The following is a 53,615-nucleotide window of genomic DNA, read 5'->3' as shown; positions in this document are numbered from 1 at the left end:
CCTGGGCGAGCTTCAGGCCGGCGGCGACGAGATCAGCCTGCCCAAGACCGCCCGCATCGGCTCGGTCGATCAGGAACACCCGGCGACCCCCGTCAGCGTGCTGGACACCATCCTCGAGGCCGACGTCGAGCGTCACACCCTGCTGGGCCGTCTCGAAACCGCCGAGCCCGAGGAGATGGGCGAGATCTGGTCGCGCCTGATCGAGATCGACGCCGACGCCGCGCCCGCGCGCGCCTCCGAAATCCTCGTCGGCCTCGGCTTCGATCAGGAGAACCAGCAGCGGCCGATGTCGGAGTTCTCGGGCGGCTGGCGGATGCGCGTCGCCCTGGCCGCCGCCCTGTTCGCCGAGCCGGACATGCTGCTGCTCGACGAACCGACCAACTATCTCGATCTGGAAGGGGCCCTGTGGCTGGAAGCGCGGCTGAAGAAATACCCGCACACCGCCCTGATCATCTCCCACGACCGCGAGATGCTGAACGAGGTCTGCACCCACATCCTGCACCTCGCGAACCACAATCTGACCCTCTACACGGGCAACTACGACCAGTTTGAACAGGCCCGCGCCGAGAAGGCACGCCTGCAGCTGTCGGCCAAGGCCAAGCAGGACGCCGAACGCGCCCACCTCCAGGCCTTTGTCGACCGCTTCAAGGCCAAGGCCTCAAAGGCCGCCCAGGCCCAGTCGCGCATGAAGCGTCTGGCCAAGATGCAGCCGGTCTCGACGACGATCGAGGAACGCGTCGCCCCCTTCACCCTGCCGTCCCCGCCGCGCCCGCTGGCGCCGCCGCTGATCCGGCTGGAGCGGGCCAACGTCGGCTATGACACCGGCAAGCCGATCCTGCGCAATCTGAACCTTCGCATGGACCTGGACGACCGCATCGGCCTGCTGGGCGTCAACGGCGCCGGCAAGTCGACCTTCGCCAAGATGATCGCCGGGGCCCTCAAGGTCTCCGAAGGCGAACTGCATCGCGACAAGAAGATGCGCGTCGGCTGGTTCCACCAGCACCAGATCGAGGCCATGGACCCCACCGACACCCCGCTGGAGATCATCCGCCGCGCCATGCCCGACGGGTCCGAAGCCGCCCGGCGTTCCAAACTGGCCCAGTTCGGTCTCGGCTACGAGAAGCAGGAAACCACGGTCGACAGCCTGTCCGGCGGCGAGCGCGCGCGCCTGTTGCTGAACATGGTGGCCATGGACGCGCCCCACGTCCTGATCCTCGACGAACCGACCAACCACCTGGACATCGACAGCCGCCGGGCCCTGCTGGATGCGCTGAACGACTATTCCGGCGCCGTCATCCTGATCACCCACGACCGGTCGTTGATGGAGATGGTCGCCGACCGGCTGTGGCTCGCCGCGGACGGCACGGTCAAACCCTATGACGGCGACATGGACGACTACGCCAAATTCGTCCTCGACCGCGCCAAGGCCGCCTCGGCCAAGCCCAGCCAGATCAAGAAGGAAGAGACCGCCGCCGCGCCCTCTCAAGGGGGTGGGGGGCAGAACAACAAGGGCAAGAAGTACGACAAGAAGTCGGGCCCGTCACCATCCACCCTGCGTCACGGCGTAAAGAAAGCCGAGGAGCGGATGGCCCAGCTGACCGCAGAGATCGCCCGCATCGACGACGACATGGCCAACGCCGCCTTCTCGAACCCCAAGGCCCTCGAAGGCCTGACCCGCGCCCGCGCCAAGACCCAGTCCGACCTCGACGCCGCCGAACAGGCCTGGATCGCCGCCGAGGAAGCCTTGGCCGAGGTCAGCTGACTTCTCCTCCCCGTGCGCAGCATGGGGAGGTGGCGCGGCGCCTCTTGCGCCGTGATGGAGGGGGCGACACGCTCTCAACGATCAGCCTGCGGAGCCCCTCATGAAACCCATCGCCTTCTCGAAAGAAGAACTGCGCGACATGGTCCGTCGCCTCCAGGCCTATTTCGCCGACGAGCTCGAGACCGATCTCGGCGTCCTGCCGGCCGAGATGCTGATCGCCTTCATCGCCCGCGACCTGGGACCCGCCTTCTACAACCGCGGCCTCTACGACGCCCAGACCCTGATCGCCGCCAAGGCCGAGGAGACGGTCGAGGCCATCTATGGCCTGGAGCAGAAGCCGGGCGGGCGCTGACGCCTACGCCTGGACGCGTTCGCCGTCTTCCTTGGTGAAACCCCGTACCGGATTGTCGAGCAGGTCGAACACCTGTTCCGACGGACGACACAGCCTGACCCCCTTGGCCGTCGCCACGATGGGCCGGTTGACGATTACGGGGTGGGCCACCATCGCCTCCAGAATCGCGTCGTCGCTGACCCCTTCGTCGCGCAGGCCCAGGTCCGCCGTCGGTGTTCCCTTGTCGCGGATGCAGGCGCGCAGCGGCTCTCTCGCGCGGTCCGCCAGCGAGCGTAGGAGCTCCGGCGTCCAGCCGACCTTCAGATACTCCACAACGACCGGCTCATCCCCGGACGCCCGGATCATGGCCAGGGTGTTGCGCGACGTCCCGCAGTCGGGGTTGTGATAGATCGTCACCGTCATCGTATCGCTCCGTTATGGACCCGCCGCACCGCCGCGCCGGCCTCGTACCAACCCTTTGACCGGTTCACGATGGCGACCACGGTCAGCATCACCGGCACCTCGACCAGCACCCCGACCACGGTTGCCAGGGCGGCCCCCGATCCGATGCCGAACAGGCTGATCGCCGCCGCCACCGACAGTTCGAAGAAATTGCTCGCGCCGATCAGGGCCGAGGGCCCCGCCACGCAATGCTGCTCGCCCGTCGCCCGGTTGAGCAGATAGGCCAGCCCGGCGTTGAAATAGACCTGGATCAGGATCGGCACGGCCAGCAGGGCGATGACCAGGGGCTGGGCCAGCAGCTTTTCGCCCTGGAACCCGAACAGCAGAATCAGCGTCGCCAGGAGGGCCACCAGCGACAGCGGCTGAAGCCCCTTCAACGCCCGCTCCAGCCCGCCTTCGGTCTGCAACAGGATGGCCCTCAGGCCCTGGGCGATCACCACGGGCACGACGATATAGAGCAGCACCGACAGGCCCAGCGTCGACCACGGCACGACGATGGCCGACAACCCCAGCAACAGCCCGACGATCGGCGCGAAGGCCACGATCATGATGGCATCGTTGAGCGCCACCTGGGACAGGGTGAAGTTGGCACTGCCTCGCGTCAGATTGCTCCAGACGAACACCATGGCGGTACAGGGCGCGGCGGCCAGCAGGATCAGGCCAGCGACATAGCTCTCGATCTCGTCGGCGGGCAGGAGAGGGCGGAACAGGACCGCCAGGAACAGCCAGGCCAGCAGCGCCATCGAGAACGGCTTCACCGCCCAGTTGATGAACAGGGTGACGCCGATGCCGCGCCAGTGCTGACCGACCTCGCGCAAAGCGGTGAAATCGACCCGCAAAAGCATGGGAATGATCATCAGCCAGACGAGGATTGCGACCGGCAGGTTGACCGACGCGACCTCCATCCGACCCAGGGCCGCGAAGGCATCGGGCGCCAGGGCCCCCAGGCCGACTCCCACCACGATGCAAAGCATGACCCAGACGGTCAGATACCGTTCGAAGACCGACATCAGTTCCGCGCCCCCGCGCCTTGCGGCGGACAGCAGCTCACCCTGTCCAGCACCACGCCCAGCGGCGAACAGACGTCGGGCGAGCCTTCGCAGCAGTCCTCGACCAGAAAGGCGATCAGGTCGGTCATCCGACCGAAGTCGGCGGCATAGATGATCGACCGACCCTCGCGGCTGGACGTCGTCAGGCCCGCCCGCGTCAGCACGGCCAGATTGTTGGACAGGGTGCTGCCCATCATCCCGACCGCCTCGCCCAGCCGGCCCGCCGCCAGCCCTTCAGGTCCGGCCCGCACCAGCGCCCGAAAGATCGCCAGCCGTCCCTCGTGCGCGAGCGCCGCCAGGGCCTCGATGCCATGCTTCATTTCCATGCTTCACGAATAGACGAAATATGGAGTGCGCGAAAGTTGCGGTCGAACTGAGCACCGATCGTGGTCGAAGTTGCGAACTTCGACACACCAATCTCTTGCAGCACAAGGGATTGGTGCGTTCTCGCGCCCTTCGACCTGGCGCCCTTCCGGTCTGTGGTAGACTGTGGCCAGAACGGTCTTTGACATCACGGACGGTCGGTCCGGCTCGTCGAGGGTCCGGACTCTTCGGACTCTTCGGACTCTAAAATTGAGTCCGGACTCAACGGACTCTTCGGACTCCAAAAATGAGTCCGGACTCCCGCGACTACCGCCCCGGGGCCAGCACGTTCTGCACGCGCCGCCCCAGCGGATCGCGCGATGTCCAGGTCTGGCCCAGGTCCGCCTCGATCAGAGGCGAACAGAAGCGGGAGATCATCATGAAGGACGGGCGGATGCCGTTCAGGCAGATGCGGTCGCCCTCGACCTGCCAGGTCGCCCGGATGCGCCGCCCGTCAGAGAACTCGGCCGCATAGGTGCCGTCGCGGTTGAACCAGTGCTTGACCCAGCCGCCGTCAGGATAGCGCGAGATCACGGTGTTGTTGAAGGCGTCGTTCATCCCGGCCCAGGCCGGAGCGCTCACCAGACAGCCGAGAACCGTCAGTACCCAGATAAAACGCTTCACAATCAACCCCTTCGCTCCTGACGGTGCGAAGTCTTAACGAATATTAACGAAATGCCAAGTCGGGCCTGAACGGCCCCAATACTTGACTCTGGCGTAGGGGCATCTATATGCGGGCCACGTTTCGGGACAGGTCTGGCGAATTCGCGCCGCCCGCTCGCCCATCGAGGGGCGGTTCCGCAATCATCGCAACACGCACTCCCGATGGGTGCGCCCCACCGTCCTCAAGGATACATGACCGAATTTTCCGCACTGGGCCTCTCGCCCACGACCCTGCAAGCCGTCATCGATACCGGCTATACCACCGCCACCCCGATCCAGGCCCAGGCCATTCCCGTGGCCCTCGCCGGCCGCGACGTCCTCGGCATCGCCCAGACCGGCACAGGCAAGACCGCCGCCTTCACCCTTCCCCTGATCGAGCGCCTGTCCAAGGGCCGCGCCCGGGCCCGCATGCCCCGCGCCCTGGTGCTGGCCCCCACCCGCGAACTGGCCGACCAGGTCGCCATGTCGTTCGAGAAATACGCCAAGGGCACCAAACTGAGCTGGGTGCTGCTGATCGGCGGCGTCTCGATGGGCGACCAGGTCGCGGCCCTGAACAAGGGCGTGGACGTGCTGATCGCCACGCCGGGCCGCCTGCTGGACCTTTTCGAACGCGGAAAGATGCTGCTGACCGGCGTCGAACTGATGGTCGTCGACGAGGCCGACCGGATGCTCGACATGGGCTTCATCCCCGACATCGAACGCATCTTCAAACTGACCCCGCCCAAGCGCCAGACCCTGTTCTTCTCGGCGACCATGCCGCCCGAGATCACCCGTCTGACCCAGGCCTTCCTCAAGGATCCGACCCGGATCGAGGCCTCGCGACCGGCCCAGACGGCCGACACCATCACCCAGTATCTGGTCCGCGTCCCCAACTCGGACCCCAAGACCAAGCGCGCCGCCTTGCGGGCGCTGATCGGCCGCGACGATGTTCGCAACGGCATCGTCTTCTGCAATCGCAAGTCCGAGGTCGACGTCGTCGCCAAGTCGCTGAAACAGCACGGGTTCGACGCCGCCCCGATCCATGGCGACCTGGACCAGTCGCTGCGCACCAAGACCCTGGCGGCCTTCCGCTCGGGTGAGCTGAAGCTGCTGGTAGCCTCCGACGTCGCCGCGCGCGGGCTGGATATCCCCGACGTCAGCCACGTCTTCAACTACGACGTCTCGCACCACGCCGACGACTACGTCCACCGCATCGGCCGCACCGGCCGCGCGGGCAAGCTGGGTCAGACCTTCATGATCGTGACCCCCGGCGACGACAAGTCGCTGGATAAGGTGCTCAAGCTCATCAAGATGGACCCGATCGAGCTCAAGCTGGACCTCGATCTGGTCGATGGCGTCACCCGTCGCGCGCGTCCCGAGGCCGCGACCGAGGCCCGCGCCGAACGCCCCGCCCGCGGCCGCTCGCGCCGCACCGAGACGGCTCCGGCTGCCGAGGCTAGCGACATCGTCGAGACCGCTGCCGTCGTCGAAGCGCCCGTCGCCGCTACCGCCGCCGCCGGGCCTGCGCCCCAGGCCGAACCCGCCGAGCGCCGCACCCGGAGCCGCAGCCGCAAGCCCCGCGCCACCGAACCGGCCCAGGCCGTCGAAGCCGTCGCGGTGCCTGCCGCCGTCGAGGCCGCCCCCGAGCCTGTCGCCGCCAAACCCGCCCGCGACTCCCAGGAACCCCAGCTGCGTCAGTCCGACCGTCGTCCCGGCGGCAAGCCGGAACGTGAGCTGGAACCGGCGCGTGAGGGCAGGGGCTTCGGTGCCGACGTCCCTGCCTTCCTGCGCCGGCCGGTCCTGATCAAGGGCTGAGGCCTGTGTACGCGACCGTGCATTTCGGCCTCGTTTAACCCGGTGTTACGGATCGCCGGATAGTCTGCCCGACGAGCGTGAGAAGCACGCCGGGGACGTTCTATGACGACGCAGGTCGAAGCCGCACTCAGGGGGCCCGAAGCCTTCAATCTCGCTCGCAACGCGCTGGCCGAGATGGAGAGCGCTGGCGTCTGGCCGACCCCTCTGAATTTCGAACTCTGGATCCATTATCTCGGTGATCCGGAAGGGCCGCTGGGCCGCGAGATGACCCGGCTGCTGGGGGCCGCCGACAGCTTCACCGAAGGCACGGCCGAGATGCTGGCCGCCGAATACCTGCCGCGCGGCCGCCTGTCCGAAGAGATCCGCGACGCCGGCGCCGTGCTGAACCGCGAACTGTCCAGCGTCTCCGCCGCCCTGGCCAAGGCCCGCCAGTCCCAGGCCGACTATGGCGAGACCCTGACCGAGGCCTCGGCCAGCATCGAGGCGGCGGGCGACCCGGCCGACCTTAAGCGGCTGGTCACCGGCCTGACCGACGCCACCACCCGCGTCCAGCGCGAGAACCGGACGCTGGAGACCCGTCTGGAGACGTCGACCAAGGAGGTCGCTCGCCTGCGCGAACACCTGGAACAGGTCCGCCGCGACGCCATGACCGACGCCCTGACCAATCTGGGCAACCGCAAATCCTTCGACGAGGCCCTGCTGGCCGCCTGTGTCGAGTCCGACAAGACCAAGAAGCCCTTCACCCTGGCCGTCCTCGATATCGACCACTTCAAGCGGTTCAACGACACCTGGGGTCACCAGACCGGCGACCAGGTGCTGCGCTATGTGGCCAGCGTCATCGGCCGGGTCTCCAAGGCTCCCCGCATCGCCGCCCGCTACGGGGGCGAGGAGTTTGCGGTGATCTGTCCGGGCGAAAGCTCGGCGACCGTCGAGTCCGCCCTGAACGCCATCCGCGAGGAGATCGGCTCGCGCGCCCTGCGCCGCCGCTCCACCAACGACGAACTGGGTGCCGTGACCATCTCTGCAGGCCTGGCCACCCGCCACCCCGGCGAGAGCGGATCATCGCTCCTCGACCGCGCCGACGAGGCCCTCTACGCCTCCAAGCGCGGCGGCCGGAACATGGTCACCAACGGCGAACACCTCGAAAAGGCCGCCTGACGAGCCCCTCCACCCCCGCCCTTCGGGTCGCCGGGATGAGCGGAAGTTGGTGATTCAACTGATACGATGGACGCGTTAGAAGACCCGATGCGCACCTTCGCCTTCAACGTCGCCTACTGGATCCTGTCGATCGGCTATGCCTCGGCCGCCGCCTTCGCGGCCCTGGCCCCAGGGCGGGGAGCGACCGCATGGATCATCCGCCGCTATGTGAAGCGGATGGTGCAGGCCATGCGCATCTTCGCCGGCATCCGCATCGAGTACCGGGGCGAGGACCGGCTGCCGACGGGGGCCTTCATCATTGCCTCCAAACACCAGAGCTGGGGCGACGGCTTCGCTACCTATGACCGGTTCCAGGACCTGGCCTTCGTCACCGGCGACCATCTGGAGAAGTTCCCCCTGCTGGGCACGGTCCTCAGGAAGCTGGGGGCCATCGTCGTCAACAGCTGCGGCGGGCGCGAGGCGCGGGATTCGCTCAAGCACCGGGGCCTCGACGCCCATCGCGAGGGCCGCAAGATCCTGATCTATCCCGAGGGTCATCTGGCGAAGGTTGGCGAGAAGTACCGCTACCGTTCGGGCGTCTGGCACATGTACCGCGACTTCGACATGACGGTGGTCCCGCTGGCCACCAACCTCGGCCTGTTCTGGCCCGAGGAGAAGTACGAGAAGCACCCCGGCACGGCGACGCTGGAGTTCCTCGATCCCATCCCCACCGGCCTGCCCAAGGACGAGTTCCTGGCGCGTCTCGAGGGCGTCATCGAGACCCGCACGGCCGAACTGATCGCCGAGGCGACCGGCAACCCGGTCACGCCCGCCATCCGCGTCCTGGCCCCCGATGAGGCGGCGCGGGCGGCGAAACAGGCCGACGCCACGCCGGCCTGACGGCCCTAAGCCCGCAGGACCCGCACCCCGTCCTCGGCCCCGACCTCGGGCTCGAAGTCGCGCTCGATGTCGGCGATCTTGCTCTTCAGCCCGCCGACCCGACGCAAGGCCAGGGACGCGGCCCAGCGCGCGGCCAGTTCGGGCGGGGCCATCCGGTCGGTCAGGCGCGGACGTCCGCCCCTGCTGCGGATCACGGCGTTGGTATAGAGGGCACCGTTCCTCATCCGCGACGACCAGGTCTGGTATTCCATCGACAGCGAGACGCAGAACCTGTCGAGATTATCCACCCGGTGCGGTGCATACAGCGGCCAGGTCAGGGCCTCGCCGGGCTCCAGATCCATGACCTGGGCGTCCGGCTCGAACGCCAGCGTATAGGGCAGTTCCTCGGTCGTCTGGCGCGCCACGACCTGTTCCATATTGTGTTCGGGCAGGTGCCGCTCGTCCCCAGGATAGACGTAGATCCGCTTGCGACCCCGCAGGTGGAACAGGACCACGCCCGCCGCGTCGAAATGATAGGGCACCCTGGCCACCGGCGACGAGACGATCAGCTGACCGGCATTGGTCACGGCCCGCATCCCCGGGTAGGTGGCCTGGATCTTCTCGAACTCGACCATCGAGGCCGCCCACAGCTCGGGACACCCCACCTCGGCCTTCCTCAGATTGACCCACAACCGCCCCGCCTGGATGGCTTCCAGCAGCTTGTCGCCCGGCAGGCCGCCGCGCGTGCCGGTGCGCATCGAAACCTGACCCTCGTCGTCATAGTCGTACAGGTTGATGTCGATATGCTCGGCCGGATAGCGATGCAGGATTTCCGCCAGGGCCTCGTCGGTGGCGAAGCCCTGCTCGACCAGGCTGTGCGGATGTTTCTTCGCCTCGGTGATCGGGCCGGGATAGCGGGTGCGTTTCATGGTCGTGTCTCTCAGCCCGTGACCCGGGGTTCGGCCAGACGTTCGGCGGTGCGTTCGGCCCCCTTGTTCAGGGCCACCTGGGCCGCGCCCAGGGCTCCGCGGAAGCGGCTGACCGGCGTGGTCTCGCAGGCCTCGATCGCGGCCCAGCGGCGACGCATCGAGGTGCGCAGCCTGTCGCCCCGCGACTTGCCCGCCGTGTTCAGGATGCCGACGGCGGCGTTGCTCAGGCCTGTCGCCAGGCCCGGCCGCATGACCAGGGCCTCGCGCACCGTCTGGCTGCGGTCGCAGAAATATTTCTTGTAGCCCTCGCCCCCGAAGCCGAAGTCGAACACCCGGTACCCGGCGTCCGAGGCCAGCCGCATGGTGTCCATGCTCAGCAGGATGCCCGGCGAACAGCGCGCCAGGCTGGGCTCATAGACCGGGAACCAGAAGTGATAGCGGTCGCCCGCGTGCAGCGAATACTCGACCGCCACCAGCTTTCCGCCCGCCCACATCGCCGCCATCGAGGCCCCGAAGTCGTCCTCGCCGTGCGTCTGGAGCAGGCCGTGCAGCAGGTCGGCGGTCCAGCCGCAGTCGAAGATGTCGTGGCGTCCCGTACGTCGGTACTGGTCACGCTTCAGGCTGATCAGCTGGTCCAGCAGGGCCGGATCGCGCAGGTTCCGCTCGACTCGCGCCTCGCCCAGTTCGCTCGCCAGACTGCGCCGCGCCCGTTCCTTGTCCTTGTAGTATTTGGCCCAGGTCTGGCGGCGTTCGGCGTACCAGTCGCCGTAGCCTGCCTCCGGCATGGAGACCATCAGGGTCTCGCGATCCTCGCCCTGAACCGCCGGGCCGACCCAGGCCCCGACCCGCAGGCGCGGCGCGTCCAGCAGGACCGCCACCTGCTCCAGCGACGGTGTCTGACAGGCATGGGCGATGACGCCGTGATAGTCGTTCATCGGCGCGGCCAGCGGCTGGATCGTGCCGCCCCGCCGCTGGTGCGGGAAAAAGCCGACGACGCTGCCGGCCCTCTGGAACACCGCCACCGCCGCCTGGGGGCTGATGGCACCGGCGACTTGGGTGAACTCGGGACGGAAATAGGGGCTGGCCAGATCGGGATTGCCCTCCACCATGGCGCGCCACAGATCGATGTCGGCGGACGTCAGTTCGTCCGCCTTGATGATCTCGACCTTGAGCGAACCCGACATGCACGTCTCCCGTGTCGATCGCCGCACGTGACGATCGCAGCCGCCACCCTGCGCCACGCCCCGTTTCAGCGCGGTTTAGCGGCATGGTGAACGGGGTCTTACGGACCGTCGGCGTTGACGCCTCCGACGCCGACGTCACTATCGCCATCGCACTGGAGAGCCCCCTCATGATCCGATCCCTGCTTGTCGCCGCCGTGTCCCTGGCCGTCGTGTCGACCGCCCAGGCGCAGACCGATACGGCGCAATCCAATGCTGCAGGGGAGGCGAGGGTGCGGGCGATCCTGCGAACCACCCCCCTGATCGACGGCCACAACGATCTGCCCTGGTCCCTGCGACAGGAGCACGGCAACGACCCCTATGCGGTCGATCTGGCCACGGACCTGACGGCGACGGGACTGCACACCGACATCCCGCGCCTGCGTACCGGCGGCGTCGGGGCCCAGCTCTGGTCCGTCTATGTGCCCGCGGCCCTTCCCCCTACGGAGGCCGCGCGTGAGACCTTCGAGCAGATCGACACCGTGCGCCGCATCGTCGCGGCCCATCCCGACGCCTTCGAGCTGGCCACCACCGCCGACGACATCGTCCGCATCCACCGCGCCGGAAAGATCGCCAGCCTGATGGGGATGGAGGGCGGCTATTCGATCGACGATTCGCTCGGCCTGCTGCGCCAATTCCATGAGGCCGGGGCCCGCTACATGACCCTGACCCACTCGAAGACCACGACGTGGGCCGACAGCGCCACCGACGCGCCGAAATGGGGCGGACTCAATCCCTTCGGCGAGGCGGTGGTCAGGGAGATGAACCGGCTGGGGATGATGGTCGACCTGTCGCACGTGTCGGAGGAGACCATGCTGGACGCCCTGCGGGTGTCCGACGCCCCGGTGATCTTCTCCCACTCTTCGGCGCGGGCTGTGACGGGTCATCCTCGCAATGTGCCCGACATTGTGCTGCGGTTGATGCCCGAGGACGGCGGCATCGTCATGGTCACCTTCGTGCCCGGCTTCATCAACGAGACCGTCCGCGCCTGGAGCGCCGACCGCGCCGCCGAGGATGCGCGGCTGAAGGCCATGAACCCCGGTGCCCCCGATGCCGTCACCGCCGGGCTGGCGGGCTGGACGCAGGCGCATCCGATTCCGCGCGCCGCCGTGTCCGACCTTCTGGCCCACATCCAGCATGTGCGGGACGTCGCCGGCATCGACCACGTCGGCCTGGGCGGAGACTTCGACGGCATCGACGCCCTGCCCGAGGGAATCACCGGCGTCGACGCCTACCCTGCCATCCTCGCCGCCCTGATGCAGGCCGGCTGGACCGAGGCGGATATCCGCAAGATCGCAGGCGAGAACATGCTGCGCGTGATGCGGGCGGTGGAGGCGGTCGCGGCGTCGAAGGCCGGCGAGCGGCCGGGGATGGCGGTGAACACGCCTCTCTGACCCCTCTCCCTCCGGGAGAGAGGTGATCAGCCCACCTGCCTCAACCCCTCCCACAGGCCGATCCCGGCACTGACCGACAGATTCAGAGACCGCGTCTCGGGGCGAATCGGGATGAAGACGCGGGCGTCGGCGGCGGCGTGGACCGTGTCGGGCACGCCGGCCGTCTCGCGTCCGAACAGCAGGGTATCGTCGGGCCGAAACGTGAACCCGTCGAGGCTCTCGGCCCCCTTGGTCGTGAACAGCACCAGCCGGCCCGGACCCCGATCGCGCTGGAACGCGTCCCAGTCCGGATGCCGCGTCATATGGCCCAGGGGGCCGTAGTCGAGGGCCGCGCGCTTCAGGCTGCGGTCGCCGAAATCGAAGCCCACGGGCTCGATGACGTGCAGTTCCACGCCGAAACAGGCGGTCAGCCGGATACAGGCGCCGACATTCTGCGGGATGTCCGGTTGAAAAAGGGCGAGACGCATTCTAAGGCCCTCATACGCGCGGCCCGGGGGCTTGTCGCGACCCGAAATGCGACTGTTTCGCAAGAAACGACAGCGCCTTGCGGCGATGAGCCGCAAAGCCGGGCCGCCCAAGTCGGATCAGGTTCCGCTATCAGGATCGCAACCGGACGACGGCCCCGCTCCCAGGGGTCGAGGCCGGGACTTTAGAGGTGAGACGTGGCCGAACCGGTCGTAACTACAGACGGCGCGCATGGGCCGGATGGCGATGACGCCACCCGCCGCGACTTCATCCACATCGCTGCCGGGGCCATGGCCGCCGGCGCGGGTGTCATGGCGGTCTGGCCGCTGGTGAATCAGATGAACCCCGCCGCCGACACCCTGGCGCTGTCGACGATCGAGTTCGACACCTCCAAGGTCGCCGAGGGCCAGCAGGTCGTCATCACCTGGCAGGGCAAGCCGGTGTTCGTGCGCAACCGCACCGCCGCCGAGATCGCCAGGGTCAAGGCCGACGACAACGCCGGCGACCTGAAGGAACCCCAGACCGACGCCGAGCGCACCAAGCCGGGCCACGAGCCCATGCTGGTCGTGATCGGGTCCTGCACCCACCTGGGCTGTATCCCGACATTCGGCACCGGTGACTTCGGCGGCTGGTTCTGCCCCTGCCATGGCTCGCACTACGATGCCGCCGGACGTATCCGCAAAGGCCCCGCGCCCAAGAACCTGGTCGTTCCCGACTATGAGTTCACGGCCGGCTCCACGATCAAGATCGGCTGAAAGCAGCACCGATGAGCGAACATCCGTCCACCTACGTCCCCAAGTCCGGCATCGAGAAGTGGCTCGACACGCGTCTTCCGATCGTGCGTTTCGGCGCTGACTATCTGTCGCTGCCGACGCCCAAGAACCTGAACTACTGGTACACCTTCGGCGGCATCCTGACGCTGTGCCTGGTGATTCAGATCGCCACGGGCATCGTGCTGGCCATGCACTATACGCCCAACACCGAACTGGCCTTCGCTTCGGTCGAGCGCATCATGCGCGACGTCAACGGCGGCTGGCTGATCCGCTTCGTCCACGCCAACGGGGCCTCGATGTTCTTCATCGCGGTCTATCTGCACATGCTGCGTGGCCTCTACTACGGCAGTTACAAGGCGCCGCGGGAGATGATCTGGATCCTGGGCTGCGTGATCTTCTTCCTGATGATCGCCACCGCCTTCCTGGGCTACGTCCTGCCGTGGGGCCAGATGTCCTACTGGGGTGCCGAGGTGATCACCAATCTGATCGGTGCGATCCCGCTGATCGGCGAGCCGATCCTGATCTGGCTGCGCGGTGGTCCCGCCATCGACAACGCCACGCTGAACCGCTTCTTCTCGCTGCACTATCTGCTGCCGTTCGTGATCTTCGGCGTGGTCGTGCTGCACCTGTGGGCGCTGCACACCTCGGGCCAGAACAACCCGGTCGGGATCCTGATCCCCAAGGATCGCCAGGCCAAGGACATGATCCCCTTCCACCCGTACTACACGGTCAAGGACGGGTTCGCGGTCCTGCTGTTCCTCATCCTGTTCTCGACCTTCGTCTTCTTTATGCCGGACGCCCTGGGTCACGCCGACAACTACATCCCGGCCAACCCGCTCCAGACGCCCGCGCACATCGTGCCCGAATGGTACATGCTGCCCTTCTACGCGATCCTGCGCGCCATCCCCGACAAGTTCGGCGGCGTGGTGGCCATGTTCGGCTCGATCGGCGTCCTGTTCATCCTGCCCTGGCTGGACACGTCGCGGGTGCGCTCGATGCGTTATCGCCCGACCATGCGCGCCTTCTTCTTCATCTTCGTCTTCGTCGGCCTGGGTCTGGGCTGGTGCGGGGGGCAACTGCCCGACGCCCCGGTGATCGGATCGTTCAAGACCTTCACCCTGATCGACGGCGACCTAAACTCCTATCTGTGGCTGACGCGCCTGTTCACCGCCTACTACTTCGCCTTCTTCTTCATCATCCTGCCACTGGTGGGACTGAAGGAGACGCCGTTGCCGATCCCGGCCTCGATCTCGGAACCGGTGCTGTCGCATCCGGCGACGGTGTCCGGCCTCGTTCCCGCCCAAGCCGAAAAGAAGGGCTGAGCGTGATGACGCTTTCTATCCGTAAAACCATCGCCCTGGTCGCGGCCGTCGGCGGCCTGACTTTCGCTGCGGCCCCGGCCATGGCCGAGGGCGGCGCTCATGAACTGAAGAAGCCCGGCTTCTCTTTCGAGGGTCCGTTCGGCACCTTCGATCAAGGCCAGCTGCAGCGCGGCTACAAGGTCTATCGCGAGGTCTGTGCGGCCTGTCACTCGATGAACCTGCTGCACTTCCGCGACCTGGGCATCCCGGGCGGGCCGTTCTACGACGAGCACGCCGAAAACCCGGCCGCCAACCGCTTCGTCAAGGCCATCGCGGCCGAGGCCCAGGTTGCCGCAATCGACACCGAGACCGGTGAATCGATGATGCGTCCCGGTATCGCGGCGGACAAGTTTCCGGCCCCCTATCCGAATGCGACGGCCGGTGCCGCCGCCAACGGTGGTGCCAATCCGCCCGACCTGTCGGTCATGGCCAAGGCTCGTCACGGTGGCGCGAACTACATCTACTCCCTGCTGACGGGCTACGATGCGCCGCCGGCGGAGCTGAAGATGACGCCGACCCAGCACTACAACGCCTATATGGCCGGCGACCTGACGCCGTTCATGCCCGAGGGTGCCCATGTGCCGCCCGGCGGCTTCATCGCCATGCCCAATCCGCTGGCCTCCGACGGTCTGGTCACCTACGACGACGGCACCGTCGCCTCGAAGGACCAGATGGCCAAGGACGTCTCCGCCTTCATCGCCTGGGCCTCCGAGCCCCATGCCGTTGAACGCAAGCAGGCCGGTTTCGGCGTGCTGGCCTTCCTGCTGCTGTTCGCGGGCATCACCTACGCCAGCTACCGCCGCATCTGGAAGGGCATCGCCCACTAGCTGTCCCGCGACACCGATAAGGATCAGCCCGCCGAGTTCGCTCCGGCGGGTTTTTTCTTGCCTCTTGCCATCTTGAGAAAGAACTTTATATTACAAAGCCAGATCAGGAGGAGGCTCCATCATGAAGTCGTCGGTTCGTCATCTCGCCTTTGCCGTCATCGCGTCCCTGGCTCTCGGCTCAGGCGTCGCCAGCGCCCAGACCCAGCAGCCTGCGGGCACCGCGGCCCAGCGCGAAGCCCTCGCCAGACTGGCCTTCATGGACGGGGAGTGGCGCGGCACGGCGGTCACGTCCGGGCCTGGCGGTGCCGTGACCCTGACCCAGACCGAACGCGTCGGGCCGATGCTGGGCGGATCGATCCGGGTGATCGAGGGCCGGGGCTATGCGGCTGACGGCTCGACCCAGTTCAACGCCATGGCCACTATCGCCTGGGACCCGCGCACCAGCCGCTACAATTTCCATTCCTACGCCAACGGCTATTCCGGCGACTATCCGTTCGAAGTCACCGAGGACGGTTTCAAGTGGGAAACCCCCGCCGGACCCAACGCCAGGGTGATGTATGTCGCCACGATCAAGGACGGCGAATGGCATGAGGTCGGGGACTATGTCGCGGAGGGCCAGCCACCGCGCCGCTTCATCGAACTGAGGCTCCGTCGGATCGGCGACACGGCCTGGCCGGCGGGCGATCCGGTCTCTCCGACGCCCTGATCGACGGCAAGGGTGACGGGACCTCGCTCGGGCACTAGGGTTGCTCCACCCCCGCCTGAGTGGAGTTTCCATGCGTCTGTCCCTGTCGTTCGCCGCCCTCCTGACCGCCACCGCCCTGTCGTCGATAGCGTTCGCCCAGAGCGACCCCGGCTTCGATCCTGCGCGTCTGTCGGAACACATCCGCATCCTGTCCGACGACAGCTACGAGGGGCGCGGCATCGCCACCCCGGCGGAAGCGAAGACGGTCAAATATCTGAGCGAACAGTATGCAGCGGCGGGCTTTCAGCCCGGCGGCGACCTCCAGCCCGACGGCACGCGCCTGTGGACGCAAGGCGTGACCCTGAACCGGTTCGCGGTGTCCAACCTCCAAGCCGGGCTAAAGGTCGGCGACTGGGAACTGCCGCTGGTTCAGGGCGAACAGATCGTCGCGTCGACGCGGCTGCCGAACCCGTCCGGCCACGTGATGATGACGAACGCGCCCCTGGTCTTCGTCGGCTACGGCATCACCGCGCCGGAGCGGAACTGGAATGACTTCAAGGGCATGGACCTGAAGGGCAAGATCCTGGTGGTGCTCATCAACGACGCCGATTTCGAGGACGCGTCGCTCGACACCTTCAACGGCAAGGCCATGACCTACTACGGCCGCTGGACCTACAAATACGAAGAGGCGGCGCGTCAGGGCGCGGCGGGCGTCCTGATCGTGCATGAGGATGCCCCGGCGTCCTACGGCTGGGCCACTGTCCGCAACTCCTGGACCCAACCCCAGTTCGACATCGAGCGCGCCGATCCGTCCGCTGCCCGCGTCCCGATGGAAGCCTGGATCCAGCGCGACGTCGCGGTCCAGCTGTTCCAGCACGCCGGACTGGATTTCGCGGTCCTGAAACGCCAGGCCCGCAGCCGTGACTTCCAGCCGGTCGAGCTGCCCGGTGCCGCCTTCAGCGGGATGTTCGACCTGGATCAGACGTCGATCCAGAGCCACAATGTCGTCGCCCGGCTGGAGGGGACCACCCATCCGGACGAGACCCTCCTCTACACCGCCCACTGGGACCACATCGGCATCGGCCAGCCTGATGCCAACGGCGACGCCATCTTCAACGGCGCGGTCGACAACGCCTCGGGCACGGCGGGCCTGCTGGAGCTGGCACGGGTCTATGCCGCTGCCCCACGCACCCAGCGTTCGATCGTGATGCTCAGCTTCACCGCCGAGGAAAGCGGCCTGCTGGGCTCGGAATACTATGCGGCCAATCCGCTGTATCCGCTGGCGACCACGGTCGGCGGATTCAACATGGACTCGGCCAATGTCTATGGCCGGACCACGGCGATGAGCGTGATCGGCGCGGGTCAGTCGGACTTCGACGAGCGGATCACGGCCGCCGCCGCCGCCCAGGGCCGGGTGATCGAGCCCGACGGCAACACCCAGGCCGGCTACTATTTCCGCTCCGATCACTTCCCCCTGGCCAAGCAGGGCGTGCCCATGGCCTATGCCGAGAGCGGCGGCGACTTCCGCGACGAACCGATCGCCGCCCGGATCGCCTCTCGCGACGAATACACCAACAAGCGCTATCATCAGGCCGACGACGAATGGTCCGCCGACTGGGACTATGGCGGCCAGATCGAGGATCTGTCGGTCTACTACTCCATCGGCCGCGCCCTGGCCGACAGCCGTGACTGGCCCCAGTGGAAGCCCGCGTCCGAGTTCGGCCCCGCCCGCGCGGCTTCCGCCGATCAGCGCAAATAAGGTGACAAAAACGTAATGGGCGGGGCGTCCGCGCTCCGCCTATTGTGACGGCCAGTCATTCGGAGCTCCATGATGTTCGGTCGTATCCTCTGCGGCGTCGCCGCCTCGGCGCTGCTGTTCGCGGCCTTGCCCGCCACCGCCCAGGACTTCTCGGCCGAACGTCTGTCCGACCACATCAAATACCTGGCCGACGACAGTCTGGAGGGACGGTTCCCGGGCAAGGTTGGCGAGAAGATGACCTTGGACTATCTCCAGGCCCAGTATGAGGCCATGGGGCTGGAACCCGGCGGGCCGAACGGTCAATGGCTGCAACCCGTCGAACTTCTGCGCCTGACTCCCACCCGCCCGCCGGTCGTTACTTGGACCGGTCGCGAGGGCGTCGCCCACACCATCGAGACGGGCATGGCCCTGCGGGCCGGGGCCGGTGACGGCCTGGTCAAGCTCGACAACGTTCCCATGGTTTTCGCCGGCTATGGCGTCGTGGCTCCCGAGCGCAACTGGGACGACTATGGCGACATCGACCTGACCGGCAAGCTGGTCGTGGTCCTGGGCGGCCAGCCCGAGGCCTTCGGTGCCGATCCGAACTTCTACGGCTCGGGCACCCACAAGACCAATGAGGCGCTCAAGCGTGGCGCTGTCGGGATCATCACCCTCTATCCCGTAACCGGCGGGCGGGGGATGCGTGGCGGCAACCGTCCGCGCATGACCCTGGTGGGAGCCAATGAGACCGCCTTCCAGGGCGTCATGACCATGGATATCGCCGGCCCTATGGCGGTCGAGCAGGGCGGAGACATGGAGGCCCTGGTCGCCATGGCCAAACAGGGCGGTGCCTTCAAGGCCCACGACAGCGGCATCACGATCAGCCTCGACATCGCCGAGACCGCCGAGGTCATCCATTCCAACAACCTGCTGGCCAAAATTCCCGGTTCCGAACGTCCGGATGAGGTCCTGGTCTATTCCGCCCACTGGGATCACGTCGGCACGGCCGCCGATCCGGACGCCAACGGCGACCGCATCTTCAACGGGGCCTGGGACAACGCTTCGGGCACCTCGGGCGTGCTGGAGATGGCGCGCGCCTTCAAGGCCGGCCCGCCGCCTGAACGCACCGTCGTCTTCCTGCATGTGACGGCCGAGGAGCAGGGCCTGCTGGGCTCGGAATGGTACGCCGCTCATCCTGTCTATCCGCTGGAGAAGACGGCCGCCGACATCAACATCGACATGCTGCCCTTCACGCCCGCGACCCGCTCGATCGCCCTGTTCGGCATCGGCAAGTCCATGCTGGAGGACGATCTGGCCCGTCTGGCGGCTGCGGCCGGACGTGACGGCGGGGTGGTCGGGGACGGCGAGCCCGAACAGGGGTTCTATTACCGCTCGGACCACTTCAACTTCGCGGTCGGCGGGGTGCCGGCCCTGATGCCCTGGACCGGCGTGGATTTCGTCGAGGGGGGCGAGGCTGTCGGCCGGCCCTACTACCAGGCCCAGATGGCCCAGTATTACCACAAGCTCGATGATGAATGGCGCGCCGACTACGACTTCACCGCCGCCATCCAGAACCTGACCCTGCTCTACCGGCTGGGTCAGGAGGTCGCAAACGAGACCGACTGGCCGCAGTGGAAGCCGGGCTCGGAGTTTGCCGCCCTGCGCAAGGAAAGCGACGCCGCGCGGCAGTAGGCCTTTGGCGGGCTCTTTGAACAAGGGCCAGTCACAAGCGTTACCGCTGGATGCGTCATCTTCTGCTGTTTACCGCCATCCTGACATTGGCCGCCTGTGGGCGGGCCGAGGTCAATCCGCCGACGGAACCCGCCGCGCCCCTGCGTGACGAAGACCGTATCGCGCCCAAGGCCACAGGCTCGTCCGACACCCGCCCACCGGGCACCGGTCCGGCCAGCTTCGTCGGCCGCTGGGCCGCCGACGTGGCCTGGTGCGCGGCACCCCAGGGCGAGCGCCGCCCGATCGAGATCACGCCCGTCCGCTTCGAGAGCTACGAGAACAGCTGCCACATCGCCTCGATCGACGAGACGGCCAGCGGCTATCGGGCCGCCCTGCAGTGCCGGTCCGAAGGCCAGACCCGCAATGAACGGGTCCAGATGACCGTCGTCGGCGATATCCTCGCCTTGACCTGGCTGGATCGCGGTGACACCACCGTCAAACTGCACAAATGCACGACCCTGGGCGAGGTGGCCCAGGTCGCTCCGCCGCCAGCGTAGACGATTTCCGGCTAGGGATAGACGCCATCATCGGTCGGCCCCTGGCCGTCGCCGTCCGCCGAAAGTGCCGCCGTCACGCCATTGTCCGATCGGGTCAACGCCAGGCGATGGGTCCACAGGGGCAGGACCGCGACGCCGTTCTCGAACTTCGGCGTGACGGTCAGGATGAGGGCGTCTTCGTCTTCGCGTCGGGCAAACAGGCGCAGGGTCACGGCGTCGTCAGTGACCCGCTGAATCTCGGCCCGGACGCTCAGCGGCTCCAGCAGGGACGTCGGAGAAGGCTCGGGCGAAAAGCCCGTCGCCTCCAGGGTTCCGACGACACCGAGTTGCCGTGTGGTGCCGAGCCAGGGTCGGCCGGTCGCGGGCCAGAAGGCCTCCCAACTGCCAAACATCCCACGGCGCAGGCACATGGTGATCCGCTCGTTGCCGCTGAACAGCGTCGGCTTGGCGATCGGCCCGCACCAGATGCGCGTCATCGTTCGCGACCCTAGAGGCGAGCGGTCCGCGAACTCTACCCGATGAAGGATCAGCCCGGCCGGAGCCGTGTCGTTGACGAAGGTGGCCCTGAGGTTGACGGGATTCTGAAGTCGCGTCGTCACCGCATAGGTGGCCTGGCCCGATACGGCGATTCCGCCGCGCTCCAGCACGCCCTGGCCGACGGTCAGGGCGGTGGGGTCCAGTCTGATCCCGCCGATGACGAAGGGTGTCGGCTCCACGGCCTCAATCTCGGCCGTCGCCCTATCCTCGGGCGAGCCGTCCGGTGTCCCGGAGGACGGCCGGTTCGTCGCCGCGATCCTTGCCCTGAGCGCTGCGATGTCGAACGACGGCGCGACCCGTTCCGATGTCGCCACGACGACGTCGCCGCGCCGTTCGGGCGTCAGGCTCACCTTCAATCCGTCATAGGTCAGTTCGGCGACACCATTGACCACAGGCAGGACGCGACGCGCCATATCGTAACGGTAAGGTCGGGCGTCCGCGCTCAAGCCGGGGCCCTCGATCGCCGCATGAAGGGCGACGCCCTCGGGCCGCAAGCGCTCGTAGACGAAGATCAGGTTGAAGGTGGATGGCGTTTGGGCGGGCTCGACCGCGACGCGCTCGGCCCGAGCGTCAGGCGAGATGAAGGCGACATTGGTCGACATCCACCAGGGCCCAAAGCTCAGCTGCGGCGCGCCGAGATTGGCCTTCCCGTCCGCCGTGTGGACCATGCAGACCGTGCTGCCGCCACTCCAGCCGAACATGGTGCGGGTCTCGCCGGGGCCGCACCACGCTTGGATCGCCTCTGAGGCGTCAGTACCCTGTGGCTTGAACTCGCGGTGGACGACGGAAACGCCAGCGGCCATCCGATAGCTCTGTGTGGCGATGTCGGCGGCGAGCCGGCCCTCTTCGCGCAGCCGGAAAGGCGCGCTCAGGATCGGATCACCCTTTTCGGTGATCCCGCTGACGACCGGCTCTCCGGCGGGTTCCAGCCCCAGGATTTCCAGTGTGATGCGTTCGCGGCCGAGGGTCGGAAGCGCGGGCACCGCACCGTCGGGAGGGCTTACCTCTTGTGCGGCGACTGCCCCGATCGGTCCCGGGCACACCGAGGCCGTCGCTGCCAGCACACCCGCGAAGACCGCTGCCTTCAAAGATCGCATCACCGCTCCGCCTAGTTGAACAGGAAGTTCATCACGTCGCCGTCCTTGACGACATAGGCCTTGCCTTCGGCGCGCAGCTTGCCGGCCTCGCGGGCCTTGGCCTCGCCCTTGAAGGCGACATAGTCCTCGTAGGCGACGGTTTCGGCGCGGATGAAGCCCTTTTCAAAGTCGGTGTGGATGACCCCGGCCGCCTGGGGCGCGGTGTCGCCGACGTGGATGGTCCAGGCGCGGGCTTCCTTGGGGCCGACCGTGAAATAGGACTGCAGGCCCAGCAGCGAATAGGCCTCGCGGATCAGCCGGTTCAGACCCGGCTCGGCAAGACCCAGGCTCTCCAGGAACTCGGCCTGTTCCTCGGCATCGAGAACGGCCAGTTCGGAATCGATCTTGGCCGAGATGACGACCGAGTTCGCGTTGTCCTGCGCGGCGCGCTTGGCGACCAGGTCGGACAGCTCATTGCCCTTGTCGGCCGAGCCCTCGTCGACGTTGGATACATAAAGGGCGGGCAGGGAGGTCAGCAGCTGGAGCATGTGCCAGGCCTTCTCGTCCTCCTTGGACACCTGGACCACGCGCGCGGGCTTGCCGGCGCGCAGCGGCTCGAGCGCCATATTGATCAGGCGCAGCGTCGTCTGGGCCTCCTTGTCGCCGCCCTTGGCCTTCTTCTCGACGTTGGTGACCCGCTTTTCGAGACTTTCCAGATCGGCCAGCATCAGTTCGGTCTCGATGATCTCCAGGTCCGAGATCGGGTCGATCCGGTTCTCGACATGGGTGATGTCGTCATCGACGAAGCAGCGCGCGACGAAGGCCACGGCGTCGCAGTCGCGGATATTGGCCAGGAACTGGTTGCCGAGCCCCTCACCCTTGGACGCACCGCGCACCAGGCCGGCGATATCGACGAAGGTGATGCGCGAGGGGATGATCTCCTTGGATCCCGCGATCTCTGCCAGCACGTCCAGCCGCGGCTCGGGCACCGCCACGTCGCCGGTGTTGGGCTCGATGGTGCAGAACGGATAGTTGGCCGCCTGGGCCGCCGCCGTCTTGGTCAGGGCGTTGAACAGGGTGGACTTGCCGACGTTGGGCAGGCCGACGATCGCGACTTTCAGAGCCATGGTATTCCTGGAGAGTGACCGTGTCGTTGAGCGACGCGGCGGGCCTCGTGAAGGCGCGAGGCTTTAGACGGTTCGACGCCGTTTGTCAGGCTTGGCGTGCGGTTCGGGCGAGCGGCCTATTCAGGCTGACGCACCGGGGCCTCGACCGTCATGGCGGGCGTGGCCGAAAAAGTCAGCGTCAGGGGCACGGCGGTGCCCTCGGTCAGGGGGGCGGTCAGGCCCATGAGCATCAGATGCTTGCCGCCGGGGGCAAGCTTGACCTCCTGGTCCGGCGTGAGCGGCAGGCCGTCGGCCATCTCGCTCATCTTCATCATGCCACCGTCCATCGTCATGTCGTGGATCATGGCGTTGGTGGCCAGAGGCGTGGCCACGCCGGTGACCCGATTGGCGACATTGGATTCGATGGTCAGGTAACAGGCACCCGCCTGGGCCCCGTTCGGCGTCGGCCGACACCAGGGATCGCTGATCTCGACGACGGCCTTGACGCCGTCCTTTTCCATCGTGGACTTGGTCGAGGCCTCGCCCCCGCCCTTGCAACCGGCGACGGCGGCGAGCGACAGGAGGGCGAACAGGGGAAGGGCTGCGATCTTCATGGCGACTTCCATAGGCCAACCCGACGCCGATGAACAATGACCCTCGGTGCCCCTGCGGCGTGACGGGCCACATGGGCGCTTGAAACGCGGGGCGTTGTTCGGCATAAGGCCCGCCCTATCCCTGAAAACGGAAACTGTTCAGCGGCCCGCGACGGCTCCCCGGAGCTTGATCGCAAACACTCCCGAAATGGAGTAGGGTCGAACGGTCGAAGTCTTCAGCGGCTTAGGACTGAAGGAGTTTAGCTCAGCTGGTAGAGCACCGGTCTCCAAAACCGGGGGTCGTGGGTTCGAATCCCCCAACTCCTGCCATTTTACCCCTGTCGCCTCATGGTGGGACTTCCCATCTGGGGCGGCAGGCATAATCGTTTGAAGAGACCCCCATGGCCAAGGCCAAGACTCCCGGCGGCCAAAAGCCCACCGTTCGCGGCTTCCGCCCCGGTCGAGGCCCTGCGACCGTGCCTGCGGCCCAGACGACGGTGACCGTCGATCCCGCTGCGCCGCCAAAGAAGAAGACCTCGATCCCGCAGTTCTTCAGCCAGGTGCGCGCCGAGGGCCGCAAGATCGTCTGGCCGAGCCGCAAGGAGACCTGGATCACCTCGGTGATGGTCTTCATCATGGTGGCGATCGCCACCCTGTTTTTCTGGATTGTCGATTTCGTCCTGGCGTGGGGCTCGCGCCTCGTGCTGGCGATCGGCGGCTGACTTCTAAGGACCCGCGCATGACCGATGCAGCGCCCAAGACCGCCAACCCGCGGCACAAGTGGTATATCGTCCACGCCTATTCGAACTTCGAGAAGAAGGTCGCCCAGCACATCACCGACCAGGCCAAGCAGCGCGGCCTGGACCAGCATTTCTCGGAAATCCTGGTGCCGACCGAGGACGTGATCGAGATCCGTCGCGGCCGCAAGGTGAATTCCGAGCGCAAATTCTTCCCCGGCTATGTGCTGGTGAAGATGGAGATGACCGACGAGGCCTATCACCTGGTCAAGGACACCCCCAAGGTCACGGGCTTCCTGGGCGCGGCGGGCGGCACCAAGCCCCTGCCGGTCTCGGAACGTGAGGTCCAGGCGATCATCGGTGCCGTGGAAGAGGGCGTCGAACGTCCCAAGCCCACCATACGCTTCGACATCGGCGAGACCGTCAAGGTCATCGACGGACCCTTCGCCAGCTTCGACGGCCAGGTCGAAAGCGTCGACGAGGACAACGCACGTCTGCGCGTGGCCGTGTCCATCTTCGGCCGTCCGACGCCTGTGGATCTGGAATACAGCCAGGTCGAGAAGGCCGCGGCTTAAGGCCCTACGGTTTTTCCCTCCCCCTCGGGGCAGGGCAGATCGCGAAGCGATCGGGTGGGGGCGCTCGGCAAATCAGCGCTGTATCGCCTTGCCCTTCCCACCCGGTCTCCGCTGCGCTTCGACCACCCTCCCCCGAGGGGAGGGAGAACGCATTGCCTCGAATACGCGCCTCTGCTACACGCGCGCCTCCTTCGCCCTCGGGCGCAGGCAAATCCGTGGGAGGCAGCCATGCCCGACCACGGCTCACCGGCCTCGATTAGCTTCGGGGTCATTCACAGGAGAGACCAATGGCCAAGAAGATCCTCGGCTATATCAAGCTGCAGGTTAAGGCGGGTTCCGCCACGCCTTCCCCCCCGATCGGGCCCGCACTGGGTCAACGCGGCGTCAACATCATGGGCTTCGTCAAGGAGTTCAACGCGCGCACCGAAAAGGAAGTGAAGGGCACCCCCCTGCCGACCGTCATCACGGTCTATCAGGACAAGAGCTTCACCTTCATCACCAAGACCCCGCCCGCGACCCACTACATCAAGCAGGCCGCCGGCATCGAATCCGCTTCGAAGCTCCCGGGCCGTGAAGTCGCCGGCAAGATCACCCGCACCCAGCTGCGCGAGATCGCCGAAAAGAAGATGAAGGATCTCAACGCCAACGACCTCGAAGCGGCGACGAAGATCATCGAAGGCTCGGCTCGCGCCATGGGCCTGAACGTGGTGGAGGCTTAAACCATGGCCAAGCAAACCAAGGCTCACAAGGCCCGCACCGGCGACACCCTGGCCCTGATGGCCTTCTCGGACGCCATCAAGTCGGTCAAGGACAACGCCAAGGCCAAGTTCGACGAATCCATCGAGATCGCCGTCAACCTGGGCGTCGACCCCCGTCACGCCGACCAGCAGGTCCGTGGCGTGGTCAACCTGCCGTCCGGCACCGGCCGTGACGTCCGCGTCGCCGTCTTCGCCAAGGACGCCAAGGCCGCCGAGGCCCTGGCCGCCGGCGCCGACATCGTGGGCGCCGAGGATCTGTACGAAAAGATCAACGGCGGCTTCATGGACTTCGACCGCGTCATCGCGTCCCCGGACATGATGGCCCTGGTCGGTCGTCTGGGTAAGGTGCTGGGCCCGCGCGGCCTGATGCCGAACCCCAAGGTCGGCACCGTGACCCCGAACGTCGCGCAAGCGGTCAAGGACGCCAAGGGCGGCGCGGTCGAGTTCCGCGTCGAAAAGGCCGGTATCGCCCACGGCGGCATCGGCAAGGTCTCCTTCACCCAGGAAGCCCTCGAAGCCAACGTGAAGGCCTATGTGGACGCGCTGCAACGCGCTAAGCCGGCCGGTGCCAAGGGCACCTACGTCAAGCGCATCACCCTGTCCTCGACCATGGGACCGGGCTTCAAGATCGACCCGGCCTCGCTGGCTTAAGAGGAACGGCCTCACCGGCCGCGACTGCACGGTAGACCAAAGAGAACGGCGGCGGAGAGCACTCTCCGCCGCCGTTTTCGTTTTACCCGCCACCCGTTATGCGGGATTGTCGTCGTCTCAATTTGGGGGACGACATGAATCGACTGTTAGCCGCGCTTCTGATCATGAGCGCCGTGCTCGTGGGGCCGATGGCGCGCCTGCGCCGAGCCAGTGCGCGACGAAGCCGCGGTGCGTCTCGAACTGTCGCGTCGGTTCATCGCTGCGATCCAGTCCGACCAGATGGGCGCGATGCTGGGACAGATGACCGTGGCCTTCACGCCGCCGGCCGAGGGGCTGAGCGACGAACAGCAAGCCGCGCTGCGTCGCGCTACGGCAGCCGCTACGGCCCAGATGTCGACCCGGCTGTTCGACGCCATGGCACCGATCTACGCCGATATCTTCACGCTGGAGGAGCTGAGTGGGCTGGTCGCCTTCTATGAGAGCGATATCGGTCGTTCGATGATGACCAAGAACTATGCGGCCGCGCCCAGGATTACCGAGGTAGTCGTGGGGATGATGCCCGAGATGATGCAGGGCATGGCGGATTCAATATGCAAGGATCTTGGCTGCACGGCCGAGGAGCGGGCGCAAATGGACGCAGCAATCGCTGCGTCTCCCTATGGCTCCGAAAACGCTGCCCCCGCGCCCGCGTCGCGAAAGTCAAACTGACCCGCGGGCAGGTGCCGGAACTCAGACTCAGTAAGCGGCCGTGAACCTTCGTCGGCTGAAGCGATGCTGTTCGACCTCGTTGGCCATGGCGATGGCATAGTCGGAAAAGCCGATCCGGCTCTCGCCCTTGTCGTCCACGACCAACTGATCGGTCCCCAGCCGGAAGCGGCCGAGGCGGGGCGTTTCCTCGATGACGGCGGCCGGTGAGAAGAAGGTCCAGTCGATCTCGGTCTCGGCCTTCAGCGCATCCAGGAAGGTGATGCCGCCCTGGGCGAAGACCTTCCATTCCTCCGGGAACTCGGGCGTGTGGATCAGGCGGACGCCCGGCGCGATCTCCAGGCTGGCGGCGCCGCCGGTGACCAGCAGGCGAGGCACGCCGGCGGACTTCAGGGCCGACAGCAGGCTGGCGGCGGGGATGTCGAAATGCAGGGCGCTGACGACCACGTCCGACCCCTTGATCAGGGCGGCGAGCGCGACGGGATCGGAGGCGTCGCCCTGAACGACCGTGACGCCCGCAACAGTCGGGATCGCCTCCCGCTTGCGGGCGATGGCGGTGACGGCGTGACCGCGCGCGGCCAGTTCGCGGGTGATTTCCGATCCGGCGCGACCGCTGGCGCCGAGGACTGCGATCTTCATGGGATGGTTCCTATGGTAGTTTCCAATGGTGACCAGGTGCGATATGGAAATCGGTTATGCAAGAAGGCACCGAAACCTCATCTGGTCACCCGAAGGAAACCTGGCCCGCGCCGGGCGAGCCGGGCTGGAGTGGCGACGTCTATGCTCGGAACTGTCCGACGCGGCTGTTGCTGGACCGGATCGCGGACAAATGGACGGTCCTGCTGCTGACCACACTGCAGGCCCGACCGATGCGCTTCAACGCCCTGAAACGGCGCGTCGAGGGCGTGTCGCAGAAGATGCTGAGCCAGACCTTGCGCCAGATGGAGCGGGACGGACTGGTGACGCGCACGGTCGAGGCCGCCGTTCCGGTATCGGTCACCTATGCCGTGACGCCGCTGGGGGCGACGCTGGTCGAGGCGCTCCAGCCCATGATCGACTGGGCCGAGGCGCGGATGCCGGCGGTCGCGACGGCCCAGGCCGCATTCGATCGGCGCCAATCGGCCGTCTGAGCCTTGGCGAGCGGGGCGCGGACGGTGCATGATCATCCGCAGACGGAGCGTTCGCTCTGCGTGAGCGCCCTTCCATGTTCCCTGCCGCCCTTGCAGTCTTCCGATGACCGACGCCGGGGCACCGCGCTCGGGCCGGTCGGAGACGCGTCAGGTCGCTGCCCTGCCCTGGAGGGCCGGCGCGCGCGATGTCGAATTCCTGATGATCACCTCGCGCGAGACGCGGCGCTGGGTCATTCCCAAGGGCGGGCGGATGGCCGGAAAGACCGACCCCGAGGCCGCCGCCGTCGAAGCGATGGAGGAGGCCGGCGTTCAGGGGGCGATCACGACCACGGCCGTTGGCGTCTTTCGCTACGCCAAACGGCTGAAGAACGGACAGGATCGGTTGTGCGTCGTCGCCGTCTATCCGCTGAAGGTGCTGATCCAGCTTGGAGTCTGGCCGGAATCCACTGAGCGCGAGCGGCGCTGGATGACCCGTGACGAGGCCGCCGCCTCTGTCCACGAACCCGACCTGGCCCGACTGATCGTCGCCTTCCAGCCTCCGGCGGACTGAAGCGGAGTCTCAGCCGCCGGTCATGAACCTGCGCTGGGCCTGCATCATCGCCGTGATCATCGCCTTCTCGCCCTCGGCCAGGAAGGGGTTCCAGATGTCGAAGATCAGGATGACCCGCAGCTGATCCGCGTCGTTCCACGCCTCGTGCTCGATGGTGTCGTCGAACACCCAGGCCTGGCCCATCTTCCAGTCGCGTGTCGTATTGCCGACCCGGAACCGCGCCGGCCCCGGCAGGATCAGAGGCAGGTGGCACAGCAGCCGAACGTTGGCCGACCCCGTATGCGGCGGTATGTGGGTGTGGGGTTGCAGGGCCGAGAACACCGCCGTGGGCGCGAACCCCGGCTGGTCCGCCATCGGCAGACTGTCCAGCAGGGCCGCCGTCCCCGGGCAGCGGTCGCAGACGGCCTGCTGACGTTCACCGTCCTTGTAGAGGAACAGCGACGACCACTTGTCCGAATGGTTCAGCTCGCCCCACTGGTTGACCGGAACCTCGGGCGGATAGGCGATATAGGGGGCGAACCCTTCCATCCCCTCCGCGATCAGGGCCTCCAGTTCGCCCTGGATCATCGGCGTCGCCGCCTCCAGCGTTTCCAGCCAGGGAAACAACGCCCGATCATAGAAGGGGATGGCCGGCAGGCGCGGGTAGTTGAGCAGCAGCGGCTCCTGTTTCGGTGCCGGTTTCAGTCCCGCATAGATCTCCAGTCCCTCGTCGAACCTCTCCAGGATCGCGGGGTCGACGCTCGCCCTCAAGGCCTCGACCTCGGCCCGCATATGGTCCCGCAGGCTTTCGGCCTCGCGCTGGATCAGGGTCGAGGCATAGTCGATCTGGGCCAGCAGGGCAGGGGGGCATCGATCGCGCGGCGGGGCGATCTTCAGGGCATTCCGATAGACGGGAATGGCCGCCCGGCTCTGGCCGATCTTCTCCAGCAACGCCCCCTTGGCCAGCAGGGCGATGAAGTCATAGGGCTGGATCGCCAAGGCGCGGTCGATCTGCACCAGCGACCCGTGGAAATCCCCCTGCAGCCGCATCGCCACCGACCGGTTCAGGATCCCGTTGTGGGTCACGCCGTAAGCATCGGCCTGATCGATCAGTTGAAGCGCACCGGCCGCGTCCAGACGCGCCAGAGCCTCGCCCGCGCGCCGCAGCAACGCCGATTGTCCGGATGTCGGATCGACCATGAGAAGCGGGCGTCCCCCGACGCGGCCGTGCAGTGATTACGGTTCTGTAATCCACAAGCTTCGCCGCTACGTCAATCGGAGTTCGGCCAGTTCGGAATCCATAGCGGCCCAAGACTGGATCCGACCGTGACCATGGGTCTCGAAACCGACCCGGAAGGGCATGGCAGGGCCGGGCAACGACCGACCTTCACAAAGTCCGGACGGGCAATATGTCCGGTCAGTCCGAGGCTGAGATTCTCGCAAGCAGTGCATTCACGAAATCGATTGCAGCGTCAGGGCCGAACACGCCCGCAACGCTAGGCTGAAACCTGCCGGAAATCGTGCAACCATCTCAAGTAAAAGAGAAATCTGGAGTGCCGAAAAACGATGTTCTTGATTTTTTAACCGTCGTCGACGCTTTTCCTTCCAAGGGGAGACTTCAACATATGGCAATTCGAATTTCATGGGCCCTTCGGCTCTTTGCGGTGGCATTGGTGCTTGCCTTCACACTCGCGACGGGGACGTCGGTGCTCTCGCTTCTGCGGTTGCGGGTCGGGGGTCCGCTGTCACAGCGACAGGCCGAGGCCAATGTGCTGCTCGCGGATATTCTGCCGCCGCCTCTCTATCTTGTTGAGTCGATGCTGGTCGCCCACCGCGGTGCGGAGGAGCCAGACAATGCCGATGCGCTGGCCAGAGCGCTGAAACAGCTTCGCACGGACTACGAGGCGCGCGATGCCTTCTGGCGGACGACCGAGCTATCGCCCGAAATCCGCGCCAACCTGGATCGCTCGGATGTCGAGGTGACGAAATTCTGGGGCATTGTCGATCAACAATACCTGCCAGCGCTCGCCGCCGGTGACCCTGCCGGGATTCATGCCGCGATCGCCGCCCTCACCGAGGTCTACAGCGCACATCGTCTGATCATCGATGAACTGTCCCGCCAGGCCACGGAGTCCGCCGAGGGCGTCGTCGCCGTCGCCGACCGCTCGACACAGATCATCTTCGCGCTCGTCGCCGCAGCATCGCTGTTCATGCTCGCGGTCGTCATTGGCGGCCTGTTGATGCTTCGGGCCAAGGTCGTGACGCCGATCATCAGAATGACGTCCTACATGGGTCAGCTGGCTGACGGCGACTATGAGAAGGATGTGCCGCATCAAGGTCGCCAGGACGAAATCGGCGATATGGCCCGCTCCGTCGGGGTGTTCCGTGAAGCGGTTCTGGAACGCCGCGCCGCCCGTTTGCTACAGCAGGAGAATGATGCCCGCAATCTGTCGGAAACCGAGCGCCGCGCCGCAGAGATCGCTGCCGAAGCCGCCAGTCGCGATCGCGTCGTGGCAGCCCTCGACGCGGGTCTGAAAGGTCTGGCTTCCGGCGATCTCAGCCATCGTATTGAGGTCAGCTTTCCCCCCGAGTTCGAGAAGCTTCGCCTCAACTTCAACAACTCCCTTCGTGCCCTTGAGGAAACCCTGTCCCTCGTGATCGAAGGTGCCAGTGCCGTGGAGGGCGGCGCGCACGAGATTTCGTCCGCCGCCGACGACCTGTCGCGCCGGACGGAGCGCCAGGCCGCCGGCCTGGAGCAGACCGCAGCCGCTCTGGACGAGGTCACCGCGACGATGCGCCAGACCGCGACTAACGCCGCTGATACCCAGGTCGCAGTTTCCCAGGGCAGGCAGACCGTGGACTCCACCAGTCTCGCGGCAAGCCAGGCGGTGGACGCCATGAAGCGGATCGACAACTCGTCACGCGAGATCGGCCAGATCATCGGTGTCATCGACGAAATCGCCTTCCAGACCAACCTTCTGGCCCTGAACGCGGGTGTCGAGGCCGCGCGGGCGGGGGAGGCCGGGCGCGGCTTCGCCGTGGTGGCACAGGAAGTCCGGGCCCTCGCTCAAAGGTCCGCAGAAGCGGCCAGGGAGATCAAGGCGCTGGTCGCTGAGTCATCCGACAGCGTCAAGAGCGGTGTCGGTCTCGTCGCCAAAGTGGGTGAAGCCCTGTCGGACGTCGTCGCACAGTTCGCCCAGATCGATGGGCTGGTCCAGGCGATGGCCCAGGCTTCGAAAGAGCAGGCTACGGGTCTCAGCGAGATCAACAACGCCATCAACGAGATGGACCAGGTCACCCAGCAGAATGCGGCCATGGTCGAACAGACGACTGCGGCAAGCCACAATCTCACGCGCGAGTCGCTGAACCTGGGCACCCTCATGAAGCGCTTCCAGATCGGCGGCGCAGGCAACGATTCTGTTCGCGGTCCCAATCCGGTCCACGCGGCTCTGAAACGTATCGAGCAAGGCGTGAACCCTGACGCCCCCCGCCCGACCCGCCCTCACCTTGTCCTGGCCGGCAACACGGTTCCCAAGGTGGAGCAGTGGGAAGAGTTCTAGGTCTCACAGGCGAGGCCTTCGCACGACCACCGCGGACCGAGCGCGGTCGTTGCCACCGCACGGCGGAGCGAACGCCCTGCGTGAGCCGTGCCCCGTTGCTTTCTGGTCCACAGCGTGTATAGAGCGCGCCTTCCCGCTGAGGCTTCGGTCTCGGCGGACCTGTCCGAGAACTTCGGGGTCTGGGGGTCACCCAGGCCGTAAATGTCAGAGAGCCCTCTGACGCCGTGGGGAGATGGGGAAGCGAAACTGGATCGCCGTTAAGCCCGCATGTCGGGATGACAGCCTCAGTCGCATCCTTCGGACATCGCTACCCGGCCCAGCGTTCCGCATTCGTGCGGCGCGCGACAGCCACGACGTCGTTCGGGAATAAGCCCGGGCGGCAACCCAAGACTGGAGACCGCAATGGACCGCGCACAAAAGGCCGAGTCGATCGAGACGCTCAAGGGCGTCTTCGCCGACGCCGGCGCCGTGGTCGTGACCCACAACCTGGGTCTGACCGTTGCGGAAATGGAAGACCTGCGTGGCCGGCTGCGTACCGCCGGTGGCGCATTCAAGGTGGTCAAGAACCGCCTGGCGCTGAAGGCCCTCGAGGTCGAGGAAGGCTCTGCCTACCACGGCCTGTTCAAGGGTCCGGTGGGCATCGCCTACGCCCCCGATCCCGCGACCGCCGCCAAGGTGTCGACCGAGTTCGCCAAGTCCAATGATCGCTTCAAGATCATTGGCGGCTTCATGGGCGAGACCGTCGTCGATCCCAAGGGCGTCGAGACCCTCTCGAAACTGCCCTCGCTCGACGAGATCCGCGCCTCGCTGCTCGGCCTGCTCAACGCCCCGGCGACCAAGATCGCCGCCGTCGTTCAAGCGCCCGCCGGCCAGCTGGCGCGCGTGTTCAACGCCTATGCCACGAAGGAAGCCGCGTAAGCGGCCTCCGACCTTCCATCTCTGCACACATCCAAACCAACCCCATCCTCCGAAGGAACTACTGAAATGGCCGACCTGTCCAAGATCGTCGAAGACCTGTCCTCGCTGACCGTCCTCGAAGCCGCCGAACTGTCCAAGCTGCTGGAAGAAAAGTGGGGCGTCAGCGCCGCTGCTCCGGTCGCCATGATGGCCGCTGCCGGTGGTGGCGCCGCCGCTCCGGCTGAAGCCGCCGAAGAGCAAACCGAGTTCACCGTCATGCTCGTCGACGGTGGCGACAAGAAGATCAACGTGATCAAGGAAGTCCGTGGCGTGCGCTCGGACCTGGGCCTGAAGGAAGCCAAGGACCTGGTCGAAGCCGCTCCGACCGCCGTCGTCGAGAACGTCTCCAAGCAAGTCGCCGAAGAAGTGAAGAAGAAGCTGGAAGAAGCCGGCGCCAAGATCGAAATCAAGTAAGCCTTCTGGCTTGCCCTGGCGGCCCTTGGGCTGCTTGAGGGCGATACGATCTCGGTCCCTCCTTCGGGAGGGCTCAGACTTCAGCAGGCCCGGCGAGCGATCGCCGGGCCTGTTTGCGTTGGAGCGGTGTCTCGACTCGGCTTGCAGCGCGTGATGTTGTGCAGGGCGAGGGAGCCATCACCATGACGATGCGACTGACATCCTGTGCGGCTCTGGTCGCCGTTCTGGTCCTTGTTGGGTGTGAGGCACCCGCACCGCCCGCACCGCCGCCCCCGCCGTCACCCCCCAGCCCCGACCTGCCCATGACGGCGGTCAAGGCGCGAGAGATCGTCGCGGGACTGCCGCTCACCTGCACCGAACTGGCCAGCCTTAAGATGGATATGGTCCTGTGCGAGGAACGTCAGGGCAAGCCGGCCGACCACGACGCGCTGAGGACCCAGTTGCGCGACCTGCGCTGGAACCTGCAAACCCAGCCGACCGACGTGGCGACGGCGCGATGCACTGCCGACATGGACACCCTGAGGGCCCAACCGAAGCCTCAGGTCTGCTGGGATCTGGGGATCAGCTGAGCGCATCGGCTGCGGCGCGCCTGACATCATGGGCATTCACCCGAAGAATCCGTTGGCCGATGCGCTGATTGCATGTGGTGTTAATCCCGAAGAGGTCGATGTCGAACGAGACGACCTCTGCCGGGAGGACGTGCTCACGTTTTCGACGACAGATTTTTCGAAGGCGAATCTGGACGGTCTTGCCGAGCTGTACCTGTCGTTCCCAAGCCGCTTTGTTTTCGCCTCGGATGATCTCGACGAGACATTTCAAGCCGCAGTCTCACAGTCGCCCAGAATTCTTGAGCTGCAATATCGACTCCGTACCCAGCAGGCGGATTGGTTGAAGGCGAAAGGATTGGCTGGCTTTCCGCCGTTTGACCCGGTGACAGAAAGCGTTCTTGCGTTTTCCAGGCGCGTCGAGGCGGCCTGTGGTTTTGGGCAAGGTGACTTGTTGTCAGTGGATGACGATGGAGCCGTCCGGATCGATCCGAAGGACTCTGGTCGGCTCACCTTGGACGATACACAAACGCTGATGGCCTTGATGGAAACCTTCGGTGCGAATGTGCCGTGGCGGATGATGGGGCAGACGGCGGAAGAGGGTCGGTGAGACCTCGGTGCCTCAGACGTCTATCGCCCACAACTTCGGCCTGGATCGCGGCCAGCCGCTTGCGGACCTCGGGCGGGGTGGCCTCTAACAGGGTCTCGTGCGTCGGCGTGTCCAGGACTACCGCCGTCGCGCCGCGAAGATGTCGCCCAGCCGGTCGGGCGTGCCTTCGACCCGCTCCAGCCGGGGATAGCGCAGGCCCCCGTGATAGTTCAGCGCCACGGTGCGGAAACGCGTGCCGTTCTTGAGGATGAGCGTGATCGGCGTCTCGCCGCCCTTGGCCGCCGTTACCGCATCGCGCAACACCTCGGCCGAGGCCGCCGTGTCGTTGACCGCGATCAGGTCCCAGCCCGCGCCGATGCCGGCCTCATAGGCCGGGCTGCCCCACAACACATTGCCCAGCCGGAAAGTGGTCCCGGTCAGGGTGAAGCCCAGCGAGTATTGGAAATCGGTCGCCCAGCCCGACTGCACCCTCTTCTCAAGCGCGGTCGGGGTGTCTGTATAGGTCAGCCGGTATCCGCCCCGTGTGATCCCGTCCAGCGGGGCCTCGGCCTCGGGTCCCACCGCGTCCAGCCGGCTGCGCAGGAAGGTGGCCCAGTCGTGGGCGTAGACCGCGTTCAGGGCGGCGACCAGGTCCTCGAACGTGTATCCGCGCGGGGTGAAGACGCCGTCCTCGACCCCGAAGAAGGCCTTGGCGAAATCGTCGAGCGACTTCTTGTCCGCCGTGCCCTCGCGGATCAGGGTGTCGGCATCCAGCCAGATCAGCGCGCTCTCGCGGTAATAGTCGCCGGTGCCGCGCATCCACGACGTCCACAGGCCGGGCACGCGATAGCCGAGCAGATTGTGGTTGTTGGTGTCCTGCAAGGCCCGCCACTCGCGGCCCGGCTGGTTCTGATAGAAGGCCGCGACCCCGGCCAGGCCGATCAGGGCCTCGTCCTTGGAGTGCAGGCCCGACCGCGCGGACAGGATGTCGCCCCAGTACTGGGTCTGGCCCTCATAGACCCACAGCAGGGTGTTCTGGGTCGGGACGTTGTAGTTGGCGGTCAGCTCATCGGCCGGCCGCATGAATTTGCCGTTCCAGGAGTGGGTGTATTCATGCGGCAGCAGCGCGCGCGAACCGGCGCTCTTGTCCCAGGCGGTGAAATAGTCGGGGGCCTGGGTGTTCTCCGACGACCGGTGATGCTCCAGCCCGATGCCGCCCAGCTGATCCGTCAGCCCCAGCAGGAACTCGTATCGGTCGAAATGGCGTGAACCGAACAGCCGGTCGGCCTGGGTCACCAGGTTCTCATAGAAGCCCAGCTGCTCGGCCGTCGGCGCGATGTTGCCGGGCCGGTCGGCGACGATGTTCAGGTGAACCCTGTCCCCCGTCGGATCGATGTCGATCCGGCGATAGTTGGCCCCGGCGAACATCGGGCTGTCCACCAGGGTGTAAAGGTCCACGGGCGCAAAGGTCGCTACTCCGCCCTCATAGCTCTGCGTGGTCAGGGCCGTGCCGTAGCCCCATCCGCTCGGCAGCTTGATGGATGGGGCCACCGTGATCCGGTTCGACGCGTATCCGGCCGGATACAGGATCGCCTTTTCCCACTGCATGTTGACGATGGCCGGGGTCATGGTCACGCGCCAGACGGCGTTGTCGGGCTGGGTCAGCCACTGGAAGGCGACCTCGATCTCGGTGACGCCTGCCGGCACATCAAGGTGAAACGCATAGGGCTCGACCGTGTCGCGCACCCATTCGATCCGCTGGCCGCCGCCCGTGACCGTCAGCCCGGCGATCAGCTGGATCGGCCCCGTGTCGGCGTGGTTGCCCGGCAGGTATTTCGGATAGAGCAGGGTCATCGGCCCGGCGTTCGCGACCGGGATCGTCTGGCGAACGCTGACGATCCTGCGATCCAGGTCGGTGACGTCGGCCTGATAACGGATCACCCCGGCGTAATCGACGTCGGTCCGGACCGGCGGGATGGCGACCTGGGCGGCGGGCAGGGCCAGCGCCGCCCGGGCCGGATCGGTGATCACCGCGGTCTGGGCGTGGACGGTGCCGGCGAGCGCCAGGGCGGCGAGACTGGCGATAAGACCGAGGGCGAGGGGCAGGGAACGCGACATGGCGGCTTTCAGATTGCGACGACCGCTTACCGTCCCTGTTCGTCGTTGACGGGTCAAGCGCGGCTGCTGCGGCCGAACCTGCTGCGACACTATGTTGCCACCTTCGGATTTTCGTGCGACTTAGGAAATGACACCGGTATCACCGGAAGGTTCTGGCGGGCAACGATCCCGTCGCAACACCCTGGGGAGGGGACATATGCGCAAGATCAGATATACGGCCGGACTCCGTCTGGCATCGGTTTCGGCCATCGCCCTGCTGATGGGGGCCGGTGCGGCCCACGCCCAGACCCAGCCCGAGCCGGACGAAGAATCCGCCGTCGTCGACGAGGTCGTGGTCACCGGCTTCCGCGCCTCGCTGGCCAACGCCCTCAACATCAAGCGCCGTGAGGCCGGTGTCGTCGACGCCATCTCGGCCGAGGACATCGCCGACTTCCCCGACACCAACCTGGCGGAATCGATCCAGCGTATTCCCGGCGTCTCGATCGACCGCGACGCCGGCGAAGGCCGTTCGATCACCGTGCGCGGCCTGGGCCCCGACTTTACCCGCACCCGCATCAACGGCATCGAATCCCAGGCGACCACCGGCGCGACCGATTCGTCGGGCGGCACGAACCGCGGCCGTGGCTTCGACTTCAACGTCTTCGCCTCGGAACTCTTCAACAACATCACCGTGCGCAAGACTTCGTCGGCCGAGGTCGAGGAAGGCTCACTGGGTGCCACGGTCGATCTGCGCACCAGCCGCCCGTTCGACAGCGGCGGCGCGGCCCAGACGGTGCTCTCGGCCCAGTACGGCTATAACGACCTGTCCCAGGAATACAGCCCGCGCTTCGCCGGCCTGATTTCTCGCACATGGTTCGACGGCCGCATCGGGGCGCTGTTCTCGCTCGCCTACAGTGACAAGGATTCGATCGAGGAGGGCTTCAGCTCCGTGCGTTGGGGCCCGGCCAACGGCGACAACGGCTTCCAGAACCCGGCGGCCCTGCCGGGCGGATCGACGGCCGCCGCTGGCCTGTTCCATCCCCGTATCCCGCGCTACGGCCGGCTGACCCACGGTCAGGAGCGGCTGGGCGGTACCCTGTCGCTGCAGGCGCGTCCGATCGGCGATCGCACCCTTTTCACCTTTGATGCCCTGTATTCCAAACTGGACTCGACCCGTCGCGAACAGTTCCTGGAAGCCTGGTCGCTGAGCCGCAACGCCTCGGCGGGCGGCAAGCCCGAGGTCGACATCGTCACGGCCGTCGCCGATCCGAACACCGGCGAGCTGGTCTATATGGTGCTCGACGACATGGATATCCGTACCGAGAGCCGGTACGACGTCCTGGAAACGACCTTCTCGCAATATACGATGAACGTCGAACACGAGTTCGCCGACAACGTCCGCTTCACGGGTGCCGTCGGCCGGGCCAAGTCCGAGTTCGCCAACCCGCTCCAGGTCAATGCGATCATCGATCGCCAGAATACCGACGGCTACAGCTGGGACTTCCGCGGCAACCGCGACCTGCCGCTGATCAACTACGGCTATAACGTCGCCGATCCCAACGCCTGGACCTTTACAGGCCCCACGGGTCTGCAGCCCCGCACCGAGCTGCGTCTCGCCTCCAGCTACCAGACCAACATCTATACGACCGCCGAGGGCGGGTTCGAGTGGGATGTGAACGACATCCTGACCCTCAAGGCCGGGGCCAGCTACAAGGAATACACCTCGACCGGCACCGGCTTCGGGCGGGCCGACAACACGGCCCCGGCCCTGCCTGCCGGGACCTCCATGGCCTCGGTGACGGGGCTTTTGACCGGGTTTGGTCGCGGTCTCGATCTTCCCGCCGGTTCGGCGACGACCTGGGTCATTCCGAACCTGGAGGCCCTGCGCGCGCTGTGGCGCTGGGATTGCGGCTGCAACACCGGTGTTCCCGGCGGCGACTTCCGCCAGCTGGGCCTCGAGACCGGCACGACGTCGCTGGCCAGCTGGCGCGAGGTCACCGAAAAGGACACGGGCTACTGGGTCCAGGCGGACTGGAGCACGGAACTCTTCTCCATGCCGTTCCGGGGCAACGTGGGTGTCCGTCAGGTCAAGACCGAGGTCGAGTCCCTGGGCTTCTCGGCGATCGGCGGCGTGTCTGTCGCGACACCCGGCAGCAACGAATATGACGACACCCTGCCGTCGATCAACGTGTCGCTTGAGCCGGTCTCGGACCTGATCCTGCGTTTCGCAGCGGCCAAGGTCATCGCCCGTCCTCCAGTCACCAACCTGATCCCCGTCTTCACCCTGTCGGCCCTGACCGCCCCGAACCCCAGCGCCTCGTTGGGCAACGTGGACCTGGAGCCTTACCGCGCCAAGACCTATGACTTTGCGGTCGAATGGTATTTCGCGCCGGAATCCCTGTTGTCCTTCGCCTACTTCTACAAGGACATCTCCAGCATCGTTCAGACGACGTTGCAGAACCTGACCTACGCCCAGCTGACGGCGCTCAACCCGGTCGCCTTCCCGGCCGGCGGCGGTCGCGACCCCACACTGTCCTATGTCTATTCGACCCCGACCAACACGCCGGGTGGACCGCTGAGGGGCTGGGAAATCAGCTACCAGCAGCCGTTCCGTTTCCTGCCGGGCTTCCTGTCCAACCTGGGGACCCAGCTGAACTACACCCACGTCGAGTCCGAGATCGAATACTGCACGACCTCGGCCTGTACGGCCTTTGTCACGGCCGATCTGGTCAACCTGTCGCCGAACGCCTGGAACGCGACCCTCTACTATGACGACGGCAAGCTGAACGCTCGCGTCTCGGCCGCCTATCGCGACAACTATTACCAGAACGTCCCGGGCAGCAACGGCGGCTCGCGCGGCATCCCGGTCCAGGGCAAGACCGAGACGCTCAGCATCGACGCCTCTGCCTCGTACCAGCTGACGGATCAGGCCTCGGTCTCGATCGAAGGCATCAACCTGACCGACGAGCCGAACCGTCAGTATCACGGCGAACTCGGCGGCACCCGGGACAGCACCTACGTCTATCACCACACCGGACGTCAGCTGTTCGTGGGCGTGCGCTACAAGTTCTAGCGCCGACGCATCGGACCAAGAAAAAGGGCGGCGGGGTATTCACCTCGCCGCCCTGTTCGTTTGTGCCGGGGTTCAGCCCCCGGCCCGTGCCTTGGCCCATTTCTCGAGCCAGTGGATGTCATAGTCGCCGGTGACGATATCGGGCTCGTTCAACAGCTTCTGGAACAGGGGGATGGTGGTGTCGATGCCGCCGATCACCATCTCGTTCAGCGACCGCTTCAGCCGCGCGATGCATTCGTTGCGGTCGCGGCCGTGGACGATCAGCTTGCCGATCAGGCTGTCGTAATAGGGCGGGATCGAATAGCCGGCGAAGATCGCGCTATCCAGCCGCACGCCCAAGCCGCCCGGTGCATGGAAGTCGGTGATCGTGCCGGGCGAGGGGGTGAAGGTCTCGGCGTTCTCGGCGTTGATCCGCACCTCGATGGCGTGGCCCTCGAAATGGATGTCGTCCTGGGTGAAGGACAGCGGCAGGCCGGCCGCGATGCGGATCTGTTCGCGGACCAGATCGACGCCGGTGATGGCCTCGGTGACCGGGTGCTCGACCTGAAGCCGGGTGTTCATCTCGATGAAGAAGAACTCGCCGTCCTCCCACAGGAACTCGATCGTGCCGACGCCCAGATAGCCGATGGCGGCGATGGCCTTGTTGACCGTCTCGCCGATGGCCTTGCGACCTTCGGCCGACAGGGCGGGCGAGGGGGCCTCTTCCAGCACCTTTTGGTGGCGGCGTTGCAGCGAACAGTCGCGCTCGCCCAGGTGGACGACATTGCCGTGGCTGTCGGCGATGACCTGGATCTCGATATGACGCGGCTTCTGGAGATAGCGCTCCATATAGACCGCGCCGTTGCCGAAGGCCGACTTGGCCTCGGTCTGGGCGGTCTGGACGGCCTCGACCAGGTCCTCGGCGGTCAGGGCCACCTTCATGCCGCGCCCGCCGCCACCCGCCGCTGCCTTGACGATCAGGGGAAAGCCGATGGTCTTGGACGCCTCGATGGCCGCCTCGATGGTCTCGACCTCGCCGGCCGAGCCGGGGACGCAGGGGATGCCCGCGTCGAGCACCGTCTGTTTGGCGCTGATCTTGTCGCCCATGACCCGGATATGTTCGGGCTTGGGCCCGATGAAGGTCATGCCGTGGGCCTCGACGATCTCGGCGAAACGGGCGTTCTCGGACAGGAAGCCGTAACCGGGGTGGATGGCCTGGGCCCCGGTGATCTCGGCCGCCGCGATGATCGAGGGGATGTTCAGATAGGATTTGGCGGCCGGCGCCGGACCGATGCAAACACTTTCGTCGGCCAGCCGCACCCACATGGCGCCGCGATCGGCCTCGGAGTGAACGGCGACGGTGGAGATGCCCATCTCCTTGCACGCGCGGTGGATGCGCAGTGCGATCTCACCACGGTTGGCGATCAGGACCTTGGTGAACATCTCAGGACTCGAGCAGGACGAGGGCTTCGCCGTACTCGACCGGCTGGGCATCGCCGACCAGGATGTCGGCCACGACGCCGTCGCGCGGGGCCTGGATCGGGTTCATGGTCTTCATCGCCTCGATGATCAGCAGGGTCTGGCCCTTCTTGACCGTGTCGCCGGGCTTGATGAAGGCGGGGGCCTCGGGCGAGGCCTGCAAATAGACGGTGCCGACCATGGGCGACTTCACCGGCTCGCCCGACTTGGCGACGATGGTCGCGGGATCGGACGGCATGGACACGGGCGCAGCGGCCGCGGCCGCGACCGGGGCCGGGGCGGGGGCTGCGTGGGCCGGGGCCGCCGCGTACTGCATTACCGGGGCGGCGGTGATCTCGCGCGCAACGCGGATGCGCAGCTCGCCCCGCTCGACCTCGATCTCGGTCAGGGAGGTGTCGTTCAGGATATCGGCCAGCTGGCGCACCAGGGCGGCGTCGATTTCCACGACGGGATCGTTCTTCAGGGGTTTGGCGTCGGCCATGGGGTGAGCCTCTTTGTTGTTAGACCGAACGGTCCGTCGCGACGCGGCGTTCCCGCGCCAGCTTGACGGCGGCCCGGACGGCCAGGTCGTAGCTGCCCGCGCCGAAGCCGGCGATCAGGCCGGACGCAGCGGGGGTGATGAATGAATGGTGCCGAAAGGCCTCCCTGGCAAACAGGTTCGACAGGTGGCATTCGACGACGGGAATGGACAGGGCCTTGACCGCGTCCAGCATGGCGACGGAGGTATGGCCGTACGCGGCCGGGTTGATGACCAGTGCGGCCGCCTCGGTGCGGGCCTCCTGGATCCAGTCGACCAGTTCGCCCTCGTGGTTGGACTGGCGGAAGACGATCGCGAAATCATCGGCTGCCGCCTCGCAGATCGTCTGGACGTCGGCCAATGTCTCGTGGCCATAGATGTCCGGCTCCCGCGTCCCCAGCAGGTTGAGGTTCGGGCCGTTCAGGACGTAGATGACAGCCGGTTGGGGCATCGGGTTCCGGTCGGGCCTTTTGCGGGGTCGCTTGGAATCGGGCGGCCTTTTAACCGACGTGCGGCCAAGGTCAAAGTCGAGTGCTGAAAGGGTGACGTAAGGGTATGCGCGTTCAAGTCAACGGAGATACGCTGGACGTCGCCGCCGGGACGATCCTGGGCCTCGTCGAGGAACTGTCCCTGGACCCGAGGAAGGTCGCCGTCGAGCGCAATCTGGAGATCGTCCCCCGATCCCTGCATGGATCGACCGCACTGGCCGAGGGCGACCGGATCGAGCTGGTGGTCTTCGTCGGCGGGGGGTGAGGTCAGACCTCTGGCGCTGGCGGACCCTCGGGTTCGAGGGAATCACAGGGGGCGAAGGTCAAGAGAGGCTTGCCGTCCCTGGCGACAATGAACGGCTCACCACTTGCAGCCTCATCCACCAGACGAGACAGATTTCCCCTGGCGTACTCAAGATCGTAGGTTTTCACCGGCGCTCACCATGGGTTGAGTATCGGCAAGCTAGCTTTCGCCCATCCAAGGCGCAATCGTCGACACATCGTCCAAGTTGGCTCGCATCAATCGTCGCAGCGGACTAGATACGGCCATGACCTCCGCTCCTTCCGACACCTGGACCGTCGCCGGCCGCACCTTTTCCAGCCGCCTGATCGTCGGCACCGGCAAATACGCCGACTATGCCCAGAACGCCGCCGCCGCCGAGGCCGCGGGCGCCGAGATCGTGACGGTGGCCCTGCGCCGCGTGAACCTTAGCGATCCGTCACAGCCCATGCTGGTCGATTACGTAAAGCCCGACCGGTTCACCTTCCTGCCCAACACCGCCGGCTGTTTCACCGGCGAAGACGCGGTGCGGACCCTGAGGCTGGCGCGCGAGGCGGGGGGCTGGGACCTGGTCAAGCTGGAGGTTCTTTCCAACACCGCCCACCTGTATCCCGACATGATCGAGACGCTGCGGGCGCTGGAGATGCTGGTCAAGGACGGCTTCGACGTCATGGTCTACTGCACCGACGACGTGGTCATGGCCAAACGTCTGGAAGACGCCGGCGCCGCCGCCATCATGCCCGCCGCCGCCCCGATCGGTTCAGGCCTGGGAATCCAGAACCCGGTCAACATCCGCCTGATCATCGAACAGGCGACCGTGCCTGTGCTGGTCGACGCCGGCGTCGGCACGGCCTCGGACGCCACGGTGGCCATGGAGCTGGGCTGCGACGCCGTCCTGATGAACACCGCCATCGCAGCGGCCAAAGATCCCATCCTGATGGCCTCGGCGATGAAGCACGCCGTCATCGCCGGCCGGCAGTCCTATCTCGCGGGCCGGATGCCCAAACGGATGTACGCCGACCCGTCCTCGCCGATGGCGGGTCTGATCTGACGTCTATCACCCCTGGGCGCAGAGGGGCCCGAGCGCGGAGGGGAAAGCGCACCCCGGCTGTGGCTGGGAGCGTCGTCCGGTTGAGGATGGAAATGGTGCCTGGGGGCGGATTCGAACCACCGACACGCGGATTTTCAATCCGCTGCTCTACCAACTGAGCTACCCAGGCGCACATATCCGGCGAGGCATGGCCGTCGCGGGAGCGGGGTCTATAATCGAGCCGATCCGGGGTGTCCAGCGTCGTTCAGTCGTCTTCGCCGCGTTGATGCAATCCGGAGCCGGCCGGCGCATCGTCCGTGGGTTCGTCGTCACGGACGGGGATGGCGTATCCGCCGCTGAACCACTTGCCCAGATCGACGTCGGCACAGCGGCGCGAGCAGAAGGGTCGGTATTCGGGGGTGGCCGGATGCCGCTTGCAGATCGGACAGGTCGCCATGGTCAGGCCTCGTGGATGTCGCTGCGTCCGGGCAGAACGCCGGGGTCGGGTTTCAGTCCGGCACGGGGGCCCAGACGCGCGACCAGGGGCGCGGCCAGGACGGCCTCGGCCGGGGCGCAATGCATGACCAGGCGCGGGATCGTGGTGTCGGACAGGATCGCGTGACGCAGCCGCCGGACGATACTCAGGGTGCGGGTCAGCGCGGTCTGGCGGCCATCCCAGCCGTTCAGGACGTCTTCCAGCGGGGCCCGACGCCACGGCAGGGCCAGCTGGAAAACGCCGAACCGGTTCAGTGGTCCGTAGGCGATGTCCGGGGCGACATCCGGGTCGGCACCAAAGGCGGCCCTGGCCTCGGCGGCGACGATCGCGGCATCGTGACCCGTTCCGATCAGGTCGACCGCGACCAGTCCGCCCCAGCGCTTGAGCCGGATCAGGCGGGCGGCGTGGACGAGGCCAAGCCGGTTCGCAGCCGTCCTGCCCTTTCGTCCGTCACGACCCGGCAGGCCGACATAGTCGATATCGACCGCGATCAGGGCGCGGGTGCGCTGGACCGCCAGATCGAGGCCGATCTCGGCATAGAAGTCCCCGTCGGCCAGCGCCTCTTCCTCGGCGTCCCAGGACGCCTGGACGGCGGCGACGCCGGTCTGGACCGGGACGCCGGGGGCGAGGCGGGCGAGATCCTCGGCGACGGATGCGCCGGGCTTCAGCAGGCGCGGGTCGCCTTCGGCCGGGCCGATCAGGCGCAGGGCCGGGCCCTTGCGTTCGTGGGGCTCGGCCGTGACCTCGACCTCGATCGCCTGGCCGACGCGCAAGGGCGCGGCCTTGGCAAACGGCAGGAAGCCCATCGGAGGCTCTCCGCCCAGATCGACGAAGGCGGCACCCAGGCCGGGGTCGGCCTCGACCACCCGGCCGACGGCGCGCGCACCGAGCCGATGGGTGGGGTCGTCGGTCTCACGCTGAATCAGCAGGGTTTCGAAGTGGCCGTTCCGCGCGATCATGCCCCGGGTCTCGCCGGGCTGTTCGTCGAGGAAGACCTCGATTTCGGACATCAGGGACGCCGCCAGCCCGCGCCGGCCAGCAGGTTCACGGTCTCGAACAGCGGCAGGCCCATGACGGCGGGATAAGACCCGACGATGCGGGTCACGAAGGCCCCGGCCGGACCCTGGATGCCGTAGCCGCCGGCCTTGCCGCGCCAGTCGCCGCCGGCGACGTAGGACGCGATCTCGGCGGGCGAGAGGACCTTGAACGAGACGCGGGTATCGACGACGCGGTGGATCGTCCGCTCGGCCGTTGCGACGGCGACGCCGGTGAAGACGCGGTGGTTGCGGCCGGACAGCAGGGTCAGGAATTTCATGGCCTCGGCCTCGTCGGCGGGCTTTTCCAGCAGGCGGCGGCCGACCGCGACGACCGTGTCGGCGGCCAGGACCACGGCACCCGGCGACCGGGCGGCGACGACCTCGGCCTTGGACCGGGCCAGGCGGGCGGCGAGGCGCGACGGGGTTTCGTCGCGCCCGGGAGTCTCGTCGATGTCGGCGGGGTCGATGCGATCGGGGGTGATCCCGATCAGCGCCAGCAGTTCGATGCGGCGCGGGCTGGCCGAGGCCAGCACCAGATCAGGACGCGACAAGCGCGCGCCCTTACTTGAAGCGGTAGGTGATGCGGCCCTTGGTGAGATCATAGGGGGTCATCTCGACCAGCACCTTGTCTCCGGCCAGGACGCGGATGCGATTCTTGCGCATCTTGCCGGCGGTGTGGGCGATGATCTCGTGGCCGCCCTCTTCCAGGGTCACGCGAAAGGTCGCGTTCGGAAGCAGTTCCGACACCGTACCGGGAAACTCGAGCAGTTCTTCCTTAGCCATGCGGCCTCTCACGCCCCGTGAATACGAATCTGGGCCCGCGCCGGGCGAAGCGCGAGCCGTAAGAAGGGGCGGCTAATGCACGAAGATGGCGGGGAAGTCGAGTTCAGCCGCGCCGATACAGGGCGCACACCAGCGTAAACAGCCGACGGGCCGTCTCGTGATCGACGACGACCTTGCCCTCGAGGCGCTGTTTCAGCAGTTCGGCCCCTTCGTTGTGCAGGCCGCGACGGCCCATGTCGACGGCCTCGATCTGGCTGGGCGAGGAGCCGCGCAGGGCCTCGTAATAGCTGTCGCAGATCAGCAGATAGTCCTTGAGGACCGTCTTCATCGGCGTCAGCGACAGGGCATAGGTGCGGGCGAAGCCTTCGGCGGCGCCCTGTCCCGCGATGTCGAAGACCAGCCGGTTGTCCTGGAGCGACAGGGCCAGGGCATAGGGGCCGGTGTCCGAACCGGCGGGTTCGAAGCTGTTCTTCTCGACCAGGTCGAAGATGGCGACGCGGCGTTCGTGCTCGATCTCGGCGGTCGCGGCCGGAAGAGTGGCGGCGTCCAGGGTGATGGAGGCCAGGCGGTGTTCACTCATGACTCAGACTCCTCGCCGTCGAGGTGGGTGGGAGCGACCCGCGCTTCCCAGCGGTCGGACAGGTCGGCGACCACGGCGTCCAGGCATTCGACCTCGGCGCGCAGGTCGCCGCCGCCCGCGAACATCAGGGTGACCTTGCCGCCCGGGGCCTCGCCCTCCTCGAAGTCGATGGCGAGCAGTTCCAGCGGGGTATCGGGCAGGCGTGGCAGGCCGCGGCTCTTGACCGCCAGGACGTCGCCGAACTGCATGGCCGCCATGACGCGGGTACCCCCGCATTCCCAGCAAAAGCGGCTGAGCGTCAGGGTCAGGCGGCGCGCGGGCCGCTCCCAAACGATGTCGGCGGGCCTCAGGATGGCGTCCTGAAGCGCGGCCGAGATGATGGCCAGGTCCTCGGCGTCCTCGGCCAGAAGGCGCAAGGGTTCGTTGGCACCGGATTTCGTGCTTTCGACCTGGGCCGCGACCTCGGCCTCGGTCGGGGCGGCGGGCTGGACGCCCACACTTGGAATGTCGGTGTCAGTGCTCATCGGCGGGCCCTTCCACCGGCGGCCCATGGATGCGGCGGATCTCGGCCCCGCAGGCACCGAGTTTCTCCTCCAGCCGCTCGAAACCGCGATCCAGATGATAGACCCGACCGATGGTGGTCTCGCCCTCGGCCGCCAGACCGGCGATCACCAGGCTGACGGAGGCGCGCAGGTCGGTGGCCATGACCGGGGCCCCGCGCAGCCACTCTACGCCCGTGACCTTGGCCTCGCCCGCGTGGACGGCGATCTGGGCTCCCAGCCGACCCAGCTCGGGCGCGTGCATGAAGCGGTTCTCGAAGATGTTCTCGTGGATGGTGCTGACACCCTCCGCCGTCGTCATCAGGGCCATGAACTGTGCCTGCAGGTCGGTGGCGAAGCCGGGATAGACCTCGGTCTGAACGTCCACGGCCTTGAGCCGTTGCGAACGGTCGCGCCTGACCCGGACGCCGTCCTCGGTCGGCGTGACCTCGACCCCGGCCTGGATCATCCGATCCGTCAGGGCGTCGATCAGCTCGGGTCGGGCCTTCGTCAGCCGCACGTCGCCGCCCGCCATGGCCACGGCGCAGGCATAGGACCCCATCTCGATCCGGTCAGGGATGACGGCCCAGTCGGTGCCGGTCAGCGACGTCACGCCGGTGATGGTCAGGGTGTCGGTGTCCACCCCCTCGATCTTCGCGCCCATGGAAATCAGGCAGCGGACCAGATCGCCGATCTCTGGCTCACGCGCAGCCCGCCTCAGCACCGTCGTGCCGTGCGCCAGGACGGCGGCCATCAATGTGTGTTCGGTGGCACCGACCGAGACGAACGGAAACTCGATCTCGGCCCCGCGCAGGCCCTTGGGCGCCATGGCCGAGACATAACCCTGATCCATCTCGATGGAGGCCCCCAGCTTGGACAGGGCGTCGATGTGCAGATCGACGGGCCGGGCCCCGATGGTGCAGCCGCCCGGCAGGGAGACCTTGGCATGACCGGTGCGCGCCAGCAGCGGCCCCAGCACATTGAACGAGGCGCGCATCTGGCGAACCAGGTCATAGGGGGCGAAGGTCGAGGTAATCGACCCGGCATCGAACACGGTCTGCTGGCCGTCCGCCCCGTCGGACTCGGTCACCGTCACCCCGAACTGGCGCAGCAACTGGCCGAGGAATTTCGTATCGGCCAAACGCGGCATATTGGTCAGCCGCACGGGCTGGTCGGTCAGCAGGGTGGCGGCCATCAGCTTGATCGCCGAATTCTTGGCGCCGCTGACCGGGATCTCCCCGTAGAGCTGAGTTCCGCCCTGTACCGCGATGCTGTCCATGTCGTTCCTGATTCGGATCGTCAGAGGGCGGAAGGGCCAGAGGTCCGACGAAGGGTCGGCTATCTAGCGCGGCCGTAGGGTCCAGCGAAAGGCCCGCAGGCCCCGTGCCCGATGACTTTCAGTTGCCGGGACGGCTCGGCTGCCGGTGCGCAACCTTGCGCCGACGCAGGTTGTCACGCAGCGCCGAGGCCAGCCGCGCGGCCTTTGCCGCCTGTTCGGGCGACCTCGCGGGCGGCGGCGTGGGCTTGGCCACGGGGGCGGGTGGATCCGGCGCTTCTGTCATCCCCACATCAAGCCTTGGAATTCTTTCCGAGCCAAGCGGCTTTTCGGGCTTCCCCCCCGCCAGTCAGTTGGCTATACGCCCGGTTCCTCAGATTTGGCCGCCGTAGCTCAGTGGTAGAGCGCATCCTTGGTAAGGCTGAGGTCGTGGGTTCGATTCCCCCCGGCGGCACCATTTCCGACAGTCGTGGCCCTCAGCCCGACGCCAGACCGCGTTCGGCCGCAAGGCTGAACAGGCGGCTCACCTCCACATCGACCTGATCGGCGTTGTCCAGTTCGACGATCGAGGTCAGGCGTTCGGACCAGCTTTCCTTGCGGACTGACGGCGTCAGGCGCGGCGATAGGGTCGGATCCAGCTTCAGGCCCAGCAAGGCCCGGCCACCCTTCAGGGGGCGCATGGCGACGAACTGCACGGTGCGGCTGAACGCGGTGTAGCCCTTGCGCTGCCCGACAATGACGCCCTCGACGTCGGTCGCCACGCACTCGACGGCTTCGAGGATAGCCAGGGCGGCCGGGTCCTTCCACAGCGCTCGACGCAGAGCCTGCGGTTCGCCCCAACCCATTCCGGAGGTCGGTTTCATGGCGTCGAGGATGTGGGCCGCATGGTTCTGGAGCACGCCGTGTTCGGCCTTGAGCCAGGCGGTCTGCGCGCGCGGCGTCGTCTCGGGGCAGGATTTCATGACCTCGAGCCAGGCCGTCAGAGGCTTGCCGGTGTTCTTCTCGAAATTCGCCTGGACGGTGGCGAACCACTTCTTCTGACGCTCGGTCAGGACGACGCCGCCGGGTTCGGAGGCGGGCATCAGTCCTTCGACTTGCCATCGCCGATGAAGGCACCGGCGATCCAGCTGACGATCCCGGTGACAATGGCGGCCCCGATGCCGGCGCCCAGGCCATCGACCACGAAACCGCCCAGCAGCATGGCGACCAGGCCGATGGTGGCGGCGTTCACGACCAGCAGGAACAGCCCCAGGGTCACCACGGTGATCGGGAAAGTCAGGACCACCAGGATCGGCCGCACGAAGGCGTTGACCAGCCCCAGCAGGACAGCGGCGAGCAGCAGGCTGGGCGTGTCGGTAAAGCCGACGCCCGGCACGATGGCCGAGGCGAGCCACAGGCCGGCGGCCGTGACCAGAAACTGGACGATGAACCTCAACATGGGCGTCTCCTTGATCGCGGACCAAGCTTAGCAGAAAATCACGGCTGTCAGTGTCGCAGGGCGGAACCGCAGATCACGGCGTGCGCTTTCGTGGCACGCAACTGCACAATGGGGATATCCATGACCGACAACCGCATCGACGGCGCCGCCACCGGCCTGACCGGCAAGCTTCAGGACGGCCTCGGTCGCCTGACGGGCGATTCCAAGCTTCAGCTCGACGGCAAGCTGAACGAGGTGAAGGGCAAATATCTGGACGTCTATGGTCGCGGCCTGGATCGTCTGGACGGCTTCGCCGCCAAGGCGCCCACCGATCTCCAGGAACCCGTGCGTGCAGGCCTGGACTTCGCCCGTCGCAAGCCCTTCCTGACCACGGCGATCGTGGCGGGCCTGGGCCTGCTGCTGGCCGGCGCGGGTGGACGTCGCCGGTAGTTGACGTCACGTCTCCGGGCGCGGAATGACGCGTCAGCTGTCACTGCGACCTGACCGTCATCTCCCGCTCTGAGGACTATACCGCCATATTGTCGATCAGCCGGGTCGTGCCCAGCACGGCGGCGGTCAGGACGCGGCCGGGACCGTCCACGCGGCCGTTCTCGAAGGGCGACAGGTCCGGCCGGCGAATGGCGACGTAGTCGATCCGCGCGAAACCGGCGGCCAGCAGGGCAGACGCGGCCTCGGCTTCCACGGCGACGATCGATGCGCCCCCGGCGGCCTTGATCGCCGTCTCGGCCAGGATGCCGTTCAACCGCCGCGCGACCTCCAAATCCGGCTCCGAAAGATAGCCATTGCGCGACGACAGGGCCAGGCCGTGGCCGTCCCGCGCCGTGGGCACCCCGACGATCTGCACCGGCATGTCCAGGTCCGTCACCATCCGCCGGATCACGGCCAGCTGCTGCCAGTCCTTCTCGCCGAAGACTGCGACGTCAGGCTGGACCTGGTTCAGCAGCTTGGTGACCACCAGGGCGACACCGCCGAACATCTGCGGCCGCGCCGCGCCTTCCAGGGTCTGGGACGGGCCACCCGTCGCCGCATCGCCGACGGTGATCCGCGTCACGGCACCGGCCGGATACATCTCCTCGACCGACGGCGCATACAGCAGGTGGCATCCCGCCCCGGCCAGCAGCTCCGCGTCGCGCGCTTCGCGCCGGGGATAGGCCCCCAGGTCCTCGTGCGCCGCGAACTGGGTCGGGTTGACGAAGACGCTGGCCACCACCCGGTCCGCCTGCGTCAACGCCTCTGTGACCAGGGCCAGATGCCCGTCGTGCAGGGCCCCCATGGTCGGAACGAAGCCGATGCTCAGCCCCTGGCGACGCCACGCGCCGACGACGGCGCGCAGGTCGGCGATCGTGCGCGCGATCGGCAGGTCGTCTCCGGGGGACGGCGTTTCGGTGACCATGGTTATGACCTTAACCCTGTTCGCGAACGCGGCTTCAACGCCTCGTCCCTAAAGTCAGCCGTATGACGTCCGGCAGAATGCTTCGTCCAGTCCTGGTTTGCGTATCGGCCCTGGCCACCGCCTCGTGCGGCATGGTCGAGGGCGACCCGAATCGTTTCGAGTCGATGGCCCGTGCGGTCGCCGAGGTCCCCCTCGACGGCTCGACCGATGCGCCGACAGCTTCGGCGCGGGAGCAGGGGCTTCGTCCCGCCTTCGCCTCGCATGAGACGGCTCCCCGGACGTCCAGCCCCGGCCGTCTGAAGGTCGAGGTCATGGACCCGCACGACCTGTGGGATGCCCGCGACGCCGGTCTGCGCGGCGCGATCACGCAAGGGGCCACCCGCGCCGTCGAGGCCGCCGCCCCCGCCGTCGCCGATGCCGTGGTCCAGCGCGTCTCTGACCGGATCGCCGAGGCCGCGCCGATGCGCCCCGCCATCGCTCGGGACGCAGCCCCCGCCGCCGCCCGCACCACCATCCAGCTCGGCGCCTATTCCAGCCCCGAGGCCGCCCGCGCCGCCTGGACCGACGTGTCCTCCGGGTCCGCCCGCAGCGCGCTCAAGGGCCTGACCCCGGTGTTCGAGGCGGTCCAGGTCAACGGCCGCCCCTTCACCCGTCTAAAGGTCGCCGCCCCCGCCGACGCCGCATCCGCCATCTGCCGCGCGGCCGAGGTGACCGATCCGTGGTGCGCGCGCCGCACCTGAACCGGCTCGCGCCGATCGTCCCCAGACGTCTCTTAACCTTTCGTTGACCTTCGCGGCCCGTGGCCCGATTCTGCGCGTCTGTACGTGCGACCTGATTCTCGCACCTCATCCAACGGGACGCAGCACTCATGGCGGCACAAGTCATCGTCGTCGGCAACGAAAAGGGCGGGGCGGGCAAGTCCACCCTGGCCATCCACATCGTCGTCGGCATGCTCCATGCGGGACACCGGGTCGCGATCCTCGATCTGGACCTGCGCCAGCGGTCGATGGCCCACTTCTTTTCCAACCGTGCTGCCTGGACAGCCGCCAATGGCCATGTCCTGCCCATGCCAGTCGAGCCCGACATCGGCGACGGCAAGGCCTTGGCCAAGGCCTCGTCCGAGGACCAGTTGGCCCGGTTCGAGACCGCCTTCGCCGAGGTCCAGGACAGCGACGTCATCGTCATCGACACCCCCGGTGGCGATACGGCCCTGTCCAGCGCGGCCCACGCCCGCGCCGACCTGATCGTCACCCCCATGAACGACAGCTTCGTCGATTTCGACCTGTTGGGTCAGGTCGATCCAGTGACGCTGGATCTGCTCAAGCCCTCGATCTACTCCGAGAGCGTCTGGGAGGCCCGCAAGCAGCGCGCCATCAAGGAGGGCCGCCACGCTGCTATCGACTGGCTGGTGGTCACCAATCGCCTCGCCGTCGCCGAGGCCCGCAACCGGCGTCGTCTGGAAGAAAAGATGCTGAAACTGGCCAAGCGGGTCGGCTTCCGCGTCGGACCGGGGCTGCGCGACCGCGTCATCTATCGCGAACTCTTCCCCTTCGGCCTGACCGTGGCGGACCTGAACGCCGACATTCGCCCGGTCGCCGTGTCCCTGGCCCACGTTGCGGCGCGTCAGGAGATGCGCAACCTCATGCAGGCCATGGGCGTCGAGGATTCGGACGCCGGTGCCGCCCTGGGGCAGGCGGCTCTGGATGCGGCGGCCTGATCCATGGCGCTGATCGGGCTGGCCCTCGCGGCGATCGCCGTCTGGGCGCTGGTCCGGCTGGGGCGGCAGGGTGAGACCCCGGGCAAGGGCCACTGGCGCATCGCCGCCACGGTGCTGGGCGCCGTCATGCTGGCCGGAGCGGTGCTGGCCGGTTCACGCGGATCGTGGCTGATGACCGCGGGGCTGGCCGGGGCAGGGGCCTATCTGATCTTCAGTTCCCGCATTCGACCGGCATCGCCGCGACAGGCACCGTCTCTGGGCCAGCCCCTGACCGAGGCCGAGGCCCGCGCCATCCTGGGTGTCGCGCCGAACGCCACGCCCGAAGCGATCAACACCGCCTGGCGCCGCCTCATGGGCCGCGCCCACCCCGATCAGGGCGGCACCGAAGGCCTGGCCGCCCGGGTCAATGCGGCGCGGGACAGGCTGCTGGGGCGCTGATTTTCTTCTTCTCCCGCGCAGCGGGGGAAGTGTCGCGTCCCTGAGCCCCCGGGTCCGAGCTTCGCTCGGCCCGAGGACAGGCTCCGCGAAGGCAGCGACGATGGGGGCTGTGTTGGCCATCACGCGAGAAGTCTGACTTCCCCCAATCGACCCTGGTCTCGCTGCGCTCGACGCCGGGGATGGTTTCCCCCGCAAGCGGGGGAAGAACCTCGACTACGCCCCCGGCCGCACCACCACACAGGTCACCCGACGCGCGGCCAGGGCTTCGCAGGCGTTCTGCGCCCCCTGTTCGGTCAGGTTGGTGAAGCGCGAGCGATACCAGCCCGCTGCTGACTGAACCGAACGCTCAGCCGTCGTGAACTGGCTGCGGAAGCGGCGGTTGACCTCGGTCAGCCAGTCGCGCGCCACCCGCTCTTCGCGGAAGGCACCGACCTGGACCGCCCAGCGATTGGC

At 66.8% G+C, this 53,615-nt stretch carries 60 protein-coding genes and 3 tRNA genes (2 of these 63 running past the window's edge); 34 read left to right on the top strand and 29 right to left on the bottom strand.

Annotation, left to right across the window (positions count from 1 at the left end; all coding sequences use genetic code 11):
• Positions 1–1,762, top strand: partial view of an ABC-F family ATP-binding cassette domain-containing protein gene (locus tag O5K39_RS18090; RefSeq protein WP_271144991.1) — the 3' portion only. 140 nt of this gene lie to the left of the window's left edge; only the last 1,762 of its 1,902 coding nucleotides appear in the window; the start codon falls outside the window, past its left edge; it ends in the stop codon at positions 1,760–1,762.
• Positions 1,763–1,862: 100 nt separating this feature from the next.
• Positions 1,863–2,114: a DUF2164 domain-containing protein gene (locus O5K39_RS18085; protein ID WP_271144990.1), complete on the top strand. Its 252-nt coding sequence runs from the start codon at positions 1,863–1,865 to the stop codon at positions 2,112–2,114.
• 3 nt (positions 2,115–2,117) lie between these two features.
• Here the strand turns inward: O5K39_RS18085 and arsC are convergent, their stop codons facing one another.
• The 4 genes from arsC to O5K39_RS18065 all read right to left on the bottom strand — a co-directional run bounded on the left by arsC (position 2,118) and on the right by O5K39_RS18065 (position 4,591).
• Positions 2,118–2,516, bottom strand: a complete 399-nt coding sequence (gene arsC, locus O5K39_RS18080; RefSeq protein ID WP_271144989.1) for an arsenate reductase (glutaredoxin) — start codon at positions 2,514–2,516, stop codon at positions 2,118–2,120.
• Positions 2,513–3,565, bottom strand: a complete 1,053-nt coding sequence (arsB, locus tag O5K39_RS18075) for an ACR3 family arsenite efflux transporter (protein WP_271144988.1) — start codon at positions 3,563–3,565, stop codon at positions 2,513–2,515. The genes arsC and arsB overlap by 4 nt, the downstream gene beginning before the upstream one ends.
• On the bottom strand, positions 3,565–3,924 hold the full coding sequence (locus O5K39_RS18070) for a helix-turn-helix transcriptional regulator (RefSeq protein ID WP_348637118.1): 360 nt from the start codon (positions 3,922–3,924) through the stop codon (positions 3,565–3,567). The genes arsB and O5K39_RS18070 overlap by 1 nt, the downstream gene beginning before the upstream one ends.
• A 310-nt stretch (positions 3,925–4,234) precedes the next feature.
• The gene (locus tag O5K39_RS18065; protein ID WP_271144986.1) at positions 4,235–4,591 is read right to left on the bottom strand and encodes a hypothetical protein; all 357 of its coding nucleotides are present in this window, start codon (positions 4,589–4,591) and stop codon (positions 4,235–4,237) included.
• A 231-nt stretch (positions 4,592–4,822) separates the two neighbouring features.
• On the opposite strand from O5K39_RS18065, the gene O5K39_RS18060 reads away from it, so the two are divergent.
• The 3 genes from O5K39_RS18060 to O5K39_RS18050 all read left to right on the top strand — a co-directional run bounded on the left by O5K39_RS18060 (position 4,823) and on the right by O5K39_RS18050 (position 8,461).
• Positions 4,823–6,424 (top strand): DEAD/DEAH box helicase, encoded by a 1,602-nt coding sequence (locus O5K39_RS18060; protein ID WP_271144985.1) that lies wholly within the window; start codon positions 4,823–4,825, stop codon positions 6,422–6,424.
• A 102-nt stretch (positions 6,425–6,526) separates the two neighbouring features.
• Entirely contained in the window at positions 6,527–7,582 is a 1,056-nt protein-coding gene (locus tag O5K39_RS18055) for a diguanylate cyclase (protein WP_271144984.1), read from the top strand.
• Positions 7,583–7,669: 87 nt separating this feature from the next.
• Positions 7,670–8,461 carry a lysophospholipid acyltransferase family protein gene (locus O5K39_RS18050; RefSeq protein WP_271144983.1) on the top strand — a complete coding sequence of 264 codons (792 nt, stop codon included), beginning with the start codon at positions 7,670–7,672 and terminating at the stop codon, positions 8,459–8,461.
• Between the two features lie 5 nt (positions 8,462–8,466).
• Here the strand turns inward: O5K39_RS18050 and O5K39_RS18045 are convergent, their stop codons facing one another.
• Positions 8,467–9,369: a transcriptional regulator gene (locus O5K39_RS18045; protein ID WP_271144982.1), complete on the bottom strand. Its 903-nt coding sequence runs from the start codon at positions 9,367–9,369 to the stop codon at positions 8,467–8,469.
• 11 nt (positions 9,370–9,380) lie between these two features.
• The gene (locus O5K39_RS18040) at positions 9,381–10,553 is read right to left on the bottom strand and encodes a GNAT family N-acetyltransferase (RefSeq protein ID WP_271144981.1); all 1,173 of its coding nucleotides are present in this window, start codon (positions 10,551–10,553) and stop codon (positions 9,381–9,383) included.
• A 167-nt stretch (positions 10,554–10,720) separates the two neighbouring features.
• Here O5K39_RS18040 and O5K39_RS18035 point away from each other — a divergent pair, with 167 nt between their 5' ends.
• On the top strand, positions 10,721–11,983 hold the full coding sequence (locus O5K39_RS18035) for a dipeptidase (RefSeq protein ID WP_271144980.1): 1,263 nt from the start codon (positions 10,721–10,723) through the stop codon (positions 11,981–11,983).
• Between the two features lie 26 nt (positions 11,984–12,009).
• On the opposite strand, the gene O5K39_RS18030 is transcribed toward O5K39_RS18035, so the two are convergent.
• Positions 12,010–12,450, bottom strand: a complete 441-nt coding sequence (locus O5K39_RS18030) for a tRNA (cytidine(34)-2'-O)-methyltransferase (RefSeq protein ID WP_271144979.1) — start codon at positions 12,448–12,450, stop codon at positions 12,010–12,012.
• A gap of 195 nt (positions 12,451–12,645) precedes the next feature.
• Here O5K39_RS18030 and petA point away from each other — a divergent pair, with 195 nt between their 5' ends.
• From petA to O5K39_RS17995, 7 genes are all read left to right on the top strand, one after another.
• Positions 12,646–13,203: a ubiquinol-cytochrome c reductase iron-sulfur subunit gene (petA, locus tag O5K39_RS18025; protein ID WP_271144978.1), complete on the top strand. Its 558-nt coding sequence runs from the start codon at positions 12,646–12,648 to the stop codon at positions 13,201–13,203.
• A gap of 11 nt (positions 13,204–13,214) precedes the next feature.
• Complete coding sequence (locus O5K39_RS18020; RefSeq protein ID WP_271144977.1) at positions 13,215–14,543, top strand: cytochrome b N-terminal domain-containing protein; 1,329 nt, start codon at positions 13,215–13,217, stop codon at positions 14,541–14,543.
• Positions 14,544–14,548: 5 nt separating this feature from the next.
• A complete protein-coding gene (locus tag O5K39_RS18015) occupies positions 14,549–15,409 on the top strand; it encodes a cytochrome c1 (RefSeq protein ID WP_271147187.1) in 861 nt (286 codons plus the stop codon).
• 121 nt (positions 15,410–15,530) lie between these two features.
• Complete coding sequence (locus O5K39_RS18010; protein WP_271144976.1) at positions 15,531–16,115, top strand: DUF1579 domain-containing protein; 585 nt, start codon at positions 15,531–15,533, stop codon at positions 16,113–16,115.
• A 70-nt stretch (positions 16,116–16,185) separates the two neighbouring features.
• Positions 16,186–17,853 (top strand): M28 family metallopeptidase, encoded by a 1,668-nt coding sequence (locus tag O5K39_RS18005; protein WP_271144975.1) that lies wholly within the window; start codon positions 16,186–16,188, stop codon positions 17,851–17,853.
• Between the two features lie 72 nt (positions 17,854–17,925).
• Positions 17,926–19,524: a M28 family peptidase gene (locus O5K39_RS18000; RefSeq protein ID WP_271144974.1), complete on the top strand. Its 1,599-nt coding sequence runs from the start codon at positions 17,926–17,928 to the stop codon at positions 19,522–19,524.
• 50 nt (positions 19,525–19,574) lie between these two features.
• Positions 19,575–20,060 (top strand): hypothetical protein, encoded by a 486-nt coding sequence (locus O5K39_RS17995; protein ID WP_271144973.1) that lies wholly within the window; start codon positions 19,575–19,577, stop codon positions 20,058–20,060.
• Between the two features lie 11 nt (positions 20,061–20,071).
• Here O5K39_RS17995 and O5K39_RS17990 read toward each other — a convergent pair whose 3' ends face one another.
• The 3 genes from O5K39_RS17990 to O5K39_RS17980 form a co-directional block, all read right to left on the bottom strand.
• The gene (locus O5K39_RS17990; protein ID WP_271144972.1) at positions 20,072–21,580 is read right to left on the bottom strand and encodes a hypothetical protein; all 1,509 of its coding nucleotides are present in this window, start codon (positions 21,578–21,580) and stop codon (positions 20,072–20,074) included.
• A gap of 125 nt (positions 21,581–21,705) precedes the next feature.
• Positions 21,706–22,800 (bottom strand): redox-regulated ATPase YchF, encoded by a 1,095-nt coding sequence (ychF, locus tag O5K39_RS17985; protein WP_271144971.1) that lies wholly within the window; start codon positions 22,798–22,800, stop codon positions 21,706–21,708.
• Between the two features lie 116 nt (positions 22,801–22,916).
• On the bottom strand, positions 22,917–23,393 hold the full coding sequence (locus O5K39_RS17980; RefSeq protein ID WP_271144970.1) for a copper chaperone PCu(A)C: 477 nt from the start codon (positions 23,391–23,393) through the stop codon (positions 22,917–22,919).
• A gap of 233 nt (positions 23,394–23,626) precedes the next feature.
• Between O5K39_RS17980 and O5K39_RS17975 the strand changes: the two genes are divergently transcribed.
• From O5K39_RS17975 to O5K39_RS17950, 6 genes are all read left to right on the top strand, one after another.
• Positions 23,627–23,702, top strand: a tRNA-Trp gene (locus O5K39_RS17975).
• Between the two features lie 71 nt (positions 23,703–23,773).
• On the top strand, positions 23,774–24,094 hold the full coding sequence (gene secE, locus O5K39_RS17970; protein WP_271144969.1) for a preprotein translocase subunit SecE: 321 nt from the start codon (positions 23,774–23,776) through the stop codon (positions 24,092–24,094).
• A 17-nt stretch (positions 24,095–24,111) separates the two neighbouring features.
• Positions 24,112–24,684, top strand: coding sequence for a transcription termination/antitermination protein NusG (nusG, locus tag O5K39_RS17965; protein WP_271144968.1), 573 nt, complete (start codon positions 24,112–24,114; stop codon positions 24,682–24,684).
• Between the two features lie 287 nt (positions 24,685–24,971).
• Positions 24,972–25,403, top strand: a complete 432-nt coding sequence (rplK, locus tag O5K39_RS17960) for a 50S ribosomal protein L11 (protein WP_271144967.1) — start codon at positions 24,972–24,974, stop codon at positions 25,401–25,403.
• Positions 25,404–25,406: 3 nt separating this feature from the next.
• The gene (rplA, locus tag O5K39_RS17955; RefSeq protein ID WP_271144966.1) at positions 25,407–26,093 is read left to right on the top strand and encodes a 50S ribosomal protein L1; all 687 of its coding nucleotides are present in this window, start codon (positions 25,407–25,409) and stop codon (positions 26,091–26,093) included.
• Between the two features lie 210 nt (positions 26,094–26,303).
• Positions 26,304–26,801 carry a DUF2059 domain-containing protein gene (locus tag O5K39_RS17950; protein WP_271144965.1) on the top strand — a complete coding sequence of 166 codons (498 nt, stop codon included), beginning with the start codon at positions 26,304–26,306 and terminating at the stop codon, positions 26,799–26,801.
• 27 nt (positions 26,802–26,828) lie between these two features.
• Here the strand turns inward: O5K39_RS17950 and O5K39_RS17945 are convergent, their stop codons facing one another.
• On the bottom strand, positions 26,829–27,437 hold the full coding sequence (locus O5K39_RS17945) for an NAD(P)-dependent oxidoreductase (RefSeq protein WP_271144964.1): 609 nt from the start codon (positions 27,435–27,437) through the stop codon (positions 26,829–26,831).
• 56 nt (positions 27,438–27,493) lie between these two features.
• Here O5K39_RS17945 and O5K39_RS17940 point away from each other — a divergent pair, with 56 nt between their 5' ends.
• Entirely contained in the window at positions 27,494–27,928 is a 435-nt protein-coding gene (locus O5K39_RS17940; protein ID WP_271144963.1) for a helix-turn-helix domain-containing protein, read from the top strand.
• 103 nt (positions 27,929–28,031) lie between these two features.
• Positions 28,032–28,478, top strand: coding sequence for an NUDIX hydrolase (locus O5K39_RS17935; protein WP_271144962.1), 447 nt, complete (start codon positions 28,032–28,034; stop codon positions 28,476–28,478).
• 9 nt (positions 28,479–28,487) lie between these two features.
• Here O5K39_RS17935 and O5K39_RS17930 read toward each other — a convergent pair whose 3' ends face one another.
• Positions 28,488–29,657, bottom strand: a complete 1,170-nt coding sequence (locus tag O5K39_RS17930; protein ID WP_271144961.1) for an aspartyl/asparaginyl beta-hydroxylase domain-containing protein — start codon at positions 29,655–29,657, stop codon at positions 28,488–28,490.
• 353 nt (positions 29,658–30,010) lie between these two features.
• On the opposite strand from O5K39_RS17930, the gene O5K39_RS17925 reads away from it, so the two are divergent.
• The 5 genes from O5K39_RS17925 (at position 30,011) to O5K39_RS17905 (ending at position 34,543) form a co-directional block, all read left to right on the top strand.
• Positions 30,011–32,017 (top strand): HAMP domain-containing methyl-accepting chemotaxis protein, encoded by a 2,007-nt coding sequence (locus tag O5K39_RS17925; protein ID WP_271144960.1) that lies wholly within the window; start codon positions 30,011–30,013, stop codon positions 32,015–32,017.
• A 402-nt stretch (positions 32,018–32,419) separates the two neighbouring features.
• Positions 32,420–32,935 carry a 50S ribosomal protein L10 gene (gene rplJ, locus O5K39_RS17920; protein WP_271144959.1) on the top strand — a complete coding sequence of 172 codons (516 nt, stop codon included), beginning with the start codon at positions 32,420–32,422 and terminating at the stop codon, positions 32,933–32,935.
• Between the two features lie 66 nt (positions 32,936–33,001).
• Positions 33,002–33,388, top strand: a complete 387-nt coding sequence (rplL, locus tag O5K39_RS17915) for a 50S ribosomal protein L7/L12 (protein ID WP_271144958.1) — start codon at positions 33,002–33,004, stop codon at positions 33,386–33,388.
• A 182-nt stretch (positions 33,389–33,570) separates the two neighbouring features.
• Positions 33,571–33,957, top strand: coding sequence for a hypothetical protein (locus tag O5K39_RS17910; RefSeq protein WP_271144957.1), 387 nt, complete (start codon positions 33,571–33,573; stop codon positions 33,955–33,957).
• 52 nt (positions 33,958–34,009) lie between these two features.
• Complete coding sequence (locus O5K39_RS17905) at positions 34,010–34,543, top strand: hypothetical protein (protein WP_271144956.1); 534 nt, start codon at positions 34,010–34,012, stop codon at positions 34,541–34,543.
• A gap of 117 nt (positions 34,544–34,660) precedes the next feature.
• Here O5K39_RS17905 and O5K39_RS17900 read toward each other — a convergent pair whose 3' ends face one another.
• Entirely contained in the window at positions 34,661–36,640 is a 1,980-nt protein-coding gene (locus tag O5K39_RS17900) for a peptidase M61 (protein ID WP_271144955.1), read from the bottom strand.
• A 196-nt stretch (positions 36,641–36,836) separates the two neighbouring features.
• Between O5K39_RS17900 and O5K39_RS17895 the strand changes: the two genes are divergently transcribed.
• Positions 36,837–39,692, top strand: a complete 2,856-nt coding sequence (locus O5K39_RS17895; protein WP_271144954.1) for a TonB-dependent receptor — start codon at positions 36,837–36,839, stop codon at positions 39,690–39,692.
• A gap of 72 nt (positions 39,693–39,764) precedes the next feature.
• Here O5K39_RS17895 and accC read toward each other — a convergent pair whose 3' ends face one another.
• The 3 genes from accC to aroQ are packed head-to-tail and all read right to left on the bottom strand — an operon-like array spanning position 39,765 to position 42,118.
• Positions 39,765–41,114 carry an acetyl-CoA carboxylase biotin carboxylase subunit gene (gene accC, locus O5K39_RS17890; RefSeq protein ID WP_271144953.1) on the bottom strand — a complete coding sequence of 450 codons (1,350 nt, stop codon included), beginning with the start codon at positions 41,112–41,114 and terminating at the stop codon, positions 39,765–39,767.
• Position 41,115: 1 nt separating this feature from the next.
• Positions 41,116–41,631 carry an acetyl-CoA carboxylase biotin carboxyl carrier protein gene (gene accB / locus O5K39_RS17885; RefSeq protein WP_271144952.1) on the bottom strand — a complete coding sequence of 172 codons (516 nt, stop codon included), beginning with the start codon at positions 41,629–41,631 and terminating at the stop codon, positions 41,116–41,118.
• 19 nt (positions 41,632–41,650) lie between these two features.
• A complete protein-coding gene (aroQ, locus tag O5K39_RS17880; protein ID WP_271144951.1) occupies positions 41,651–42,118 on the bottom strand; it encodes a type II 3-dehydroquinate dehydratase in 468 nt (155 codons plus the stop codon).
• 104 nt (positions 42,119–42,222) lie between these two features.
• On the opposite strand from aroQ, the gene thiS reads away from it, so the two are divergent.
• Positions 42,223–42,420: a sulfur carrier protein ThiS gene (gene thiS, locus O5K39_RS17875; RefSeq protein ID WP_271144950.1), complete on the top strand. Its 198-nt coding sequence runs from the start codon at positions 42,223–42,225 to the stop codon at positions 42,418–42,420.
• A 283-nt stretch (positions 42,421–42,703) separates the two neighbouring features.
• A complete protein-coding gene (locus tag O5K39_RS17870; RefSeq protein ID WP_271144949.1) occupies positions 42,704–43,486 on the top strand; it encodes a thiazole synthase in 783 nt (260 codons plus the stop codon).
• A 93-nt stretch (positions 43,487–43,579) separates the two neighbouring features.
• Here O5K39_RS17870 and O5K39_RS17865 read toward each other — a convergent pair.
• The 9 genes from O5K39_RS17865 to O5K39_RS17825 form a co-directional block, all read right to left on the bottom strand.
• Positions 43,580–43,655 (bottom strand) — tRNA-Phe (locus tag O5K39_RS17865).
• A 75-nt stretch (positions 43,656–43,730) separates the two neighbouring features.
• The gene (gene yacG / locus O5K39_RS17860; protein ID WP_271144948.1) at positions 43,731–43,922 is read right to left on the bottom strand and encodes a DNA gyrase inhibitor YacG; all 192 of its coding nucleotides are present in this window, start codon (positions 43,920–43,922) and stop codon (positions 43,731–43,733) included.
• A 2-nt stretch (positions 43,923–43,924) separates the two neighbouring features.
• Positions 43,925–44,971, bottom strand: a complete 1,047-nt coding sequence (locus O5K39_RS17855) for an RNA-binding protein (RefSeq protein WP_271144947.1) — start codon at positions 44,969–44,971, stop codon at positions 43,925–43,927.
• Positions 44,971–45,549: a nucleoside triphosphate pyrophosphatase gene (locus tag O5K39_RS17850; protein ID WP_271144946.1), complete on the bottom strand. Its 579-nt coding sequence runs from the start codon at positions 45,547–45,549 to the stop codon at positions 44,971–44,973. Before O5K39_RS17850 ends, O5K39_RS17855 begins: the two co-directional genes overlap by 1 nt.
• A gap of 10 nt (positions 45,550–45,559) precedes the next feature.
• Complete coding sequence (gene infA / locus O5K39_RS17845) at positions 45,560–45,781, bottom strand: translation initiation factor IF-1 (protein ID WP_271144945.1); 222 nt, start codon at positions 45,779–45,781, stop codon at positions 45,560–45,562.
• Positions 45,782–45,884: 103 nt separating this feature from the next.
• Positions 45,885–46,361, bottom strand: coding sequence for a UPF0262 family protein (locus tag O5K39_RS17840; RefSeq protein ID WP_271144944.1), 477 nt, complete (start codon positions 46,359–46,361; stop codon positions 45,885–45,887).
• Positions 46,358–46,885, bottom strand: a complete 528-nt coding sequence (locus O5K39_RS17835) for a DUF2948 family protein (RefSeq protein WP_271144943.1) — start codon at positions 46,883–46,885, stop codon at positions 46,358–46,360. Before O5K39_RS17835 ends, O5K39_RS17840 begins: the two co-directional genes overlap by 4 nt.
• A complete protein-coding gene (gene murA, locus O5K39_RS17830; RefSeq protein ID WP_271144942.1) occupies positions 46,875–48,179 on the bottom strand; it encodes a UDP-N-acetylglucosamine 1-carboxyvinyltransferase in 1,305 nt (434 codons plus the stop codon). Before murA ends, O5K39_RS17835 begins: the two co-directional genes overlap by 11 nt.
• A gap of 118 nt (positions 48,180–48,297) precedes the next feature.
• A complete protein-coding gene (locus O5K39_RS17825) occupies positions 48,298–48,462 on the bottom strand; it encodes a hypothetical protein (protein WP_271144941.1) in 165 nt (54 codons plus the stop codon).
• A 96-nt stretch (positions 48,463–48,558) separates the two neighbouring features.
• On the opposite strand from O5K39_RS17825, the gene O5K39_RS17820 reads away from it, so the two are divergent.
• Positions 48,559–48,633: transfer RNA gene (locus O5K39_RS17820), tRNA-Thr, on the top strand.
• A 19-nt stretch (positions 48,634–48,652) separates the two neighbouring features.
• Here the strand turns inward: O5K39_RS17820 and O5K39_RS17815 are convergent.
• Complete coding sequence (locus O5K39_RS17815; RefSeq protein WP_271144940.1) at positions 48,653–49,258, bottom strand: DUF4287 domain-containing protein; 606 nt, start codon at positions 49,256–49,258, stop codon at positions 48,653–48,655.
• On the bottom strand, positions 49,258–49,614 hold the full coding sequence (locus O5K39_RS17810; protein WP_271144939.1) for a phage holin family protein: 357 nt from the start codon (positions 49,612–49,614) through the stop codon (positions 49,258–49,260). The genes O5K39_RS17815 and O5K39_RS17810 overlap by 1 nt, the downstream gene beginning before the upstream one ends.
• A gap of 120 nt (positions 49,615–49,734) precedes the next feature.
• Between O5K39_RS17810 and O5K39_RS17805 the strand changes: the two genes are divergently transcribed.
• A complete protein-coding gene (locus tag O5K39_RS17805) occupies positions 49,735–50,043 on the top strand; it encodes a CsbD family protein (protein WP_271144938.1) in 309 nt (102 codons plus the stop codon).
• A 76-nt stretch (positions 50,044–50,119) separates the two neighbouring features.
• Here the strand turns inward: O5K39_RS17805 and panC are convergent, their stop codons facing one another.
• Positions 50,120–51,007 carry a pantoate--beta-alanine ligase gene (gene panC, locus O5K39_RS17800; RefSeq protein ID WP_271144937.1) on the bottom strand — a complete coding sequence of 296 codons (888 nt, stop codon included), beginning with the start codon at positions 51,005–51,007 and terminating at the stop codon, positions 50,120–50,122.
• Positions 51,008–51,084: 77 nt separating this feature from the next.
• Between panC and O5K39_RS17795 the strand changes: the two genes are divergently transcribed.
• The 3 genes from O5K39_RS17795 (at position 51,085) to O5K39_RS17785 (ending at position 53,162) form a co-directional block, all read left to right on the top strand.
• Positions 51,085–51,747, top strand: a complete 663-nt coding sequence (locus tag O5K39_RS17795) for an SPOR domain-containing protein (protein WP_271144936.1) — start codon at positions 51,085–51,087, stop codon at positions 51,745–51,747.
• Positions 51,748–51,875: 128 nt separating this feature from the next.
• Positions 51,876–52,724: a division plane positioning ATPase MipZ gene (locus tag O5K39_RS17790; protein WP_271144935.1), complete on the top strand. Its 849-nt coding sequence runs from the start codon at positions 51,876–51,878 to the stop codon at positions 52,722–52,724.
• Between the two features lie 3 nt (positions 52,725–52,727).
• Entirely contained in the window at positions 52,728–53,162 is a 435-nt protein-coding gene (locus tag O5K39_RS17785; protein WP_271144934.1) for a molecular chaperone DnaJ, read from the top strand.
• Between the two features lie 213 nt (positions 53,163–53,375).
• Here the strand turns inward: O5K39_RS17785 and O5K39_RS17780 are convergent, their stop codons facing one another.
• On the bottom strand, positions 53,376–53,615 hold the final stretch of the coding sequence (locus tag O5K39_RS17780) for a serine hydrolase (protein WP_271144933.1). It continues 1,260 nt past the right edge of the window; 240 of the gene's 1,500 nt are visible here — the last part of the coding sequence; its start codon lies off the right edge, out of view — the gene reads right to left on this strand; its stop codon occupies positions 53,376–53,378.

Origin of the sequence: Brevundimonas sp. NIBR10 (assembly GCF_027912515.1) — a bacterium.
Lineage (GTDB): Bacteria > Pseudomonadota > Alphaproteobacteria > Caulobacterales > Caulobacteraceae > Brevundimonas.
The sequence above is the reverse complement of the archived record's forward strand: the minus strand, read 5'-3'. Positions and strand labels throughout refer to the sequence as shown.

What these genes read in the sequence shown, in the direction of transcription:
- O5K39_RS18085 (WP_271144990.1), top strand. Translation starts at nt 1,863, where the DNA reads ATGAAACCCATCGCCTTCTCGAAAGAAGAACTGCGCGACATGGTCCGT.
- arsC (WP_271144989.1), bottom strand. Translation starts at nt 2,516, where the DNA reads ATGACGGTGACGATCTATCACAACCCCGACTGCGGGACGTCGCGCAAC.
- arsB (WP_271144988.1), bottom strand. Translation starts at nt 3,565, where the DNA reads ATGTCGGTCTTCGAACGGTATCTGACCGTCTGGGTCATGCTTTGCATC.
- O5K39_RS18070 (WP_348637118.1), bottom strand. Translation starts at nt 3,924, where the DNA reads ATGAAGCATGGCATCGAGGCCCTGGCGGCGCTCGCGCACGAGGGACGG.
- O5K39_RS18060 (WP_271144985.1), top strand. Translation starts at nt 4,823, where the DNA reads ATGACCGAATTTTCCGCACTGGGCCTCTCGCCCACGACCCTGCAAGCC.
- O5K39_RS18055 (WP_271144984.1), top strand. Translation starts at nt 6,527, where the DNA reads ATGACGACGCAGGTCGAAGCCGCACTCAGGGGGCCCGAAGCCTTCAAT.
- O5K39_RS18050 (WP_271144983.1), top strand. Translation starts at nt 7,670, where the DNA reads ATGCGCACCTTCGCCTTCAACGTCGCCTACTGGATCCTGTCGATCGGC.
- O5K39_RS18045 (WP_271144982.1), bottom strand. Translation starts at nt 9,369, where the DNA reads ATGAAACGCACCCGCTATCCCGGCCCGATCACCGAGGCGAAGAAACAT.
- O5K39_RS18040 (WP_271144981.1), bottom strand. Translation starts at nt 10,553, where the DNA reads ATGTCGGGTTCGCTCAAGGTCGAGATCATCAAGGCGGACGAACTGACG.
- O5K39_RS18035 (WP_271144980.1), top strand. Translation starts at nt 10,721, where the DNA reads ATGATCCGATCCCTGCTTGTCGCCGCCGTGTCCCTGGCCGTCGTGTCG.
- O5K39_RS18030 (WP_271144979.1), bottom strand. Translation starts at nt 12,450, where the DNA reads ATGCGTCTCGCCCTTTTTCAACCGGACATCCCGCAGAATGTCGGCGCC.
- O5K39_RS18020 (WP_271144977.1), top strand. Translation starts at nt 13,215, where the DNA reads ATGAGCGAACATCCGTCCACCTACGTCCCCAAGTCCGGCATCGAGAAG.
- O5K39_RS18015 (WP_271147187.1), top strand. Translation starts at nt 14,549, where the DNA reads ATGACGCTTTCTATCCGTAAAACCATCGCCCTGGTCGCGGCCGTCGGC.
- O5K39_RS18010 (WP_271144976.1), top strand. Translation starts at nt 15,531, where the DNA reads ATGAAGTCGTCGGTTCGTCATCTCGCCTTTGCCGTCATCGCGTCCCTG.
- O5K39_RS18005 (WP_271144975.1), top strand. Translation starts at nt 16,186, where the DNA reads ATGCGTCTGTCCCTGTCGTTCGCCGCCCTCCTGACCGCCACCGCCCTG.
- O5K39_RS18000 (WP_271144974.1), top strand. Translation starts at nt 17,926, where the DNA reads ATGTTCGGTCGTATCCTCTGCGGCGTCGCCGCCTCGGCGCTGCTGTTC.
- O5K39_RS17995 (WP_271144973.1), top strand. Translation starts at nt 19,575, where the DNA reads ATGCGTCATCTTCTGCTGTTTACCGCCATCCTGACATTGGCCGCCTGT.
- ychF (WP_271144971.1), bottom strand. Translation starts at nt 22,800, where the DNA reads ATGGCTCTGAAAGTCGCGATCGTCGGCCTGCCCAACGTCGGCAAGTCC.
- O5K39_RS17980 (WP_271144970.1), bottom strand. Translation starts at nt 23,393, where the DNA reads ATGAAGATCGCAGCCCTTCCCCTGTTCGCCCTCCTGTCGCTCGCCGCC.
- secE (WP_271144969.1), top strand. Translation starts at nt 23,774, where the DNA reads ATGGCCAAGGCCAAGACTCCCGGCGGCCAAAAGCCCACCGTTCGCGGC.
- nusG (WP_271144968.1), top strand. Translation starts at nt 24,112, where the DNA reads ATGACCGATGCAGCGCCCAAGACCGCCAACCCGCGGCACAAGTGGTAT.
- rplK (WP_271144967.1), top strand. Translation starts at nt 24,972, where the DNA reads ATGGCCAAGAAGATCCTCGGCTATATCAAGCTGCAGGTTAAGGCGGGT.
- rplA (WP_271144966.1), top strand. Translation starts at nt 25,407, where the DNA reads ATGGCCAAGCAAACCAAGGCTCACAAGGCCCGCACCGGCGACACCCTG.
- O5K39_RS17945 (WP_271144964.1), bottom strand. Translation starts at nt 27,437, where the DNA reads ATGAAGATCGCAGTCCTCGGCGCCAGCGGTCGCGCCGGATCGGAAATC.
- O5K39_RS17940 (WP_271144963.1), top strand. Translation starts at nt 27,494, where the DNA reads ATGCAAGAAGGCACCGAAACCTCATCTGGTCACCCGAAGGAAACCTGG.
- O5K39_RS17935 (WP_271144962.1), top strand. Translation starts at nt 28,032, where the DNA reads ATGACCGACGCCGGGGCACCGCGCTCGGGCCGGTCGGAGACGCGTCAG.
- O5K39_RS17930 (WP_271144961.1), bottom strand. Translation starts at nt 29,657, where the DNA reads ATGGTCGATCCGACATCCGGACAATCGGCGTTGCTGCGGCGCGCGGGC.
- rplJ (WP_271144959.1), top strand. Translation starts at nt 32,420, where the DNA reads ATGGACCGCGCACAAAAGGCCGAGTCGATCGAGACGCTCAAGGGCGTC.
- rplL (WP_271144958.1), top strand. Translation starts at nt 33,002, where the DNA reads ATGGCCGACCTGTCCAAGATCGTCGAAGACCTGTCCTCGCTGACCGTC.
- O5K39_RS17910 (WP_271144957.1), top strand. Translation starts at nt 33,571, where the DNA reads ATGACGATGCGACTGACATCCTGTGCGGCTCTGGTCGCCGTTCTGGTC.
- O5K39_RS17900 (WP_271144955.1), bottom strand. Translation starts at nt 36,640, where the DNA reads ATGTCGCGTTCCCTGCCCCTCGCCCTCGGTCTTATCGCCAGTCTCGCC.
- O5K39_RS17895 (WP_271144954.1), top strand. Translation starts at nt 36,837, where the DNA reads ATGCGCAAGATCAGATATACGGCCGGACTCCGTCTGGCATCGGTTTCG.
- accC (WP_271144953.1), bottom strand. Translation starts at nt 41,114, where the DNA reads ATGTTCACCAAGGTCCTGATCGCCAACCGTGGTGAGATCGCACTGCGC.
- accB (WP_271144952.1), bottom strand. Translation starts at nt 41,631, where the DNA reads ATGGCCGACGCCAAACCCCTGAAGAACGATCCCGTCGTGGAAATCGAC.
- aroQ (WP_271144951.1), bottom strand. Translation starts at nt 42,118, where the DNA reads ATGCCCCAACCGGCTGTCATCTACGTCCTGAACGGCCCGAACCTCAAC.
- thiS (WP_271144950.1), top strand. Translation starts at nt 42,223, where the DNA reads ATGCGCGTTCAAGTCAACGGAGATACGCTGGACGTCGCCGCCGGGACG.
- O5K39_RS17870 (WP_271144949.1), top strand. Translation starts at nt 42,704, where the DNA reads ATGACCTCCGCTCCTTCCGACACCTGGACCGTCGCCGGCCGCACCTTT.
- yacG (WP_271144948.1), bottom strand. Translation starts at nt 43,922, where the DNA reads ATGGCGACCTGTCCGATCTGCAAGCGGCATCCGGCCACCCCCGAATAC.
- O5K39_RS17855 (WP_271144947.1), bottom strand. Translation starts at nt 44,971, where the DNA reads ATGTCCGAAATCGAGGTCTTCCTCGACGAACAGCCCGGCGAGACCCGG.
- infA (WP_271144945.1), bottom strand. Translation starts at nt 45,781, where the DNA reads ATGGCTAAGGAAGAACTGCTCGAGTTTCCCGGTACGGTGTCGGAACTG.
- O5K39_RS17840 (WP_271144944.1), bottom strand. Translation starts at nt 46,361, where the DNA reads ATGAGTGAACACCGCCTGGCCTCCATCACCCTGGACGCCGCCACTCTT.
- O5K39_RS17835 (WP_271144943.1), bottom strand. Translation starts at nt 46,885, where the DNA reads ATGAGCACTGACACCGACATTCCAAGTGTGGGCGTCCAGCCCGCCGCC.
- murA (WP_271144942.1), bottom strand. Translation starts at nt 48,179, where the DNA reads ATGGACAGCATCGCGGTACAGGGCGGAACTCAGCTCTACGGGGAGATC.
- O5K39_RS17825 (WP_271144941.1), bottom strand. Translation starts at nt 48,462, where the DNA reads ATGACAGAAGCGCCGGATCCACCCGCCCCCGTGGCCAAGCCCACGCCG.
- O5K39_RS17815 (WP_271144940.1), bottom strand. Translation starts at nt 49,258, where the DNA reads ATGCCCGCCTCCGAACCCGGCGGCGTCGTCCTGACCGAGCGTCAGAAG.
- O5K39_RS17810 (WP_271144939.1), bottom strand. Translation starts at nt 49,614, where the DNA reads ATGTTGAGGTTCATCGTCCAGTTTCTGGTCACGGCCGCCGGCCTGTGG.
- O5K39_RS17805 (WP_271144938.1), top strand. Translation starts at nt 49,735, where the DNA reads ATGACCGACAACCGCATCGACGGCGCCGCCACCGGCCTGACCGGCAAG.
- panC (WP_271144937.1), bottom strand. Translation starts at nt 51,007, where the DNA reads ATGGTCACCGAAACGCCGTCCCCCGGAGACGACCTGCCGATCGCGCGC.
- O5K39_RS17795 (WP_271144936.1), top strand. Translation starts at nt 51,085, where the DNA reads ATGCTTCGTCCAGTCCTGGTTTGCGTATCGGCCCTGGCCACCGCCTCG.
- O5K39_RS17790 (WP_271144935.1), top strand. Translation starts at nt 51,876, where the DNA reads ATGGCGGCACAAGTCATCGTCGTCGGCAACGAAAAGGGCGGGGCGGGC.
- O5K39_RS17785 (WP_271144934.1), top strand. Translation starts at nt 52,728, where the DNA reads ATGGCGCTGATCGGGCTGGCCCTCGCGGCGATCGCCGTCTGGGCGCTG.